Source organism: Salinispora cortesiana, assembly GCF_000484695.1.
Classification (GTDB): domain Bacteria; phylum Actinomycetota; class Actinomycetes; order Mycobacteriales; family Micromonosporaceae; genus Micromonospora; species Micromonospora cortesiana.
On record NZ_AXVR01000004.1, the window covers coordinates 1 to 57,207 of the forward strand.

At 71.2% G+C, this 57,207-nt stretch carries 49 protein-coding genes, 1 tRNA gene, 1 other RNA gene, 2 pseudogenes and 1 riboswitch; of the genes and pseudogenes, 25 read left to right on the plus strand and 28 right to left on the minus strand.

The genetic code is table 11. The features are described 5' to 3' along the window. Positions 1 to 1,223, plus strand: a 1,223-nt coding sequence (locus K228_RS0103260) for a right-handed parallel beta-helix repeat-containing protein (RefSeq protein WP_029723337.1), incomplete at its 5' end; no start/stop codon positions are given. A 115-nt stretch (positions 1,224 to 1,338) separates the two neighbouring features. Here K228_RS0103260 and K228_RS26755 read toward each other — a convergent pair. The 5 genes and pseudogenes from K228_RS26755 to K228_RS0103280 form a co-directional block, all read right to left on the minus strand. Further along, positions 1,339 to 1,458, minus strand: a pseudogene (locus tag K228_RS26755) (zinc-binding dehydrogenase); the annotation flags it as partial. A 57-nt stretch (positions 1,459 to 1,515) separates the two neighbouring features. After that, positions 1,516 to 2,799: a serine--tRNA ligase gene (gene serS / locus K228_RS0103265; RefSeq protein WP_025617120.1), complete on the minus strand. Its 1,284-nt coding sequence runs from the start codon at positions 2,797 to 2,799 to the stop codon at positions 1,516 to 1,518. Between the two features lie 96 nt (positions 2,800 to 2,895). Then, positions 2,896 to 4,065 carry a saccharopine dehydrogenase family protein gene (locus K228_RS0103270; RefSeq protein ID WP_025617121.1) on the minus strand — a complete coding sequence of 390 codons (1,170 nt, stop codon included), beginning with the start codon at positions 4,063 to 4,065 and terminating at the stop codon, positions 2,896 to 2,898. A gap of 25 nt (positions 4,066 to 4,090) precedes the next feature. Continuing rightward, positions 4,091 to 5,261 (minus strand): annotated as a pseudogene (locus tag K228_RS25295) (alcohol dehydrogenase catalytic domain-containing protein). Continuing rightward, positions 5,258 to 5,629 (minus strand): SRPBCC family protein, encoded by a 372-nt coding sequence (locus K228_RS0103280; protein WP_080671534.1) that lies wholly within the window; start codon positions 5,627 to 5,629, stop codon positions 5,258 to 5,260. Before K228_RS0103280 ends, K228_RS25295 begins: the two are co-directional and overlap by 4 nt. Before the next feature lie 258 nt (positions 5,630 to 5,887). Here K228_RS0103280 and K228_RS0103285 point away from each other — a divergent pair, with 258 nt between their 5' ends. Next, positions 5,888 to 8,695 (plus strand): winged helix-turn-helix domain-containing protein, encoded by a 2,808-nt coding sequence (locus K228_RS0103285; protein WP_025617123.1) that lies wholly within the window; start codon positions 5,888 to 5,890, stop codon positions 8,693 to 8,695. Positions 8,696 to 8,808: 113 nt separating this feature from the next. Here the strand turns inward: K228_RS0103285 and K228_RS0103290 are convergent, their stop codons facing one another. After that, entirely contained in the window at positions 8,809 to 9,357 is a 549-nt protein-coding gene (locus K228_RS0103290) for a DsbA family protein (RefSeq protein ID WP_025617124.1), read from the minus strand. Positions 9,358 to 9,876: 519 nt separating this feature from the next. Between K228_RS0103290 and K228_RS0103295 the strand changes: the two genes are divergently transcribed. After that, the gene (locus tag K228_RS0103295; protein WP_025617125.1) at positions 9,877 to 10,239 is read left to right on the plus strand and encodes an STAS domain-containing protein; all 363 of its coding nucleotides are present in this window, start codon (positions 9,877 to 9,879) and stop codon (positions 10,237 to 10,239) included. Between the two features lie 71 nt (positions 10,240 to 10,310). Here K228_RS0103295 and K228_RS0103300 read toward each other — a convergent pair whose 3' ends face one another. From K228_RS0103300 to K228_RS0103320, 5 genes are all read right to left on the minus strand, one after another. Further along, the gene (locus tag K228_RS0103300) at positions 10,311 to 11,375 is read right to left on the minus strand and encodes a coiled-coil domain-containing protein (RefSeq protein WP_223160737.1); all 1,065 of its coding nucleotides are present in this window, start codon (positions 11,373 to 11,375) and stop codon (positions 10,311 to 10,313) included. Positions 11,376 to 11,390: 15 nt separating this feature from the next. Next, positions 11,391 to 11,522, minus strand: a riboswitch (cyclic di-AMP (ydaO/yuaA leader). Between the two features lie 90 nt (positions 11,523 to 11,612). Next, positions 11,613 to 12,527 carry a cation diffusion facilitator family transporter gene (locus K228_RS0103305; RefSeq protein ID WP_025617127.1) on the minus strand — a complete coding sequence of 305 codons (915 nt, stop codon included), beginning with the start codon at positions 12,525 to 12,527 and terminating at the stop codon, positions 11,613 to 11,615. A gap of 104 nt (positions 12,528 to 12,631) precedes the next feature. Beyond that, positions 12,632 to 14,749, minus strand: coding sequence for a HelD family protein (locus tag K228_RS0103310; RefSeq protein WP_025617128.1), 2,118 nt, complete (start codon positions 14,747 to 14,749; stop codon positions 12,632 to 12,634). A 109-nt stretch (positions 14,750 to 14,858) separates the two neighbouring features. Next, entirely contained in the window at positions 14,859 to 15,776 is a 918-nt protein-coding gene (locus K228_RS0103315) for an alpha/beta fold hydrolase (protein WP_025617129.1), read from the minus strand. A 266-nt stretch (positions 15,777 to 16,042) separates the two neighbouring features. Then, positions 16,043 to 16,372 (minus strand): hypothetical protein, encoded by a 330-nt coding sequence (locus tag K228_RS0103320; protein ID WP_025617130.1) that lies wholly within the window; start codon positions 16,370 to 16,372, stop codon positions 16,043 to 16,045. A 312-nt stretch (positions 16,373 to 16,684) separates the two neighbouring features. Here K228_RS0103320 and K228_RS0103325 point away from each other — a divergent pair, with 312 nt between their 5' ends. Then, on the plus strand, positions 16,685 to 17,176 hold the full coding sequence (locus K228_RS0103325; protein ID WP_025617131.1) for a DUF3145 domain-containing protein: 492 nt from the start codon (positions 16,685 to 16,687) through the stop codon (positions 17,174 to 17,176). 99 nt (positions 17,177 to 17,275) lie between these two features. Further along, entirely contained in the window at positions 17,276 to 19,012 is a 1,737-nt protein-coding gene (locus K228_RS0103330) for a glycoside hydrolase family 3 protein (protein WP_029723339.1), read from the plus strand. Positions 19,013 to 19,047: 35 nt separating this feature from the next. On the opposite strand, the gene K228_RS0103335 is transcribed toward K228_RS0103330, so the two are convergent. The 7 genes from K228_RS0103335 to K228_RS0103365 form a co-directional block, all read right to left on the minus strand. Then, a complete protein-coding gene (locus tag K228_RS0103335; RefSeq protein WP_025617133.1) occupies positions 19,048 to 19,722 on the minus strand; it encodes a lipoprotein in 675 nt (224 codons plus the stop codon). A 133-nt stretch (positions 19,723 to 19,855) separates the two neighbouring features. Then, on the minus strand, positions 19,856 to 21,280 hold the full coding sequence (locus K228_RS0103340; RefSeq protein WP_025617134.1) for an acyl-CoA carboxylase subunit beta: 1,425 nt from the start codon (positions 21,278 to 21,280) through the stop codon (positions 19,856 to 19,858). Positions 21,281 to 21,302: 22 nt separating this feature from the next. Further along, positions 21,303 to 22,529: a beta-ketoacyl-ACP synthase II gene (gene fabF / locus K228_RS0103345; protein ID WP_025617135.1), complete on the minus strand. Its 1,227-nt coding sequence runs from the start codon at positions 22,527 to 22,529 to the stop codon at positions 21,303 to 21,305. 2 nt (positions 22,530 to 22,531) lie between these two features. Continuing rightward, a complete protein-coding gene (locus K228_RS0103350; protein WP_012183711.1) occupies positions 22,532 to 22,771 on the minus strand; it encodes an acyl carrier protein in 240 nt (79 codons plus the stop codon). A 74-nt stretch (positions 22,772 to 22,845) separates the two neighbouring features. Then, positions 22,846 to 23,790, minus strand: coding sequence for a beta-ketoacyl-ACP synthase III (locus tag K228_RS0103355; RefSeq protein WP_025617136.1), 945 nt, complete (start codon positions 23,788 to 23,790; stop codon positions 22,846 to 22,848). 40 nt (positions 23,791 to 23,830) lie between these two features. Continuing rightward, complete coding sequence (locus tag K228_RS0103360; RefSeq protein WP_025617137.1) at positions 23,831 to 25,000, minus strand: acyltransferase domain-containing protein; 1,170 nt, start codon at positions 24,998 to 25,000, stop codon at positions 23,831 to 23,833. A gap of 105 nt (positions 25,001 to 25,105) precedes the next feature. Further along, on the minus strand, positions 25,106 to 26,494 hold the full coding sequence (locus K228_RS0103365; RefSeq protein WP_425414495.1) for a PucR family transcriptional regulator: 1,389 nt from the start codon (positions 26,492 to 26,494) through the stop codon (positions 25,106 to 25,108). Between the two features lie 111 nt (positions 26,495 to 26,605). Between K228_RS0103365 and K228_RS29350 the strand changes: the two genes are divergently transcribed. Beyond that, positions 26,606 to 26,929 carry a hypothetical protein gene (locus K228_RS29350; protein ID WP_025617139.1) on the plus strand — a complete coding sequence of 108 codons (324 nt, stop codon included), beginning with the start codon at positions 26,606 to 26,608 and terminating at the stop codon, positions 26,927 to 26,929. Between the two features lie 89 nt (positions 26,930 to 27,018). Here the strand turns inward: K228_RS29350 and K228_RS0103375 are convergent, their stop codons facing one another. Then, the gene (locus K228_RS0103375) at positions 27,019 to 27,669 is read right to left on the minus strand and encodes a hypothetical protein (protein ID WP_025617140.1); all 651 of its coding nucleotides are present in this window, start codon (positions 27,667 to 27,669) and stop codon (positions 27,019 to 27,021) included. A gap of 256 nt (positions 27,670 to 27,925) precedes the next feature. After that, entirely contained in the window at positions 27,926 to 29,335 is a 1,410-nt protein-coding gene (gene gltX / locus K228_RS0103380) for a glutamate--tRNA ligase (protein ID WP_025617141.1), read from the minus strand. A 189-nt stretch (positions 29,336 to 29,524) separates the two neighbouring features. Here gltX and K228_RS0103385 point away from each other — a divergent pair, with 189 nt between their 5' ends. Next, positions 29,525 to 29,971, plus strand: a complete 447-nt coding sequence (locus tag K228_RS0103385; RefSeq protein WP_012014582.1) for an SRPBCC family protein — start codon at positions 29,525 to 29,527, stop codon at positions 29,969 to 29,971. A 235-nt stretch (positions 29,972 to 30,206) separates the two neighbouring features. Here the strand turns inward: K228_RS0103385 and aceE are convergent, their stop codons facing one another. After that, on the minus strand, positions 30,207 to 32,945 hold the full coding sequence (gene aceE, locus K228_RS0103390; RefSeq protein WP_025617142.1) for a pyruvate dehydrogenase (acetyl-transferring), homodimeric type: 2,739 nt from the start codon (positions 32,943 to 32,945) through the stop codon (positions 30,207 to 30,209). Between the two features lie 197 nt (positions 32,946 to 33,142). Here aceE and K228_RS0103395 point away from each other — a divergent pair, with 197 nt between their 5' ends. The 6 genes from K228_RS0103395 (at position 33,143) to K228_RS0103420 (ending at position 37,884) form a co-directional block, all read left to right on the plus strand. After that, positions 33,143 to 33,547 (plus strand): YjbQ family protein, encoded by a 405-nt coding sequence (locus K228_RS0103395; RefSeq protein WP_025617143.1) that lies wholly within the window; start codon positions 33,143 to 33,145, stop codon positions 33,545 to 33,547. A 146-nt stretch (positions 33,548 to 33,693) separates the two neighbouring features. Beyond that, complete coding sequence (locus K228_RS0103400) at positions 33,694 to 34,176, plus strand: MarR family winged helix-turn-helix transcriptional regulator (RefSeq protein WP_025617144.1); 483 nt, start codon at positions 33,694 to 33,696, stop codon at positions 34,174 to 34,176. Between the two features lie 50 nt (positions 34,177 to 34,226). Further along, entirely contained in the window at positions 34,227 to 36,647 is a 2,421-nt protein-coding gene (locus K228_RS0103405; protein ID WP_025617145.1) for a transketolase C-terminal domain-containing protein, read from the plus strand. Positions 36,648 to 36,755: 108 nt separating this feature from the next. Next, positions 36,756 to 37,193: a DUF3052 domain-containing protein gene (locus K228_RS0103410; protein WP_018216517.1), complete on the plus strand. Its 438-nt coding sequence runs from the start codon at positions 36,756 to 36,758 to the stop codon at positions 37,191 to 37,193. Between the two features lie 74 nt (positions 37,194 to 37,267). Continuing rightward, positions 37,268 to 37,735: a peroxiredoxin gene (locus K228_RS0103415; RefSeq protein ID WP_025617146.1), complete on the plus strand. Its 468-nt coding sequence runs from the start codon at positions 37,268 to 37,270 to the stop codon at positions 37,733 to 37,735. A gap of 77 nt (positions 37,736 to 37,812) precedes the next feature. Further along, positions 37,813 to 37,884 (plus strand) — tRNA-Val (locus K228_RS0103420). 54 nt (positions 37,885 to 37,938) lie between these two features. Here K228_RS0103420 and K228_RS0103425 read toward each other — a convergent pair. Next, complete coding sequence (locus K228_RS0103425; RefSeq protein WP_025617147.1) at positions 37,939 to 38,577, minus strand: TMEM175 family protein; 639 nt, start codon at positions 38,575 to 38,577, stop codon at positions 37,939 to 37,941. Between the two features lie 246 nt (positions 38,578 to 38,823). Further along, positions 38,824 to 39,747: a polysaccharide deacetylase family protein gene (locus K228_RS0103430; protein WP_080671528.1), complete on the minus strand. Its 924-nt coding sequence runs from the start codon at positions 39,745 to 39,747 to the stop codon at positions 38,824 to 38,826. Between the two features lie 505 nt (positions 39,748 to 40,252). Between K228_RS0103430 and K228_RS0103440 the strand changes: the two genes are divergently transcribed. Together K228_RS0103440 and K228_RS0103445 are read left to right on the plus strand one after the other, a co-directional pair. Further along, positions 40,253 to 41,050 (plus strand): alpha/beta fold hydrolase, encoded by a 798-nt coding sequence (locus tag K228_RS0103440; protein WP_025617150.1) that lies wholly within the window; start codon positions 40,253 to 40,255, stop codon positions 41,048 to 41,050. 99 nt (positions 41,051 to 41,149) lie between these two features. Further along, positions 41,150 to 42,298, plus strand: coding sequence for a polysaccharide pyruvyl transferase family protein (locus tag K228_RS0103445; protein WP_025617151.1), 1,149 nt, complete (start codon positions 41,150 to 41,152; stop codon positions 42,296 to 42,298). A gap of 6 nt (positions 42,299 to 42,304) precedes the next feature. On the opposite strand, the gene K228_RS0103450 is transcribed toward K228_RS0103445, so the two are convergent. After that, the gene (locus K228_RS0103450) at positions 42,305 to 42,511 is read right to left on the minus strand and encodes a hypothetical protein (RefSeq protein WP_018732836.1); all 207 of its coding nucleotides are present in this window, start codon (positions 42,509 to 42,511) and stop codon (positions 42,305 to 42,307) included. Between the two features lie 150 nt (positions 42,512 to 42,661). On the opposite strand from K228_RS0103450, the gene K228_RS0103455 reads away from it, so the two are divergent. Next, a complete protein-coding gene (locus K228_RS0103455) occupies positions 42,662 to 45,943 on the plus strand; it encodes a DEAD/DEAH box helicase (RefSeq protein WP_025617152.1) in 3,282 nt (1,093 codons plus the stop codon). Beyond that, positions 45,940 to 46,863 carry an SWIM zinc finger family protein gene (locus K228_RS0103460; RefSeq protein WP_025617153.1) on the plus strand — a complete coding sequence of 308 codons (924 nt, stop codon included), beginning with the start codon at positions 45,940 to 45,942 and terminating at the stop codon, positions 46,861 to 46,863. Before K228_RS0103455 ends, K228_RS0103460 begins: the two co-directional genes overlap by 4 nt. A 26-nt stretch (positions 46,864 to 46,889) precedes the next feature. Here the strand turns inward: K228_RS0103460 and K228_RS0103465 are convergent, their stop codons facing one another. Next, complete coding sequence (locus tag K228_RS0103465; protein WP_018251831.1) at positions 46,890 to 47,147, minus strand: DUF3040 domain-containing protein; 258 nt, start codon at positions 47,145 to 47,147, stop codon at positions 46,890 to 46,892. A 515-nt stretch (positions 47,148 to 47,662) separates the two neighbouring features. Then, positions 47,663 to 48,346 carry a bifunctional DNA primase/polymerase gene (locus K228_RS0103470; RefSeq protein WP_025617154.1) on the minus strand — a complete coding sequence of 228 codons (684 nt, stop codon included), beginning with the start codon at positions 48,344 to 48,346 and terminating at the stop codon, positions 47,663 to 47,665. Positions 48,347 to 48,575: 229 nt separating this feature from the next. On the opposite strand from K228_RS0103470, the gene K228_RS0103475 reads away from it, so the two are divergent. The 5 genes from K228_RS0103475 to K228_RS0103495 are packed head-to-tail and all read left to right on the plus strand — an operon-like array spanning position 48,576 to position 53,258. Further along, entirely contained in the window at positions 48,576 to 49,799 is a 1,224-nt protein-coding gene (locus K228_RS0103475; protein WP_025617155.1) for a helix-turn-helix domain-containing protein, read from the plus strand. Further along, the gene (locus K228_RS0103480) at positions 49,796 to 50,392 is read left to right on the plus strand and encodes a flavoprotein (protein WP_025617156.1); all 597 of its coding nucleotides are present in this window, start codon (positions 49,796 to 49,798) and stop codon (positions 50,390 to 50,392) included. The genes K228_RS0103475 and K228_RS0103480 overlap by 4 nt, the downstream gene beginning before the upstream one ends. A 58-nt stretch (positions 50,393 to 50,450) precedes the next feature. Beyond that, on the plus strand, positions 50,451 to 51,323 hold the full coding sequence (locus tag K228_RS0103485) for a Nif3-like dinuclear metal center hexameric protein (RefSeq protein WP_033776478.1): 873 nt from the start codon (positions 50,451 to 50,453) through the stop codon (positions 51,321 to 51,323). Further along, positions 51,313 to 52,050, plus strand: a complete 738-nt coding sequence (locus K228_RS0103490; RefSeq protein WP_025617158.1) for a zinc ribbon domain-containing protein — start codon at positions 51,313 to 51,315, stop codon at positions 52,048 to 52,050. Before K228_RS0103485 ends, K228_RS0103490 begins: the two co-directional genes overlap by 11 nt. Before the next feature lie 2 nt (positions 52,051 to 52,052). After that, positions 52,053 to 53,258, plus strand: coding sequence for a bifunctional RNase H/acid phosphatase (locus K228_RS0103495; protein WP_025617159.1), 1,206 nt, complete (start codon positions 52,053 to 52,055; stop codon positions 53,256 to 53,258). A 53-nt stretch (positions 53,259 to 53,311) separates the two neighbouring features. On the opposite strand, the gene K228_RS0103500 is transcribed toward K228_RS0103495, so the two are convergent. Continuing rightward, positions 53,312 to 54,073: a sulfite exporter TauE/SafE family protein gene (locus K228_RS0103500; protein ID WP_025617160.1), complete on the minus strand. Its 762-nt coding sequence runs from the start codon at positions 54,071 to 54,073 to the stop codon at positions 53,312 to 53,314. A 124-nt stretch (positions 54,074 to 54,197) separates the two neighbouring features. On the opposite strand from K228_RS0103500, the gene rnpB reads away from it, so the two are divergent. The 3 genes from rnpB (at position 54,198) to K228_RS0103510 (ending at position 56,372) form a co-directional block, all read left to right on the plus strand. Further along, positions 54,198 to 54,612: RNase P RNA component class A (rnpB, locus tag K228_RS26370), an RNA gene on the plus strand. Between the two features lie 342 nt (positions 54,613 to 54,954). Continuing rightward, the gene (locus K228_RS0103505; protein ID WP_245603414.1) at positions 54,955 to 55,740 is read left to right on the plus strand and encodes a site-specific integrase; all 786 of its coding nucleotides are present in this window, start codon (positions 54,955 to 54,957) and stop codon (positions 55,738 to 55,740) included. A 26-nt stretch (positions 55,741 to 55,766) separates the two neighbouring features. After that, complete coding sequence (locus tag K228_RS0103510) at positions 55,767 to 56,372, plus strand: class I SAM-dependent methyltransferase (RefSeq protein ID WP_025617162.1); 606 nt, start codon at positions 55,767 to 55,769, stop codon at positions 56,370 to 56,372. Between the two features lie 42 nt (positions 56,373 to 56,414). On the opposite strand, the gene K228_RS0103515 is transcribed toward K228_RS0103510, so the two are convergent. Next, a complete protein-coding gene (locus K228_RS0103515; RefSeq protein ID WP_025617163.1) occupies positions 56,415 to 57,203 on the minus strand; it encodes a TetR/AcrR family transcriptional regulator in 789 nt (262 codons plus the stop codon). Positions 57,204 to 57,207 lie beyond the last annotated feature (4 nt).

Here is a 57,207-nt window from a genome sequence, read left to right on the forward strand (position 1 = left end):
ACGGGGGTGGTGACATGAACACCGCCGGCAACCCGGGCTGGAAGGGCGATGGCCATGGTGACGGCAAGGACAAGGGCACCCCGGTGCCCTGCGACCCCAACGCGCTGATCGCCGCGATCACCGCGGCGAACCAGGCCGGCGGCGGCACCCTACGCCTGGCCGAGAAGTGCGTCTACACCCTCACCATCAACCAGGACGACAACGGACTACCCCAGGTCTTCCAACCCATCACCATCTACGGCCAGGGCGCCACCATCATCCGGGCCGCCGCCGCCGACGACTTCCGTATCTTCGAGGTCATCACCGGCGGCGACCTCACCCTCAAGGACCTCACCGTCGCCGGCGGACAGATTGCGGACGCCGACGGCGGCGGCATCGCCGCTGGCGAAGGCACCCGACTCACCCTCGAACGCGTCACCGTTCGCGACAACATCGCCACTGGCGCGACTAGTGAAGGTGGTGGAATCTACAGCGACCGGAGCAAGGTCACGATCACCAAGAGCACCATCACCCGCAACACCGCCGAAGACGGCGGCGGCTTCTTCAACGACAACGCCGTTGTCTTGATCAGCAAGTCGAAGGTAACCAACAACATCGCCGGCGACGAAGGTGGCGGGCTGGTCAACAACGACGGCGACGCGACCATGGACCACGTCGTGATCAGCGACAACACCGCGGTCAATGGCGGCGGCATGCACAGCGACGGTGACCTCACCGAGATCACCAAGAGCACCATCACCCGCAACACCGCCAGCGGACTCGGCGGCGGCATCTACGACGACGGCGACGAATCCCTCCTGCTCCAGCACGTCAAGGTCGCCGAGAACACCGCCACCTCCGGCGGCGGGCTCTACCTCGTCGAGGACATCGGCGCCACCATCGAGGACAGCAAGATCGTGTACAACACCGCCACCACCGGCGACGGCGGCGGCATCGCCATCGTCGGCGTAGAAGACGGTGACCCGGTGGTGGCCCTGCGCCGCACCACCATCTCCGGCAACCAGGCAGGTGGAGCCGCCGGCGGCATCTTCTTCAGCCCATTCAACGAGACCACCGTTCTCACCCTCACCGACGTCCGCGTCACCGACAACATTGCCCAAAACGAACCTGGCGGCGTCTACAACGGCGGTGTGATCGACGTCTTCGGCGACATCACGATCATCAACAACCGACCCACCAACTGCATCGGCAGCCCCAACCCCGTACCAACCTGCTTCGGCTGACCCGCCCAGCAAGCTGACGCCCCCGGCAGTCGCCGGGGGCGTCAGCTGTGGAAGCAGCACCCATGGGAAGCCGGTCGACACACGTGGTCACGCCAGTTGCTGCGAGGTCGATTCGCTGGTCGCCGATCAGCAGCAGTGACTTGCCGACCGTGGCGCGCGTGGCCAGTGCGCGGTGAGCGTCAGCGGCCTGTTCCAGCGGGTAGGTGGCGTCGATCGCCGGGTGCAGGCGTCCCTGCCGCCCGACCGCACCGGGGTCTGCTCCCGGCATGGTCGGCGGCGGTGATCCCGGTGGTCAGCGAGGGGTGAGGCGGTCGGTGCCGAGACGGTCCCGCAGCACCTCCGGCACCAGGACACTCCCGTCGGGCTGCTGGCACTGCTCCAGGATCGCCGGGAACAGGCGGCTGGTGGCCAGCGCCGAGCCGTTCAGCGTGTGCACGAAGCGGGTCTGCTTGCCACCCGGCTCGCGGTAGCGGATCGCCGCCCGCCGGGCCTGGTAGTCACCGCCCCAGGAGACCGACGAGACCTCCTTGTATTTCCCGGTGCTCGGCATCCAGACCTCGATGTCGAGGGTCTTGCGCATGGCGGCGCTCGAGTCGCCGGCCGCGAGCAGGCTGCGCTGGTAGTGCAGGCCCAACCGCTCCACCAGGCCCTCGGCGTGGGTGACCATCGCCTCCAACGCCGCGTCGGCCTGCTCCGGCAGGACGAACTGGAAGATCTCCACCTTGTTGAACTGGTGGCCGCGCACGGTGCCGCGCTCGTCCGAGTGCGACCCGGCCGCCTCCCGGCGATAACACGGGGTGTACGCGAACACCTTCAGCGGCAGCTTCGTGGTGTCCAGGATCTCGTTCTGGTATGCCCCGAGGATCGCCGTCTCGGCGGTCGGCAGCAGGAACTGACCGCGGGGGGCGGACTGTCGGCCCAGGTGGTAGACGTCGTCGTAGAACTTGGGGAACTGCCCGGCGGCGAAGCCAGCGGTCTCCAGCAGCAGGTGCGGCGGGAGCAGGAACTCGTAGCCGGCCGCGATGTTCTGGTCGATCAGCCAGTTGACCAGCGCCCACTCCAGCCGGGCGCCCAGGCCGGTGTACAGCCAGAAACCGGAGCCGCCGAGCTTCACGCCCCGCTCGTGGTCGACCAGGCCCAGCAGTCGGCTCAGCTCGACGTGGTCGCGCACCTTCTCGATCGCCGGTGGCTCGCCGAAGGTCCGCACCACCCGGTTGGCCTCCTTGCCGCCGGGCACCACGTCCTCAGCGGGCAGGTTCGGCAGCTCGCTCATCCGATCCCGGAGTTGCTCCTGCACCTGGCCCAGCTCGGTCTCCAACTCGGCGAGTTGCCGACGACCGGCCTCGGCCACCGTCGGCTCCGGCTCGCGGCCGGCCCGCTTGGCCTCCGCGTACGCCCGAGCTTCCGCCTTGCGGCGCTGCCGCTCGCCGTCAATCTCGGAGATCAGACTGCGCCGCTGCTGGTCAAGCTGCGACAGCTCGTCCAGCGCCTGGCTCACCTCCGCCGGGTCCAGTCGCTTGGCCAGCGCGGACGCCACCGCGTCGCGATCTTTCCGGATCAACTCCATGTCGAGCATGCTGCTCCGTACGCCTCCGTCCGGATGTCAGGTGGACCACCAGATGCTACCGTCGCGGGCCCACCGCCCCCGGCCTGCCCTCAGCGTCGGCTCCGGCTACCGCACCCGGAAGGTGATGCCGGCGCGTTGGAGTCGGTCCAGCAGGGCATCGCCCATCGCCGTGACCGGGGTGACCTGGCCGGTGGTCGGGGGCAGATCGTCCAGGGCGAGGCAGAGCGCCGACTCGGCGAGCATCTTCGCCGTCTCGTCGTAGCCGGGGTCGCCGCCCGCCACCTCGGTGCGTACCTGCTGCCCGCCGCTCTCGGCGAGGAACCGCAGCTGGAACCAGGACCGGGCCCGCCGTTCGGGGCTCGGGCCCTGTCCGGGGCTGAGCCGACCGAACAGCCAGCGCCGGGCCGGCGGCAGCTTCACCAGCCCCGTGACGGCGGCGATCCCGGCCGCCCCGGCGAGCAGCGTCGGGAGCCGCCGTACCGCCGCGAAATGCCGGTAGCGGAAGTCCGGCCCGTACTCTGGACGGGCGGCTGCCGAGCGGCGGACCACCTGGGGGTCGATCGTCGGCAGCGGCACCGCCCACATGCCGAGCTCGGGGGAGCGGGAGATCCGGCCGGACACCGTCCGGACCCGCCGGCCCTCGGGTCGCGGCTCGACCGCCCGTCGGGCCGCGGCGGCCCGGCTCGTCTCGTCGGTCCGCGAGAACGCGGTCAGGGCCGAGTGGTAGGTGCCATCGGAGAAACGCCCCCCAGCCCGCACGAAGCCGTCAACGCTGATCGGCGCGTCCGCCGGGAGGTGCTTGAGCGTGAACCAGACCCCCAGGTCGTACGGGATTGAGTCGAAACCGCAGGTGTGTACCAGGCGGGCACCGGTGCGTACCGCCGTCTCGTGGTGTCGCACGTACATCAGGTCGACGAACTCCGGTTCGCCGGTGATGTCCAGGTAGTCGGTGCCCGCCGCGGCGCAGGCGGCCACCAGCGGCTCGCCGTGGTGGATGTACGGGCCCACGGTGGAGGCGACCACCCGGGCGCGCTCGGCCACCGCCCGCAGGGAGGCGGGGGCGGTGGCATCGGCGGTGAGCAATGGCAGCTCGGCCAGGGTTGAATCGATAGCAGTGAGTCGGGTTCGGACGGTGGCGAGCTTGTTCGGGTTTCGCCCGGCCAGCGCCCACCGCAGCCCGGGCGGCGCGTGTCGGGCCAGGTATTCGGCGGTCAGGCTCCCGGTGAAGCCGGTGGCGCCGAACAGGACGAGGTCGTACGTCCGCTCCTGGGGCATCCGCTGAGTCTGCCACCTGGGGTGGCTATCCGGCAGGGGGCAAATCCGGGCTGAAGACGGCCCGCACGCAGCCGTCCCGTCGGTCCCGGAACAGCGCGTACCCGCGTGCCCCCTCCTCCAGCGGCAGTCGGTGGGTGACCAGGTGCTCGGTCCGCAACTCGTCGCGCGCCATCCGCTCCAGCAGCGCCGGCACCTGCCCCGCCCCGTGCTGCCGCGCACCCCGCACCCGCAACCCCTTGGCGCTGACCGCGCCCAGCGGGAAGGCATCCACGTGCCCGGTGAACTCGCCGAGCACGACCACGGTCCCGCCCTTGCGGCAGGCGTGCACCGCCTCGCGGACCGCCGGGGGCCGCTCCGCCGCGCCGATGAACCGTTCGGCCAGGGAACGCGGCCGCCCGTCCCAGGCCGGTCCAACCGCCTCCACGCAGATGTCCGGCCCCCGTCCGCCGGTTCGTTCGCGCAACTCGGCGGGGATGTCTGTGTGCCGCGGGTCGACCGTCTCCGCGTCCGTGTGCCGCTGCGCCATCCGCAGCCGGTCCTCTTGCGGATCCATGACTATCACCCGGTCGGCGCCGAGCAGGCTGGCCGCGTGGGCGGTGAGTTGACCAACCGCCCCGGCACCCCAGACCGCCACCACGGCTCCGGGATGGACCCCGCCCAGCTTGGCGGCGAGCCAACCGGCGGGCGCGGCGTCCGCCGCAAAGAGCGCCCGTTCGTCGCTGACCGCGTCGGGGATCCCGCACGCGCCGACATCGGCGTACGGGACGCGGACGTACTCGGCGTGCCCACCGGCGAATCCGCCCAGCGGTGGGCCGCCCGAAGGCGCCGGGCACGGGATGGCCGTACGCCAGCTCGCTCGCCTCCGGCGCCGGGTTTCCGTTGTCGCAGCACCACGGTGCGCCGGAGCGGCACTGCCAGCAGGAGCCGCAGGCCACGGTGGAGCTGACCACCACCCGGTCGCCGACCCGGTGCCGGTGTACCTGTGGCCCCACCGCGACGACCTCGCCCAGGAACTCGTGTCCGAGCACGTCCCCGTCGGCCAGGTGTGGTGCCTGACCTGCCAGGAGGGGCAGGTCCCCGCCGCAGGTGGCGCTCAGGCGTACTCGCACGATCGCGTCGTGGCCATTACGCAACTCCGGGTCGGGTACCTGCCGGACCGCGACCTGGCCGGCGTCCGTCCAGCACAGCGCCCTCATCCGGCCGGTCCCCGGTCGATCGGCGACCGGTCGGCGCGGAGTACCTCGCCGGTCTCGGTGAGCTGCTTGGCCTGGCGCAACGCGGCCCGTATCACCCGGTCAGGGTGGTCGCCGGCCAGGTGCGCGGCGAGGCCCGGAAGGGTCGCACCAGGACGGAGCCGCGCGGCCAACTCGGTGCCCCGCCCCGCAGGGGCGGGCCAACTGTCCACCTGGATGGCGCGGCCGAGTTGGCGCAGCGGCTCCGGCCATCGCCCGCCGGGCAGCACCTCGTTGGGCGGCCGGTTGACCGTCACCACTTCCCAACCGTCGGTCGGCCGGGCATCGGGGCGCGGGTGAACCGGTCGGGCACCGGTGCGCCTCGCCAGCATCCCGGCAGCGGTCCCGGCCCGCCTCATGCTGTGTTTCACCCCGCCTCCCGTCCGGTCTTTCCGGCGCCTGGTCCGTCTGTTACCCCGCTGTCCGGCGCCCGGTCCGTCTGTTACCCGTCCGTCCGGCACCCGGTCCGACGCCGTTCCTGCCAGCATCGGCGCAGCCTGGGTGAAGCGGGTTCCCCCGGAAGGGGTGAATCGCCACCGGCCGGGTAACCGCAGGGCCTGGGGGAGAACGTGTCCGATGGGGGTGGGCCGATGCCGGAGGAGCGACGGCAGACCACGGTGGCCATGGGGCCGGACACGCCACTACTGGCGTCCCGGCTGGCCCCGGGTCCACTGCCCGGACCGGTGGTGCTTCGGCCCCGGTTGCTGCGGCGGCTCGATGAGGGGACCGCCGCCCCGGTGACTCTCGTCGCTGCATCGGCGGGCTGGGGCAAGACGACGTTGCTCACCTCCTGGTATCAGGCCGTCACCAGCGGTGACCCGATATGGGGCGGTCCGGCGACCCGCGCTGCCGACGGGGGCCGGGCCGGCTCGCCGACGAGTGTCGGTGCGGGGGAGCCGGACCCGTCGGGGTCGAGGTCCGGCCGGGAACGGCCGGACCTGGGCTGGGTGTCGGTGGAGGCTGGTGATGACGGCGAACGCCTCTGGTCGTACCTGGCGGCGGCGCTGCGGCCCGCGGTGGGGCCGCCCCGATCGGCGGCGCTGGAGGGCCCGCCCCGTCCAGACCAGCTGGAGGTGCTGGCCGCGGCACTTGCCGCCCGGGAACGGCCGGTGCTGTTGGTCCTGGACGACCTGCACCGGATCACCGACCCAGCGGCGGTCGCCGGATTGGAGTTTCTGCTTCGCCACTGTGAGCAGCGGCTGCGTCTGGTGGTCGGGGCTCGCGCCGGGGTGCCGCTGGCAGTGCACCGGTGGCGGCTGGCCGGTGAGCTGACCGAGCTCGGTCCAGATGACCTGGCCTTCACCAGCGACGAGGTCGCTGACCTGCTGACCGCACACGGGACGGCCCTTCCGGCGGAGGGGGTCCGGCGGCTGCGCGAGCGCACCGGTGGTTGGCCGGCGGCGCTCCGGTTCGCCGCGCTCGCCTTGCCCGGGCAACCGGACCCGGCCCGGTGGGTGGGGCAGCTCGGCGGTGACCAGCCGGACATCGCCGGCTACCTGCGGGAGGAGGTCCTTGGCGGGCTGGATCCGGACGACCGGGAGCTGCTACGGAGCACGGCGGTGGCGGATGCTGCCTGCGCTGGCCTCGCCGATGCGGTGACCGGCCGCCCGGACACCGGGGCGAGGCTGGCCGAGCTGGCCGGCGTCGGCGGTGTACTGCGGCGCGACGACGGCCGTCCCCCCTGGTACCGCTGCCATCCGCTCCTAGCCGACCTGCTCCGCGACGAGCTGGCCCGGCTGCCCGCCGTTGACGTGCGGGAGCTGCACCGGCGCGCCGCCGGCTGGTACGCCGACAACGGGCGCCCCGCCGACGGCCTGCGGCATGCGCTCGTGGGCGGCGACTGGGCCGGTGCCACCGAGCTGTTCCTCACGACCTGGCCGGAGCTGGCGCCGTACGACCGGGAGTGTTCGGCCGCGCCACCGCCACCACCCACCGAGACGGTGGCGCGGGACCCGGAGCTGGCTCTGGCGTGCGCGGCGGAACGGGCGTACGCGGGGGACCTCTCGGCAGCCAAGGGGTATCTGCGCCTGGCGGGGGCGGCGGGTGAACTGCCGGTGCCCCGCCGGGAGCGCTTCGCCCGGTTGGTCGCCGCGGTGGAGCTCGCGGTGGTCCGCTGGTCCGACGACATTCCGGCGGTGCGTGTCGCCGCCGCTCGGTTGCTCGCCACCCACTCGGCTACGGGGGCCTCCGGGGGACAAGACCGCCGGCCGGCTGCGCCGGTCGTCGCCGAGCCGCGCGGCACTACGGTCGAGGATGCCGACGGGTGGGCTGTGGCGGGCACCGCGCTCGGTCTGGTCGATGTCGCCACCGGCGAGCTGGGCAGCGCGGAGCGGCAGCTGGCGGCGGCGTCCCGGGCCGCCCGGACCGCCGGATGGGTGCGAACCGAGCTGGCCGGTGCCAGCCGGGTGGCGCTGCTGCGTGCGATCCGCGGTGAACTGCGGCAGGCGGAGACGGGGGCCCGTTCCGCGCTCGCCCTCCCGCCCGGCCAGGGGTGGTCCTGCCGGACCGACTGCGGGTACGCGTATCTGGCGCTGGCCGTGGTGGCGCTGCTGCGGGACCAGCCGGAGGAGGCGGCGGCGAACCTGGCGTTGGCGGAGCCGGCGACCGTGGAGCCTGCCGCCGGGGCGGTGGTGGCGCTGTGCCGATCCCACCTGTTGCGGGACGCCGGTGACGTGGCGGGTGGCTACCGACTGCTCGTCGCTGCCCGGGAGCAGTTGGGGAGCCCTTGGGGGGAGCTGGGCCGGTGGCTGCGGGCAGCCGAGGCCGACCTGCGCGCGGCGCGGGGCGATCTGGACACCGCCCGGGAGCTGCTCGCCGGGGCGGGTCCCGAACTCGCGGTCGGCCTCGCTCGGGTGGAGCTGCAGGCCGGAGACGACCGGACGGCCGAGGCGGTCCTGCCCGACTGGCAGGCGGCCGCGGCGGCGGACTGGCCGTTGCCGGTGCGGGTGGAGGCCGCGGTGCTGAACGCGGTGCTGGCCGAGCGGGCGGGGGATGGCCGACGGGCGCACCGAACCCTGGAGGTCGCCCTCGACCTGGCCACCGCGGAGGGGGTACGGCGGCCGTTCACGCACGGCGACGCGGAGGTGTGGGACCTGCTGGCAGCCCATCTGGACACCGGCACGGCGTACTGGTCGGCGGTGAGCGAGTTGGTGCGCGGTGCGGCGGAGCCGGACGAACGGGTCGGGCCTGCCGGGACCGCGCTGGCCGAGCCGCTGACCGAGCGCGAGGTGACCATCCTGCGCTACCTGCAGAGCATCCTCTCCAACGTGGAGATCGCCGCCGAGCTGTCGTTGTCGATCAACACGGTGAAGACGCATGTACGCAACATCTATCGCAAACTCGACGCCACCCGCCGCCGTGAGGCCGTCCGCCGGGCTCGGGATCTGCGGCTGATCTGAGCGGCGGTCCCAGACCGCGTCCGGATCGTGTCCCCATCCGGGCCGCCCGCTGCACCTGCTGGTGGCCGCCACCGCGGTGTGCGGCAGCGGCCACCACCGGCGAAGCGCGCCGGTCATTCCCGGCAGGCGGCGTCAACCGCTGCCAGCAGGTCGGCGAGTTCGTACCCGCCGTTGTGTCGGGCACCGTTGACGAACAGGGTCGGGATGGCCTCCACGCCGCTGCGGATGCCGCCGACGAAGTCTCGCCGGACCCGGTCGCCGTGGGCCTGCTGTTCGGTCTCGGCGTCGATCTCGGCGGCGGAGAGGCCGAGCTGTCCGACGCCGAGCGAGAGGTGCACCGGGTCGAGCTGGTCCTGGTGTTCGTACAACCAGTCGTGCATTTCCCAGAACTGTCCCCGGGCGCTGGCGGCCTCGGTGGCATGGGCGGCGTTCTCCGCGTACGGGTGCAGGTTGGCGATCGGGAAGTGTCGGTAGACCAGCCGGACCGTGTCGGCCCGCTGACGGAGCAGTTCGGTGAGGTTGGCGTAGGCCACCCCGCAGTACTGGCACTGGAAGTCCGCGTACTCAACGAGCGTCACCGGCGCGTCCACCGCTCCCCGGACATGGTCGCTCTCCGTCACCGGGGTCCGGAGGAGTGGGGTGACCTGGTGTGGGGTCGTCATCACCGCACCACCCAACAGTTGCCACGTGCCGACGAGGTCGGCACGTTCGGATCGGTCATGTCTCCCACTGTCGCTGGTGGCGGGGTGAGGGCGGCTCACCCGGCCCGGATGGTTCCCGCCCCCGCAGCGTCGGCGCGACGAGTTGGTTGTGGGTCGGCGGAGGAGCGTGTGCCCCCGACCACGCCGGGCGGTCGGGGTCTGCGCGTTTCGTCGCATCGGGCCGCTACATTGGGCTGTGACTGTTTCGGGTCTTGGGCACTCCGGCCCTTGACTGTTCGGGTTGAGAACTGTTCGGGTGGTGAGCTGTTCCGGATGGGAGACGGCCGGGTTGGGAGCTGTTCCAGCTAAAAGACAGCTCCGTAACCGGAGGGTGAAATATTCGGATAAGAGCGGCCTGGCATTCGAACCCCAAGAATTGCTCATCCCAGGGGGTGGCGACCGAGCGTGTCGGAGGAATACTCTCGGTCGCGGCCCGCGTACTGATGAGGTGCCTGTTGGTGGGCGAGTGGAGGTGCTCACGTGAGCCTGTCGATCGTTAAGGCGGTCCTACCCGGGAGCGTCGTGGAGATCTCGCCGCGTGGTGAGATCGATGTCGATACCGCGTACGAGGTACGTGAGGCGGTCGCTGAGGTCCTGGCCAAAGGCCGTCCTCGCCGTATCGAGTTGAATATGCGGCTGGTGGCCTTCATCGACTCTGTCGGCATCAGCGCGATGGTCGCCGGCTTCCAGACCGCTGAGGTGAGCGGCGTGAAGCTGGTGGTGACCGAGCCGAGCCGATTCGTGCACCGGCAGCTCTGGGTAGCTGGTCTACTCGGCCTCTTCGGCGCCCCCGAGCCCTACATCGAGGGGGCGGCGGCCCCGGAGGTCCTGCCGGGGGCCTGAGTCGGCTCGTCCCGGGGTATTCGGGCCGGGAACTGTTCGCCAGCGGATGGCTCCCGGCCCGAACACCCGGGTCAGTAGACCGACAGGTGCACGTGGTTGGTGTGGTCGCTGGATGGGTCGCCGGCAGCTCCACTGTACGACTGCCACCCACTGCTGGGCAGCCAGATCTGCCGGTACCAGATCACGTAGAGCACCGCGAGTTGGTCGGCGTTGTCCACCAGGAATGCCGCCAGGTTGTTGCCGTACGTTCGATCGCCGCCGGTGGCATCTCCGCCGAAGCCGTCCTGCTGAGCGGCGAAGTCGCAGGCCCGGCCCTTTGGGTGCTCGCCGGAGCTGCCGGAGCGGAAGCAGGATACGTAGCGGGTGAAACCGGCCGCCTTGGCCTCGTTCAAAGCATGCAGGGTTCGCGGGGTAATGCAGCCATCGGCCGGGGTGGGGTCATTGACGCTGCACGACTCGGCCGGCCAGGAGCCATCCGGGTTGCGTGGGGCCGGTGCCGCCTCGGCCGAGTTCTGGGCGGTACTGGTGTTGGTGGGGGCGGCAGCAGCAGCGCGGGCCTGCTCATTGGCGACCGTCAGCGCCTTCTCTGCCTGCTGTTTGCGCTTGGCCATCAGGGTCTCTTGCTTGCGCTGTTCGATGATCTCGGCCTCGACCGCGCGGGTGTCCTGGGCGATCTGCTCCTGGGTTTCCTGCAACTCCTGTAGGGCCTGGTTCTCGTTGGCGACTACCGCCTCCAGTGCGGCGACGCGGTCCTGGAAGTTCGTCGGTGAGGTGTTGTCGAGTAGCACCGACGCCGTGCGTAGCGGACCGGTGCGATACGCCTGGTCGGCGATCTGCTCAACCAGCGCGGTGCGCTCGGCGTGCTCGGCCTTGGCGGTCTTGAGTTGGGCGGTGAGTTGCTGCTGCCGTTGCACCGACTCGGCCAGCGCCCGTTTGGCGTCCAGGTATCCTTTGCTGGCTGCCTCGAGCTCGGCGCGAAGGGCAGGGGTGCCACCCTCCGGGTCGTCGGTCACCGCGTTCTGGCGGGCGGAGGGGGCGGCTACCGCGGGGCCGGCCGGGGCGAGGCCGGCGCTGAGGGTGAGGGCCACGATGATCAGGGCCGCCACGTGGGCGGCGCGGTGTCGTACAGGTGCCACTGGTGGCATATGCAGATGTCCTTCCGTCAACCACCGACCGGGTTAGCTGACGGGTTCGGGACGGAAGATCCCTACCGCTGACGCGGATGCACCCCAGGTACCTGGTTCCCCGGCTCACCCTGGCGGGTGATTAGGCGGCGGCCCCGCCGGCACCGGTGGGTGCCGCCTGGCGCAGGCCGGCTCAGAGCCTAACCGGTGCTCCTGAGGCGGGTGTATTCGGCAGTTGAGCCGGGGTCGCTACCACTCGACGGACCGGCAGTCCCCGCTGTTCGGCCCCGACTCGACCTGTAGCGTCGCGTGTTCGATTCGGAAGTCCTCCCGCAGCGCGGACCGGGCGGCTCCGAGGACCGCACCGACGTCGGCGGCGGGGGCGACGGTGAGGTGCGCGGAGGTTACCTCCATGCCGGAGGTGAGGGTCCAGATGTGCAGGTCGTGCACCTCGCTAACCCCGGGTACGGCGACCAGTCGGTCGTGCACCGCAGTGACTTTGAGGTGGTCCGGCGCGGCCTGGACCAGGATGCGTAGGGCTGCCCGGCCGAGCCGCCAGGTCCGCGGCAGGATGAACAGTCCGATCGCCACAGCTACGAGCGGATCAGCCCACCGCCAGCCGGTGCCGGCGATGACCAGTGCCGCCGCGATCACGCCGAGGCTGCCGAGCAGGTCGCCCAGCACCTCGAGGTAGGCGCCCTGGATGTTGATGCTCTCTTCTGCGCCCGGGCGCAGCAGCGCGAAGGCGACGATGTTGGCGAGCAGGCCCAGGACGGCGACGACCAGCATGGGCCCGGTGCTTACCTCGGGCGGATCGCCGAAACGGCGGACGGCCTCCACCAGCACATAGACCGAGACGGCGGAGAGGAGCAGGGCGTTGGCGAGGGCGGCCAGCACCTCCAGCCGGTAGAGCCCGAAGGTGCGTTGCGGATCCCCGCCGCGGCGCCGGGTGGCGGTCAGCGCGGCGAGGGCCATGCCAATCCCGAGGACGTCGGTGAACATGTGCCCGGCGTCACTGAGCAGGGCCAGAGATCCGGTGCGGAGGGCGGTCACCGCCTCCGCCACCATCAGGGTGGCGAGCAGGGCGAAAGCGGCCCAGAGGCGCCCCCGGTGCCGCTGCCCCGCGTTGGCCACCGCCCCGTGGTGGTCATGTGCTGCACCCACTCGGACACCTTCCGCCGGCTGTGGCGGCCCTACGCCCAACCTATGTTCACATTGCCATGTGTGTAGTACCCCCCCGAGGCGGTGTGAAAACGGCCGAGCGTCAGTCAGCCGGACAGGTCGACCGTGGTGAGTCGTTGGGTGGCGCGGGACAGCGCGACGTACAACGTCCGCACACCCGACCCGGGCTCCGCCCGGATCTCCCCCGGGGCGACCAGGACGACGCCGTCGTACTCCATGCCCTTGGCCTCCAGGCTCGTCACCACCTGCAGCCGGGGCGCGTCGAGCCCGTCCAGCCAACCGGCGACCTCGGACCGGCGCGGCACCGGCGTGACCACGCCGACCGTGCCGGGGACCTCGGCGAGCAGGGTGTTTACCGCTGCCAGCACAGTGCTCTCCAGCTCAGCCGGTAGCACGCTCAGCCGCACCGGGTCGATCCCGGTTGAGCGGACGGCGACCGGCAGCGGGAGGTCCGGGTCAACCTGTCGGATCTCGGCCGCCGCCACCGCAAAGATCTCCGCCGGGTTGCGGTAGTTGGTGGTCAGGGTGAAGTGGTGCTGCTGGCGCCGGCCGAGCGCTTGGTCGCGGGCCCGAGTCAACTCCGCCGGGTCGCCGGTCCACGCCGTCTGGGCGGGGTCGCCGACCACGGTCCACGAGGCCAACCGCCCCCGACGGCCGATCATGCGCCACTGCATCGGCGACACATCCTGGGACTCGTCCACCACCACGTGGGTGTACTCGCGGTAGTCCTCGGGGCGTTCTCGGGCCGCCTGGCGGGCGGCGCGCTGCCGATCGGCGAACGTGCTCAGCTCGCGTACCCCGCCCGCCAGCTGGAATGGGTCCCGCCGGGGCCGGGCCGGCTTCATCGGCTTGCCCAGCAGGGCGTCCAACTCATCGAGCAGCGCGACGTCGGCCACGGTCAACCCAGGGGCGCCTCCGGCCCGGTACGCGTCGCCGAGCAGGCGGACCTCGTCGGCGGAGAGCACGCCCGCGGCGTACCGGCGCAGCCGCTCGGGCTGGGCCAGCCAGCCGAGTACGTGCCGCGGGTGTAGCTGGGGCCACCACGCCTTGAGGAACTCGCGGAAGTCCGTCCGGTCGGCCAACTCGTCCTCGAACGCTCGCTGCTGCGGCAGGCCCGGAACGCCCAGCTGCCGGGCCTGCGCCCAGAGCGCGGCGAAGACGCCGTCGAAGCCGACCCGGCGCACCTCGTTGCGCCGCGCGCCCCGCCGTAACGCCCGAGCGCGGATCGCGTTCAGCTCGCGACGGTCCACCCGCAGCAGCTTGCCCTGGTAGAGCAGCCGCAGCTCGTCCGGGGCGCCCGGTGCCGTGTCCCGGGCGGCCCGCTCCAAGACCCGCCGCATTCGCAGCGAGCCCTTCACCGCCGCGACCTCCGGTGGGTCGGTACGGGTCGCATGCGCCCCCGGGAAGAGCCCACCAAGCGCGGCGAGGGTGGCGGTCTCCTCGCCCAGTGACGGCAGCACCGAACCGATGTACTCGACGAACACGGCCGACGGCCCGACCACCAGAATGCCGCCGCCGGCGTACCGGCTGCGGTCGGTGTAGAGCAGGTACGCCGCGCGGTGCAGGGCCACCGCCGTCTTGCCGGTCCCCGGGCCGCCGGAGACCACGGTGACACCGGAGCCGGGGGAGCGGATCGCCTCATCCTGCTCCCGCTGGATGGTCGCCACAATGTCCCGCATTCCCCGTCCGGTGGCCTTGGACAGGGAGGCCAGCAGGGCGCCGTCGCCGACCGTTGTCATCTCCGGCGGAGTGGCAGCCGGGTCGAGCAGGTCGTCCTCGACCCCGGTGACCCGTTCCCCGCTTGAGGAGATCATGCGGCGGCGGATCACGCCCAGCGGCTGTGCCGGGGTCGCCTGGTAGAAGGCGGCAGCGGCCGGGGCCCGCCAGTCCACCACCAACGTCCTGGCGTTTTCGTCCCGGATGCCGAGGCGGCCGACGTACAGCACCTGCCGGTTGAGCAGGTCGAGTCGGCCGAAGACGAGCCCCTCGTGCTCAGCGTCGAGCAGGTGCCGGCGCTGCGCCGCGTGGAAGACCATCGCATCCCGCTCGACCAGCGCGCCGAAGTTGCCGACCCGGGCCAGGCGGTAGCCGTCGGACTCGGCGCGGACCGCCGCCTGGCGCAGCTCGGCGAGGCGTGCGTACACCCGGTCCAGGTGCCGCTGCTCGACGGCGATCTCCTGCTTCAGCTCGGTCCGGTCGGTCAACGTTTGTTCCTCCTGGCATCGGTGACCAGCGCGACGCGGGACGCGCGGCGGTCAACCGCACGAGGGTACGCCCCGGCCGTGTCTCTAATGTTTCAGGTTCGGTGCGGCCCTACCGGGCGACCGGCGCGGGGTCGTCGAGGACCTGGCCCAGCACCCCGGCCAGGGCGGTGTTTACCGCGCCGGGGCGCTCCAGCATCAGCAGGTGACCCGCGCCGGGGCACACGGTCCGCCGGGTTGTCGGCAGCGCGGCGGCGATGGACTCCGTGCACGGCAGCGGGGTCAGCCGGTCTCGGTCGCCGACCAGCGTGGCGCTCGGCAGGTGGGCCAGGCCAGCCAGGGTCGCCAGTCGGTGTTGGGCTCCGATCGAGGCGCGGAACCCACCGATCGAGCGGAGTGAGGCGTGGGCCACGGCATGGGTGACCAGGCTAAGGTCGGCCGGGTTGTACCGGTCGCCGAAGAGTATCCAGCGGATGCTGGGCCGGAGGGCGCGGAGTAACGGCCGGGGCGGCCGCCGGGATCCGCAGCGGGCCAGGATGCCGGCGCCGGTGCTCTCCGCTAGCCGGATCAGCCGGGCGACCCGGGGTGACAGGCCATAGACGGTGTGCGTGTGCCCCTCGGCGGTAGTGGAGACGAAGACCAGACCGGCGACGCGGGCGGCGAAGTGCGTGGGGTGGCGGTGGGCATACTCCATGATCGTCATTCCCCCCATGGAGTGGCCGACGAGTACCACCCGCCCGGTGGGGACGACCGCCTCCAGGACCGCCGCGAGGTCGTCGCCGAGCTGGGCCAGGGTGGCGGTGGGCAGCGTCATACAGCTGGATCGCCCGTGCCCGCGCGCGTCGTAGGTGACCACCCGCACCTGTGCGCCGAAGCGGTCTCGCAACTCGGCGAGCTGCCGGTGCCAGATGCTTCCGTCCAGCGTCCAGCCGTGTAGCAGCACGGTGGTCACCTCGGCGTCAACCGGACCGTCGGTCTCGACGTGCAGGCGAACAGTGTCAGCGAGGCGGAGTTCCCGTACGTCCGGCATCGCCGCCTCCCCGGGCCGCGCGGATCCGTCACCCCGGCGGCACCCGGTGGCAGCACCGGCTACCTGTCATGACACCACGGCACAGCTGCCCGGAGGAAGACGGCGTCCGGTCCGGGGAGCGGGGAGTGCCTTCGCTGGCCGGGTGCTCGGCTGGCCGGTTGGCGCGATGCGGCGTTGGCTGGGTAGCGCGATGCGGCCCGCCGGGGTATCCCGACGGGCCGCACCGTTCGTTGCTCCCCGAGTGGGGCAGCTGGCTGGCGGGAGGGTCAGCCCTCGAAGACGCCGGCCTCGACGAGGCGCTTCTCGGTGGCGTCCCAGCCGTCACCCGGGTGGGTGGTGTTGAGGGAGTTCAGCTCCGCCCGGATCTTGGCGGCGTGACCCGCTGCGGCCAGCGTCCGGATCTCCTCGACGAAAGCGTCGGAGTCGGTGCGCAGGTGCGCGGTCTTGCCGTTGGTCAGGTTACGCACGTAGGCGTTCCGGCCGCCGTTGAGTGGGATCACGTACTTGAACTCGCCCAGCACGCTGAGGGCACCACCCTGGCCAGCCTGGCCGGCCCGGACAGACGCGCGCGCGGTCTTTGAGGTGTTGCTCGCCACGGAGGTACTCCTTGCAGACGTACGGGAGGACGCGGGTTAGACGTCCGGGGGCTGGTGCGGACCTCACCCCGATGGGTGATCCCGCAGAGAAGTTCGCGGCACAGGCCGCCAATGGAACTGTACACGAGCGTGCGGCCGGGTTGGCCACTGCCTCGGGTTGGTCCAACGGGCTCACCCGACCGGCTATTCCGGGACCCGGATTTTCCGAATCCCTGGCGCACCATCCGTCACACCAGTCATGATGTGCCCCGGTAGCCACCTGGCGCGACGAGGTCGTAGGGGAAGACGCACCTCGCTCCCCGGGAGGTCACCGTGCCAACGCGTGGCGTCGTATACGTCCACTCGACCCCGCTCGCCGTGTGCTCGCACGTCGAGTGGGCGATCGCGCGCGTCCTTGCGGCGCCGGTCAACCTGCAGTGGACAGCTCAGCCCGTCGACCCCGGCGCCCGCCGGGCGGAGTGCGGGTGGACCGGTCGCCCTGGAACGGGCGCCGAGCTGGCTGCTGCCCTCCGGCAGTGGCCCATGATCCGTTTCGAGGTCACGGAGGAGCCGAGTCCCGGCGCCGATGGGGAACGCTTCATGTACGTCCCGGGCCGCGGGCTCTTCCAGGCAACCATCGGCGCGGCCGGCGACATTCAGCTTGGTGAGGACCGGTTGCGCAGCATCATGGCGGATGCCCGGGCGCCCGAGGCCCTCGCCCACGCCCTGGAGAAGGCCCTCGGGGCGGCCTGGGACGCCGAGTTGGAGCCCTACCGGTACGCCGGCGACGGCGCCCCGGTGACGCTGCTCACCCGCGTCGGCTGAGGTCTGCACCCCCACGAAGGTGAGGGTGGCACGTGTTTCGGCGGCGGCCATTCGGCGCGGGTAGGGTCGACTTGCCCCGACCGGCGTCGAGAGAGTGGGATGGCTCGCGTGTCGATACCTGCACGACGTGGCGGTGTCGCGGTCATCGCGCTGGCCGCACTCACTGCCCTGCTTCTTGCCGGCTGCACCGGTGGTCCGGGGCGCGCGCAGCCGACCCGGACGACGAGTGGTCCGGCGGCCGGCCCGTCGCCCACGAGCCTGGTCGAGGATCCGGCGGCCAGTGCCGCCGCCCTGGCCAGCACGCTGGCGGATGAGGACCTCGTCGGCCAGGTGTTGATGCCCTACGCCTACGGTGCCGCCGCCGATCAGGTCTCGGCCGGTTCGGCCGCCGGCAACCAGGAACTGGCCGGCGTCGACACCCCCGCCCAAATGATCGCGAAGTACCGCCTCGGTGGGCTCATCCTCGTCGGCTTCAGCGCGGACGACCCGACCAGCGGCAACCAGGAGACCACCAACGTCGACAACCCGGAACAGGTCCGGGCGCTGACCACCGGGCTGCGGTCCGCCGCCGCCGGCCTGGCCACCGGCGAGGCACCGTTCCTGATCGGCACCGATCAGGAGTACGGAGTGGTAACCCGGATCACCGACGGGGTCACCCTGCTGCCCAGCGCGTTGGCCACCGGGGCGGCCGGCAAGCCTGAGCTGACCGAGGCCGCCTGGCGGGCCGCCGGCACCGAACTCGCCGCGATGGGCGTCAACCTGGACTTCGCTCCCGTCGCCGATGTGCTGGTCACCCCCAGCACCGTGATCGGGTCCCGGTCGTACGGCGCCGACCCGTCGGTGGTGGCCGAGCAGGTCAGCGCGGTGGTGAGCGGTCTGCAGGCGACCGGCGTCGCGGCAACCCTGAAGCACTTTCCCGGCCACGGACACAGCGCCACCGACTCTCACGAGGCGCTGCCGGTGTTGCCGCAGCCCCGCACCGTGCTCGAAATGGAGGCATGGCGTCCCTTCGCGGCCGGTATCGGCTCCGGCGCCCTCGCCGTGATGTCCGGGCACCTCGATGTTCGTGCGGTCGACCCGGGCACCCCGGCGACGTTCTCGCACACCCTGCTCACCGAGGTGCTCCGCGGCGAGCTCGGGTTTCAGGGAGTGGTGATCACCGACGGGATGAACATGGCCCCCGCCAAGCGCTGGTCGCCCGGCGAGGCCGCGGTCCGTGCGCTGAAGGCCGGCAACGACCTGATCCTCATGCCGCCGAACGTCGGCCAGGCGTACGACGGGTTGCTCGCCGCGCTGCGCGACGGCTCGCTGCCCCGAACCCGGCTGGTGGAGGCGGTGACCCGGGTACTGACCATGAAGTTCACCCTGGCCGGTGCGGCCACCCCGGAACTGGACGTCCTCGGCGCGCCGGCCCACCAGGCGGCGGCCACCGAACTCGCCACCGCCGCGGTGACCGCGCTGCGCGGCCCGTGCGGCAGCCCGGTTTCCGGGCCGGTCACCGTGACTGCCTCCGCCGGCCGGGAGCACACCCGAGCGACGCTGATCGAGAAGCTGACCGCGGCCGGGGTGCCGGTGACTGAGAGCGGCGGCGCCGTGATCCACCTGGTCGGCTACGGCGACAGCGCCGACGACCTGAGCGCCGACGCTGCCGTGACCGTCGCCATGGACACCCCGTACCTGTTGGCCGAGGCGGACTCCCCGGCGTTGCTGGCGACCTACTCGTCGAGCCCAGCGTCGATGACCGGGCTGGCCCAGGTGCTGGCCGGCGAGGCCACCCCGGCCGGCCACGCACCAGTGCCGGTATCCGGCCTGCCCGCCACGACCTGCGGCAGCTGAGTTGCCCGGTCGGCCGGGGTCAGCAGGTCGGCCGGTCAGCCCGCCGCACCTACCCCCTGTACCGCCAACCGGTACGCCGGCAGCACATCGGATGCCTCGGCGATGAGACTCTCGCTGACCGTGAACAGCAGGGACTGCCCGTTCGCCGGTACGGCCGCCGCCCAGCTCCGGCTGACCTCGTCGAGCAGCTCGTCGTGGCTGACCCAGGTCGCCTCCACACCGGTGAGGTCACCGACGGTCAGGTCGCGGAATTGCGCCTCGGTGGCCTGCTCGAGCGACGTGTCGGCGAGGAAGGCGTCCAGGGCGGCCCGGGGCGCGACATCCTGCGCGGTGGTCCAGATCCGGAGGAAGCCGCCGCCCGCGCCGCGGCCGTTCACCTCGCACCGTACGGTGGCACCACCGCGGAGCGTCACTATCGCTGCCATCTCGGCGGCCAGCTCCGGGTCCTCTGCGGTCGCCGGGTCCAACTCGACGGCCTCGGCCTGCCAACCCTCGGCGACCGGGAAAGCGACCGGCAGCGGGCACGGCCCGTCCGTGCCACCGGCGGCACCGTCGGCGCTGGCCGGGATGATCTCGTCGTACCAGGGCTCGCCGACGGCGGTGTTCCCGGCCGACGAGCCGGCGTCGGCCGGCTCCTCCTCCGCGCCGCAGCCGGCCGGAACCAGGAGGGCGAGAACGGCCAGCGTGGCCGGTAGACGATGACGCACCACAGTACACACACATCCCAGGGTCGAAATCGAATTGGACCGACATTGTGCAGCGTGCCGGCCACCCACTGGGACAGAGATTAACCGCAGCCCCCGGACACCGCGGTCGGCGGTGGCCGGGGCCGTCGGACGTCCGCTAGAGCGGGATGTTGCCGTGCGCGCCGCGGCCGGCCGGTGCCGCCGCGAGAGCCTCAGCGATCTGTCGGCGGGTCTCGGCCGGCTTGATGACGTTGTCGACCACACCGATCTCCAACGCCCGGTTCACGCCACCCGCGACCCGGATCTGCTCCTCGATCAGCTCGGCGCGCAGCGCCTCGCGCTCCCCCGGCGGAGTGGCGGCCAGCTTCTTGCGGTGCAGGATGTTCACCGCCGCGCTGGCGCCCATCACCGCGACCTCCGCGTTCGGCCAGGCGAAGACCGCGGTCGCGCCGAGGGAACGGGAGTTCATCGCGATGTACGCGCCGCCGTACGCCTTGCGGGTTACCAGCGTCACCCGCGGCACGACCGCCTCGGCGAAGGCGTGCAGCAGCTTCGCCCCGCGCCGGACCACCCCGTCCCACTCCTGGCCCAGACCGGGCAGGTAGCCGGGGACGTCAACGAGCACGATCAGCGGTACGCCGAGCGAGTCGCACATCCGCACGAAGCGGGCCGCCTTCTCGGCGCTGGACGCGTCGAGGCAGCCGCCGAGCCGCAGCGGGTTGTTGGCGATCACTCCGACCGTTCGGCCGGCGAACCGCCCCAGGGTGGTGACGATGTTCGGGGCCCACTTGGCGTGCAGCTCAACACCGGGCGCGTCGAGCAGCGCCTTGACCACCGGCTTGACGTCGTACGCCCGGTTGGCCTCGGCCGGCATCTTCGCGGCCAGGTCGTGCCCGTCCTCGGCGGTGGCCGGCACATCGTCCGGGCTGAGTCGGCCCTGGTGGCCGAGGAGAGCCGCGAGCCGGCGTGACTGGGCCAGTGCCTCCTCGTCGTCCCGGCACGTCACGTGTACGACGCCGGAGCGCCGGCCGTGCGGTTCGGGGCCACCGAGGCGGGCCATGTCGACCTGCTCGCCGGTGACGCTGCGGACGACCTCCGGGCCGGTCACGAAGATCCGGCCGGCACCGCTCATCACCACGATGTCGGTGAGCGCCGGCCCGTAGGCGGCGCCCCCCGCGGCGGGACCGAGCACGACGGAGATCTGTGGTACCCGGCCGGAGGCGCGGACCATGGCGGCGAAGACCTGACCGACCGCGTCGAGCGCGACCACGCCCTCGGCGAGGCGGGCTCCGCCGGAGTGCCAGAGCCCGAGTACGGGCACCCGCTCGCGGACGGCGGTGTCAATCGCGTCAACGATGTGTCGGCAGCCGTCAACGCCCATCGCGCCGCCCATCTTCGTGGCGTCGGTGGCGTACGCGATGGCCGGTGTGCCCTCGATCTCGCCGCGGGCACAGAGCACACCGGAGGTGTCGCGTGGGGCGAGTAGACGGAGCGTGCCCGCATCGAACAGGGACCGGAGCCGCAGCTCCGGATCCCGATGGTCCACGGTAGACGTATCGGGGCCGGCAACAGTGGTGGTCACGTGAGCCTCCAAGGCTGTGGTCTCAGGCCCGCGTGAAGACGAGAGCCACGTTGTGCCCGCCGAAGCCGAAGGAGTTGTTCAGCGCAGCGGGGATCTCCAGGTGGCGCGCCTTGTTGGCGGCCACATCCAGGTCGAGACCGTCGTCCGGGTCGTCCAGGTTGATCGTGGGCGGTACCACACCATCCCGAATCGCCAGGATCGTGGCGATAGACTCCAGCGCGCCGGCCGCGCCGAGCAGGTGCCCGGACATCGACTTCGTCGCCGTCAGGACGGGGTGGTCGCCCAGCGCCTGGCGCAGCGCCTTGATCTCGGCCAGGTCGCCGACCGGGGTTGAGGTGGCGTGGGCATTGACGTGTGTGATGTCACCCCGGTCGATGTCCGCGTCGGCGATCGCCTTCGCGATGGCCCGGACCGCGCCGGCACCCTCCGGGTGCGGCTGCACGATGTCGTAGCCGTCGGAGGTGATTCCGGCACCGGCGAGCCGTGCGTACACCCGGGCACCGCGGGCCGCGGCATGGTCGGCGCGTTCCAGCACGATCGCCCCGGCACCCTCACCGAGGACGAAGCCGTCGCGGGCCTTGTCCCAGGGGCGAGAGGCCTTCTCCGGCTCGTCGTTGCGGGTGGACATCGCCCGCATCGAGGAGAAGCCAGCGATCGGCAGCTGGTGGATGACCGCCTCGGTGCCGCCGGCCACCACCACATCGGCGCGCCCGGCACGGATCATGTCCAGGCCGAGGGTGATCGCCTCTGCGCCGGTGGCGCAGGCGCTGGCCACGCAGTGCACGCCCGCGCGGGCGCCCAGCTCCAGGCCGACCCAGGCGGCGGGGCCGTTCGGCATCAGCATCGGGATGGTGTGCGGGGAGACCCGCCGCGGGCCGGAGGCCTCAAGGATGTCGTCCTGGGCGAGCAGGGTCAGTGCGCCGCCGATGCCCGAGCCGACGCTGACGCCGAGCCGCTCCGGGTCCAGCCCGGAGTCGGCGAGACCAGCATCCGCCCACGCCTGGTTCGCGGCGATGATCGCGATCGCCTCGGAGCGGTCCAGCCGGCGCAACTTGACCCGGTCCAGCAGCTCAGCCGGGTCGACCGCGAGCTGGGCTGCGATCCGGACCGGTAGCTGTTCGGCCCAGTCCGGGGTGAGCGCGCTCACCCCGGACTGGCCATTGAGCATGGCGTCCCAGGTTGACGCGACGTCCCCGCCCAGCGGGGTGGTCGCGCCGAGACCGGTGACGACGACGTCAGTGTGGGCCATGGTCAGGACTGCGCCTCGATGTAGCTGACGGCGTCCCCGACCGTCTTCAGGTTCTGCACCTCGTTGTCCGGGATCTTGACGCCGAACTTCTCTTCGGCAGCCACCACGACCTCCACCATCGACAGCGAGTCGACATCCAGGTCGTCGGTGAAGGACTTCCCCTCGGCCACGTCGTCCGGGGTCACCCCGGCAACCTCTTCGAGGATCTCGGCGAGGCCGGTGGTGATCTCGTCACGGGTCATTGCTGTTGGTTCCTCTCATCGGGGGGTTGCTTCGCCGCGGTGGCGAAGGGCGGCGTGCCGAGGCACGCCGGGTCTCAGGGGCAGCGGATGACCTGACCGGCGTAGGTCAGGCCACCGCCGAAGCCGAACAGCAGCACTGGTGCGCCGGAGGGCACCTCACGCCGTTCCACCAGCTTCGACAGGGCCAGGGGAATGCTCGCCGCCGAGGTGTTTCCGGACTCGACAAGGTCCTTGGCGACGATCGCCTGCGGGATGCCGAGGCGCTTGACGATGCCGTCGATGATGCGGGTGTTGGCTTGGTGCGGCACGAACGCCGCCAGCTCCGACGGGGCGACCCCGGCCCGTTCGCACGCTTGGAGTGCGAGCGGCGCCAGCGCGGTGGTGGCCCAGCGGAAGACGGTCTGTCCCTCCTGCCGCACGTACGGGCGCCATCCCTCGATCCGGACCGCGTCGCCGCGCTCCGGCACCGAGCCCCACACCACCGGGCCGATGCCGGCCGGCTCATCCGCCCCGGTGGCGGTGACCACCGCGGCCCCCGCTCCGTCGCCAAAGATGATGCAGGTCGAACGGTCCGTCCAGTCGGTGAAGTCGGAGAGCTTCTCCGCGCCGATGACGATGGCGTTGCGCGCGGCGCCGGCCCGGACAGCGTGGTCAACCGTGCCGAGGGCGTACGCGAAGCCGGAGCAGGCGGTGTTGAGGTCGTACGCGCCGGGTGCGGTGATGCCCAGCCGGGCCGCGACCCGGGAGGCGACGTTCGGGCTCCGATCGACCGAGGTGCAGGTGGCCACCACGACGAGGTCGATGTCGGCGGCGGTTAGGCCGGAGCCGGCCAGCGCCTTGCCAGCGGCGGCGGCGGCCATGTCGGTGACCGTCTCGCCGTCGGCGATCCGGCGGCTGGCGATGCCGACCCGATCGCGGATCCACTCGTCGCTGGTCTCCACCAGCTGGGCGATCTCGTCGTTGGTCACCACCCGGGACGGCTGGTAGTGGCCGAGCGCAACGATCCGGCTGCCCGTCATCAAGGCTGTCCTTCCCTATCCGGCCATGGGTACCGCGATGTCATGTGTGACCACCGATTCGGGCCAGCGGCTGGCCCGGGGCCACCGGGTCGTCGTGGTGGGCGAGCCACTCGGTGAGCAGGCCGCTGTCGTGGGCGGTGACCTCCACCGAGCCCTGCCGGGTGGCGACGTGGCCAATGATCTGACCGGCGCGCAGGTCAACGCCCTCGGCCAGCTCGTCGGCGGGGACGAAGGTGCCGGCGGCTGGGGAGACCACGACCCGGAACTGAATGATCGGCTCGTGGCCACCGAGGCCGCTGTGCCGGGCGATCAGGTCTCGCGCGGCGGGCAGGTCGTCCGGGGTGTTGAGGGTGACGATCTCCGGGGCGGCCTCGCCCTTCAGCTCCCGCTTGACCAGGCCGGCGAGGGTGCCGGCCGGGGGCAGCTCAATCACCCCGGTCACGCCGAGGTCGGCGAGGGTGCGCAGGCACAGGTCCCACCGGACCGGGGCGGTGACCTGGCGGATCAGTCGCTGCACCATCTCCCGGCCGTGGTTCACGGCGGCACCGTCGAGGTTTGACAGCAGGATGTGAGTCGGGTCAGTGGGGGTGACGCCGGCAGCCACGTCGGCCAGGGCGGCCTCGGCCGGGGCCATGTACGGCGTGTGGAAGGCGCCGGCCACCTGTAGCTGGCGGACGCGGGCGCGGGCGGGGGGCTCAGCGGCGAGCTGCTCCAGCCCGCCGAGGGAGCCGGCGGCCACGACCTGGCCGGTGCCGTTGCGGTTGGCCGGGTGTAGCCCGTGCTTCTCGATGGCGGCGAGCACCTCGTCGGGGTCGCCGCCGAGCAGTGCGGCCATCCCGGTCGGTTCGAGCGCGCAGGCAGCTGCCATCTCGCGCCCCCGGACGGCGGCCAGGGTGATCGCGGCCTCCGGCGTGAGCACTCCGGCGAGCGAGGTCGCGCCCAGCTCGCCGACGCTGTGGCCGGCGGTGAGCGTGACATCGTGCATCGGCAGCTGCTCGGCGGCGAGCAGCGCCGCCGCGACGAGCAGCGGCTGGGTGCGGGCGGTGTCCTTGATCTCGTCAGCGTCCGCGGCCGTGCCGAGGTGCACCAGGTCAACCCCGGCGAGCGCGGACCACCAGCGCAACCGCGCCTCGGTGCCGGGCAGTTCGAGCCAAGGGGTCAGGAAGCCGGGTTTCTGTGAACCCTGGCCGGGGGAGAGTACGGCGAGCACGGGTATGACTCTCCCGGATTCGCGCGGGTAGCGCTGTGCCGCCTTGCACCAAACCGCACTAGAACCTTTGGAGGATTCCTACAAAGATCCATCGACGCGGTTAGTTTATTGCCCTGTTCTGGGATTAGCCGGGCCTGTTGTCCGATTCGGTGTCAGGGCGACTACCGGGTCGAGTCGCCCTACGGTGAGCGCCACCTGGAGCGCGTACGCGTCTCGTGCCGCGAGGGGAGAGAGCCCGGTCACCTCCGCCACTCGCCGCAGCCGGTACCGCACCGTGTTCGGGTGCACGAAGAGCGCCCGGGCTGCGCTCTCCAGGGTGCCGCTGGCGGTGAAGAAGGCGTCCAGCGTCTCGAGCAGCTCCCCGCCGGAGCGGGCCAGCGAGGCGTACACGTCGTGCCGCAGCCGGCGGCGGGCCTCGGCATCTCCGGCGAGCGCCCGCTCCGGTAGCAGGTCGGCGGCGGGCACCGGTCGGGGCGCGGCCGGCCAGGCAGGGGCGGCCCGGAATCCGGCGAGGGCGGCCCGGGCGGAGTCGGTGGCCTCGTCCAGGCTCGGCACGGCCGGACCCACCACGACCGGGCCGGTACCGAAGGCGTCGAGCAGCTTGCCGGTGGCAGCCACCGGATCGGCTACCCCGCCGAGCACGATGACCAGGCGGTCGCCGTGCACGCCGCCGATTACCTCGGCGCCGATTCGCCGGGCCAGTCGGTAGACGGTGTGCAGCACGGCGGAGACCTCCCCGCCCGGTGAGCGGCCCACCGCCACTGCCACCGGGGGCGCGTCCGCCCAGCCCAGCGCCGCCGCCCGGCTGGCCAACACGTCTGGTGAGTCGCCACGCAGCAGCGCGTCAACCAGGAGAGCCTGGAGTCGGGCGTCCCAGGAACCCCGCGACTCTGCGGCCCGCGCATACACCCGGGCGGCGGCGAACGCGATCTCCCGGGAGTAGCGCAGCACCACATCCCGTAACTGCTGCTCCTCGCCGGGAGCGGCGAGGGTCGGGACCCGTTCCTCCACCACGTCGATGGTCACCTTGATCAGGGCTACCGTCTGCTGGAGACTGATCGAGCGGGCCAGGGCCTGCGGTGCGGTCGCGAAGACCTCGTCGGAGACCTCCTGAGTGCTGTCCGCGGTGCCGCCGCCGGCGCGCAGCCACTGCACCAGGGAGCGGGCACCGGCCTGGGCCACCAACATGACCCAGGAGCGTTGGTCGGCCGGGAGCTCGCGGAACCAGGGCAGTGTTTCGTCCATCCGCGCCACGCTGGCGGTGGCGAGCGCTCCCGCCGCCCGCTCGATCCGGCGCAGCGTGGCCGCCAGCTCGGTTCCCGGCTCGTTCACCGCCCTAGCCTGACACGTCGTTACCTGCCGCGTTGTGCCGGGTGAACGGGGCCGCGCGGCGGTCACGGTCGGCCTTCCCGCGGCGCTGGCGTCGGCCGCGCCCCGCCTCCGGTGACGCGTATCACCTGGTCGGTTCGCCCGAGCTCGGTGATTCGCGTCGATTCCAGCTGTGACCTGGTACGTGTGCCGCACCGCCCGTCGGCCCCGGCCAGTACGGTGACAGGGCACGCCGGGGCAGCGCCGGTGGGCGACGGCGAGGGTGAGGAGACCTGGATGGCGCACGGGGAGGCCGAGCACGGCTGTGCCCAGGACGGGCATGGCCGGCCGGGCCACCACGAGTTGCCGGCAACCAAGAACCACCGGTGGCTCGGCGGCAGCGCGCCGGGCGAGACACCGAGCGGGCCCCTACCGGAGCGCGTAGACGACGATTCAGCGGTGCCGCGCCAGCGCTCCGCCGAGTCGCTCGGCTTGCCGCCGGGCCCGGTTCGGGGCTGTCTCAGCGGCCAGCCGGGCTGGGCGGGCGCGCATCGGCACGGCCCGGTGCGACCCCGATCGCGAGCGGGGAGACCGGGGCGACCGCCCAGCCGCTGGTGCTGACCAGCGGCTGGGCGGCGGCCACTGACGGATGGGGCTGCTGACGGAGGGGCCGCGCCCGACCGGCGCGGCACCGAAGTCACCCGAAGGCGTCAGCGGGTCCGACGCCGGATCAGCAGTGCGATTCCGGCCAGCCCGAAGGTGATCGCCAGCACGACGGCTACGTTGACCAGGAGTAGCCGGGGGAACCCGCTGAAGGCTTCGTCGATGTTTCCAGCGGGGTCCAGCGAATCTTCCGGAATCATCCGTTCGCTGCCGCCGGCCCCACCGCCAACCGTATCCACCTGCCGTTCCAACGGCACGCCAGCCGTCCGCAGCGTCTCCGACATGGTGAGCCGGCCGAAGAACCAGCCGGCGGTGGTCTTCCGCGAGTCTGGCTGCTTGGCCGGTCGGTGGATGCGGGGCCCACCGACGGCCTTCGGGTACAGGTCGTAGGTCTGCGTGGGTTTGTCGCCGGAGAACACGACGACGGTGTACTTCGGACCGAGGTCGGCCTTCTTCGGTTCGCTGCTCTGGCCGGCGCTACCGAGGAAGTTGACCTGGTCGATGACGGCTGCCAGCTGGGCCGGGTGGGTGTCGGTGCGTAGGTGTAGCGGCTCGGCGAGCCCGGCCCCGGTGATATCCACGCCGGGGGGTGGTGGCTTCGACGTCGCCGATGCGGGTGCGGTCAGGCCGAGTGAGAGCACTCCCGCCGTGAGACCACTGGCCACGATCGCGGCCAACCGTCGTATCCTACGGACCATCGCTGCCTCCTCGCCCCCGTTCGATGGATGGCATCGCTGTGGCTTCGTGCACGCGAATCGCCGTGGACACCCGGATGCTAGGCCGGACGCCCCCCACCTCAATAGACTCCGTCACGCGACAGCTGGTTCCACCTCCTGGTGAAGAAATTTCAGCTATCTGTGATCTTCCACCGAGGAGTAACCGATCGCGGTCGGTCGACCCGCGCATTTTACCTATCGCGTCGGACAATCGGACGGCAGGGTGTGTACCGCCCCTTCAGGGGAGGCGAAGCCGGGCGGCCCGGAGTCGGGTCAGGGTGCGCTCGCGGCCCAGGACCTCGAGCGACTCGAAGAGGGGGAGACCGACCCGGCGGCCGGTCACCGCCACCCGGACGGGTGCCTGGGCCTTGCCCAGCTTCAGGCCATGCTCTGCGCCGACTGCCTCCAGTGTCGACTTGGTCGAATCCGCGTCCCACGAAGGCAGCGCGGTGAAGGCGGCGATTGCGGCGTCGAGCAGTTCGCCGGCGCCCTCCTTCATCGCCTTGGCCCACGCTCCCTCGTCAATCAGCGGTGTGTCGAGGAAGAGAAAGTCCACATTGGGCACGATTTCGCTGAGCACCGCGATCCGGGTCTGCGCCAGCGGTGCCACCGCCGCGAACGCCTCGGCGTCGAACTCGTCCGGCTGCCACGGCGGTGGTGCGATCGTCGCGGTGCCGGTCAACCACGGCTGGCAGGCCGCGATGAACTCGGCGGTCGGCAGCGCTCGGATGTACTCGCCGTTGAATGCGCGCAGCTTCTTTTCGTCGAAGAAGGCCGAGGAGGGATTCACCTCCCCCAGTCGGAACTCCGCTTCGATCGCCGGCCAGGGCACGATCTCCCGGTCGCCGGCCGGTGCCCAGCCGAGCAGCATGAGGTAGTTGCGCATCGCGTCGGCCAGGTAGCCCTCGTCGCGGTACGCCTCCAGGGCCACCTTGTCGCGGCGCTTGGACAGCTTCTGCCGCTTCTCGTTGACGACGACCGGGACGTGCGCCCAGACCGGCGGCTTCGCGCCGAGTGCCGCCCAGAGCAACTGCTGCTTCGGCGTGTTGGGTAGGTGCTCTTCGGCCCGGATGACGTGGGTGATCCCCATCGTCATGTCGTCCACCACGTTGGCGAGCAGGAAGACCGGTGAACCGTCACTCCGCGCGATCACGAAGTCCTCGATCAGCCGATTGTCGAAGGTGGGCTCACCGCGGATCAGGTCGACCACCACGGTCGTGCCCTCGTCCGGGGTCCGGAAGCGCAGGGCGCGGCCGGCGCCTGGCCCCAGATTCCGATCCCGGCAGAAGCCGTCGTAGCCGGTGTGTGGTGAGCCGGTACGGGCCTGCACCGCCTCCCGGGTGCAGTCGCAGTAGTACGCCCGCCCGGCCTCGTGTAGCCGGCTGGCGGCGGCGCGGTGCTCGGTCGCGTACGAGGACTGGAAGTAGGGCCCTTCGTAGCTGCCGCGCGCGATGCCGATCCACTCCAGCGCCGCCAGGATGCCCTCGGTCCACTCGGGCTTGTTGCGGGCCGCGTCGGTGTCCTCGACCCGGAGTACGAACACCCCGCCCTGCTGCTTGGCGAAGATCCAATTCTGCAGGGCCGAACGGGCGCCGCCGACGTGGAACATTCCGGTCGGGGAGGGGGCGAAGCGTACACGTACCGTCACGTCCCCAAGCCTACGGCCGGCCCAACCGGCGTTCGGAAGGGCCCCTCGCCATCGGTGGCGGCCATACCCGTACCGGATGGACAGAGGCAAGGGTCTTCGGCGTGTCTTTTACCCACCTGTCCGTTTAAGTCCGAAATTGCGCATAGAGTGCCGATATCGTGGGTTGTCCGCACTGGAGGAAGACGGAAAATGATCCTCGTGGAACGCAGCTCGCACGTAACCGCGCCGATCGAAGCGGTCTGGGGCGTCGTGCAGCGGGCTGAACAACTGCCGGCCTGGCTGGCCGGGGTCCGTGCGGCGGAAGTGCTCTCTGGGGAGGGCTTCGGCCGGCGGCAGCGGGTCCAGGCGGGGCGCGGCGCGGCCCATGAGGCCGAGGTGATCGCCTATCAGGAGCCGACCCTGATCGGCTGGCGGGAACGCGCCAAGGGCGCCGGTGCCCGAGCGGAGGCGCGCACCGAGATCTATGTCCAGCTCACCGCTGACGAGGCAGAGGGCGGGACGGTCGTGCGGCTGATCGTCGTACGCTGGCCGGCTGGTCCGGTCAAGGCCGCCCTGCTCCGGCTCGGCCTGCGTCGGGTCGGCGCCGACCTGGAGGACTCGCTCGCCCGGCTGACCGACCTGGCCGCCGTCGGCTGACCGGGCGCCGTCCTGGCGTCACCCGTTCCGGCGGTGGCCTGGGGTCCTAGCCAGGGATCCGGGCCACCGCCACTGTGTGGCTCCCCCACTCCCGGAGGTGCGGCGGGGTCAGCACTGCTCGCGAGCCTGGTCGCGGAACCGGGTCAGCCGCACGAGGGGATGTGGACGGAACACCCCGAGAGACGACGCCGGCCCGGGGCGGAACACTCCACGCCGGGCCGGCCGTGACCGTCGGTCAGCTGTCGCCGCCGGTCTCACCGACCGGGGCAGCCCCGATGTCGTCGATGGCGTACTTCTTGGCCGCCTCGGCGGGAACCCCCGCCGGGACCGCGCCGCAGAGCGCGAGCTGCCGCAACGTCGCGACCACGATCGACTCCGCGTCCACGTGGAAGTACCGACGCAGCGCGTGCCGGGTGTCCGACATGCCGAACCCGTCGGTGCCGAGCGAGGTGTAGTCGCCGGGCACCCAGCGGGCAATCAGATCCGGCACCGCGCGCATCCAGTCGCTCACCGCGACCTTCGGTCCGTCCGCGTCGGCCAGCTTGGTCGTCACGTACGGGACCTGCTGTTGCTCGGTCGGGTTGAGCAGGTTGTGCTCCTCCGCCTGGACCGCGTCGCGGCGCAGCTCGGTCCAGGAGGTCACGGACCAGACGTTGGCGGCCACCCCCCAGTCCCGGGCGAGCAGGTCCTGCGCCTTGAGCGCCCACTGCATGCCGGTGCCGGAGGCGAGTAGCTGCGCCGACGGGCCGTCCACCTGGGGCGCCGGCGCGTACCGGTAGATGCCCTTGCGGATGCCCTCGACGTCGACCTCCGCCGGCTCTGCCGGCTGCACGATCGGCTCGTTGTAGACCGTCAGGTAGTAGAAGACATTCTCCTGCGCCTCGCCGTACATGCGGTGCAGGCCGTCTTCCACGATGTGGGCGATCTCGAAGGCGAACGCCGGGTCGTAGGCGACCACCGCCGGGTTGGTGGCGGCGATCAACAGCGAATGACCGTCCTCGTGCTGGAGACCCTCGCCGTTGAGCGTGGTCCGTCCGGCGGTAGCGCCGAGCAGGAAGCCTCGGGCCATCTGGTCGGCCGCCGCCCAGAGCCCGTCCGCGGTCCGCTGGAACCCGAACATCGAGTAGAAGATGTACATCGGGATCATCGGCTCGTTGTGCGTGGCGTACGCGGAGCCGGCCGCGGTGAAGGAGGCGACCGAGCCGACCTCGTTGATGCCCTCGTGCAGGATCTGCCCGCCAGTCGCCTCCTTGTACGACAGGAACAGCTCCCGGTCAACCGAGGTGTAGCGTTGGCCGTGCGGCGAGTAGATCTTCCGCGTCGGGAAGAGTGAGTCCATTCCGAAGGTGCGGGCCTCGTCCGGAATGATCGGCACCCAGCGTCGGCCGAACTCCTTGTCCTTCATCAGGTCCTTGAGCAGGCGGACGAAGGCCATCGTGGTGGCCACCTTCTGCTTGCCGGAACCGCGCTTGACGTCGCCGAAGCTCTTTGAGTCGGGGATGGTGAGGCGCTTCGTGCCGGAGCGCCGCGAGGGCAGGTAGCCGCCGAGCTGCCGGCGGCGCTCGTGCAGGTACTCGATCTCGTCGGACTTCGCCTCCGGCCGGTAGTACGGCGGCAGGTAGGGGTTCTCCTCCAGCGCCTTGTCCGGGATGTCCAGGTAGAGCCGGTCGCGGAAGGTCTTCAGGTCATCCAGCGTCAGCTTCTTCATCTGGTGGGTGGCGTTGCGCCCCTCGAAGTGCGAGCCGAGCGTCCAACCCTTGATGGTCTTGGCCAGAATCACCGTCGGCTGCCCGGTGTGCTCCACCGCGGCCTTGTACGCCGCGTAGAGCTTCCGGTAGTCGTGGCCACCCCGCTTCAGGTTCCAGATCTCGTCGTCGCTGAGGTGGTCGACCATCTTGCGGGTCCGCGGGTCGCGGCCGAAGAAGTGCTCGCGGATGTACGCCCCGGACTCCGCCTTGTAGGTCTGGTAGTCACCGTCGGGCGTGGTGTTCATCAGGTTGACCAGCGCGCCGTCGGTGTCCCGGGCGAGCAGCGGGTCCCACTCGCGGCCCCAGACGACCTTGATGACGTTCCAACCGGCGCCCCGGAAGAACGCCTCCAGCTCCTGCATGACCTTGCCGTTGCCGCGGACCGGTCCGTCCAGGCGTTGCAGGTTGCAGTTGATGACGAAGGTGAGGTTGTCCAGCTCCTCCCGGGCGGCCGTCCCGATCGCACCCAGCGTCTCCGGCTCGTCCATCTCGCCGTCGCCGAGGAACGCCCACACATTCTGGTCGGAGGTGTCCTTGATGCCGCGGTGGTGCAGGTAGCGGTTGAACCGGGCCTGGTAGATGGCGTTGACGCCGCCGAGGCCCATCGAGACGGTGGGGAACTCCCAGAAGTCCGGCATCAGCCGGGGGTGCGGGTACGACGGCAGCCCGCCGCCGGGGTGCGACAGCTCCTGGCGGAACCCGTCGAGCTGGTGCTCGCTGAGCCGCCCCTCGAGAAACGCCCGCGCGTACATGCCGGGGGAGGCGTGCCCCTGGTAGAAGAGGTGGTCGCCACCGCCGGGGTGGTCCTTACCCCGGAAGAAGTGGTTGAAGCCGACCTCGTAGAGCGAGGCCGAGCTGGCGAACGTCGAGATGTGCCCACCGACGCCGATCTCCGGCCGCTGGGCCCGGTGCACCAACATCGCGGCGTTCCACCGGATGTAGGCCCGGATGCGCCGCTCGACGTGTTCGTCGCCGGGGAACCAGGGCTCCTGCTCGGGGGCGATGGTGTTGATGTAGTCCGTGGTCGTCAGCGATGGCACCCCGACCTGACGCTCGCGGGCTCGTTCCAGCAGGCGCAGCATGACGTAGCGGGCGCGCTTCGTCCCGCGCTCGTCGATGACACCGTCGAGCGACTCGACCCATTCGCCGGTCTCGTCGGGGTCGATATCCGGAAGCTGGCTCGGCAGACCGGCACTGATCACCGGGCGCTTGCGTTCCGTGGCCACAGGCGTTCCCTCGGTTGGATTTTGGTCAGGTTATAGCGCCATCCTGCCCTCTCGGGGCGCTCCTCGTCACTTCACCCGCAGGAGACGCGATGCTCGACACAGGTACTGGTCGGTAACCTCCTTGGGTGGCCCGACGGTGTCTCGGTGTCTCGGTGTCACGGGTCGGCCGGGAGAGGCCGCGGGGCAGAATTCAGCACATGCGTACCGAAGTGATAACCGTCCAGACCGGGTCACGCCTCACCGTCCAGAACATCACCGCCGAGGCGGACCGGTTCGTGGCCGGACAGGGGGACGGCCTGCTGCACGTCTTCGTGCCCCACACCACCGCCGGGCTCGCGCTCATCGAATTCGGCACCGGCTCCGACGACGACCTACGTCGGGTGCTCAACGACCTACTGCCCGCCGACGACCGGTGGCGACACCGGCACGGGTCCCCCGGCCACGGGCGAGACCATCTGCTGCCCGCCTTCCTGTCGCCGTACGCGACGCTGCCGGTGTGTGCCGGGCGGCTCGCGCTCGGCACCTGGCAGTCGCTGTGCCTGGTCGACCCGAACGGGGACAACCCGACCCGCCAGGTCCGCTTCTCGTTCCTGCCCGGCTGACCGGCCCCGACGACCTTACCGGCCCCGACGACCCGGCCGACCGGCCCCGACGCCCTGTACCCTCCTCCGGCCGCGGGTTCCCACCCCGGTGCCGTCGTTTTCGGGAATCGACCACCTCAACTGGTGCGGCGGGTAGGGTGCCGGTCATGGCGCATCGCACCATCCGGCGGGCCGGCTCCCCCAAGGGCAACCGGTCCGAGCTGGCCGGGGACGCCATCCGCCGGATCATGCAGATCGCCTCGACCATCCGGCAGGACCAGGACACCGACATCACCCAGCTGGGGCTCACCCCCGCCGTGGCCCGCGCCCTGTACGAACTCGACCCTGACCGGCCGCTGCCCGCCCGTGAACTCGCCGAGCAGCTGCGCTGCGACCGGTCCAACGTGACCGCCCTGGTAGACCGGTTGGAACAGGCGGGTCTGGTCGAGCGCCGGATCGACCCCGCCGATCGGCGGCAGAAGACACTTGTGGTGACCACAGCCGGGCGGCGGGTGCGAGTGCGGGTCCAACAGGCGATGTCGAAGTCCCGGCTCCTGGCTGGTCTCAGCGACGAGGAACTCAGCGATCTGCGCGCCCTGGTGACCAAGATGTCCGACCGCGGCTGCCCGGAAGTCAGCGCGGCGGAGTAGAGCGTGGTGTCCCCGTCGTGTCCCACTGGGCGCGCCGGGCTTCGTCGGTAATGCTGTCCGACGTGACCCAGTACGACCTTGACGAGCGGCTCCGCGCGGCATTGGGGGCGCTGGTCGCCGACGGGCATCGTCGGGACCCCTCCCGGCCGGTCCGCCAGGAGTCGCCGCTGACCGGCGTGCGGGTCCTGGAGCTGTTCGACGCCCAGATCGTCAGCCGCCAGCTCGATCTGGCCGGCCGCTGGCTCCGCAGCTTCGGCGAGGGCTTCTACACCGTCGGCTCGGCCGGCCACGAGGGCAACGCCGCCGTCGCCGCCGCGCTTGCGCCGACCGATCCGGCCCTGCTGCACTACCGCTCCGGCGCGTTCTACTGTGTTCGCGCTGCCCAGGCCAACGGTGATCGCAGCCCGGACGAGCGCGATCACGCCGCGGCCACCGCCGCCGCTGTCACCACCACCGACACCGCTGCCGGCGCGGTCGCGGGCACCCGCGGTGCGCTGGCGGAGGGCGCGGAACGCCCCCTTGCCCCCGAGTACGCCGAGGCGGCCCGCGACGTGCTGCGTGGAATGGTCGCCTCGGCTCGGGAGCCGATCGCCGGCGGCCGGCACAAAGTCTTCGGCCGCGCCGACCTGGCCGTCGTGCCCACCACCTCCACCGCCGCCTCGCACCTGCCCCGCGCGGTCGGCCTGGGGCTGGCGCTGGAGCGGTCGCGCCGGCTCGACGGGGCGGAGCAGAGCACCGCCCCCAACAGCGCGCCGTGGCCACCAGAGGCCGTCGTGCTCTGCTCCTTCGGCGACGCGTCGGTGAACCACGCCAGCGCCACCGCCGCCCTGAACACCGCCGGCTGGTACGACCACACCGGGCTACGCCTGCCCGTCCTGTTCCTCTGCGAGGACAACGGCCTCGGTGCCAGCGTGCGCTCACCACAGGGCTGGGTCGCGGCGGTCCTGCGCGCGAAGCCGGGAGTCCGCTACCTCGCCGCCGACGGGACCGACCTGGTCGAGACGTACGCGGCGGCGGCCGAGGCGGTGCAGTGGGTCCGTCGACACCGCCGGCCGGCCGTGCTGCACCTGTCGACCGTCCGACTGCTGGGGCACGCCGGTGCGGACGCCGAGAGCGCGTACCGCACCACCGACGAGATCACCGCCGACCTCGAGCGGGATCCGCTGCTGGTCACCGCCCGGCTGCTCACCGGGGCGGGCATCGCCACCGGCACGGCCCTGCTGGCCCGGTACGACGAGATCGGCTGGCAGGTCCGCCGGCTCGCCGAGGAGGTGCTGGAGGAGCCGAAACTGGCCGATCCGGCAGAGGTCCTCGCCCCGCTGGCACCACGGCGGCCGGGCCGGGTCGCCCAGGCCGTCGCCGCCGCCGCGGCCCGCGCCGAAGGCCCCGGCGCCGCTGCCCGCGCCGCGGCCTTCGGCGGCAGGGTGCCCGAACTGGCCGGCCCGCTGACCCTCGCGCAGAGCATCAACGCCGCCCTCGCCGACGGCCTGCTCGACCACCCACGAATGGCCGTGTTCGGTGCGGACGTCGGGGCGAAGGGCGGGGTGCACGGGGTGTCGAAGGGGCTGCGGGAACGTTTCGGAGCAGCCCGGGTCTTCGACACCCTGCTCGACGAGACCTCGCTCCTCGGGCTCGGACTAGGCGCCGGGTTGGCCGGAATGCTGCCGGTGCCGGAGATCCAGTACCTCGGGTATCTGCACAACGCCGAGGACCAACTGCGCGGCGAGGCCGCCACCATGCAGTTCTTCTCGCAGGGCGCCTACCGTAATCCGATGGTGGTCCGGATCGCCGGGCTGGCATACCAGCAGGGGTTCGGTGGTCACTTCCACAATGACAACTCGGTCTCCGTGCTCCGGGACGTCCCCGGCCTGGTGGTCGCGGTGCCGGCGCGGCCGGACGACGCCGCGCCCATGCTGCGCACCTGCCTGGCCAGCGCGGCGGTGGACGGTAGCGTCTGCGTCTTCCTGGAGCCCGTCGCCGTCTACCACACCCGCGACCTGCGCGCGGAGGGCGACGGCGAGTGGCTCGCCGAGTACGCGGGGCCGGGCTTCTGGGCGAGCGCACAGGTGCCGATCGGCCGGGCCCGTGGCTACGGTGTCGGCTCGGCCGGAGACATTACGATCATCACTTTCGGCAACGGGGTGCGGCTGTCGCTGCGTGCCGCCGCGGTCCTCGCCGAGGAGGGGGTCGGCAGCCGCGTGGTTGACCTGCGCTGGTTGGCGCCGTTGCCGGTCGCCGACCTCATCCGGGAGGCCACCGCGACCGGCCGGGTCCTGGTCGTGGACGAGACCCGGCGGTCCGGCGGTGTGGGGGAGGGGGTCATCGCGGCCTTGGTCGATGCCGGATACGTCGGAGCGGTGCGGCGTGTTGCGGCAGTTGACTCGTTCGTACCATTAGGCCCGGCGGCCCGTCAGGTTCTGGTCACCGAGGATGCCATCACCCAGGGTGCCCGCACTCTCCTGGCAGGGTAAATTCCGTTCCACCCGGTGTGCCACTTGCGCGCCGAGCCGCAACTGTGTGGACTTGGCTCACGGCGTTGACCGACGCCGTGAGCTGGATGAAAGAGGAGGCACGCGACAGTGAGCGCGACCGCTGGTCAGGCCGCCGACGGGGTACGCAGCCTGGCGGACCGGTTCGGAATCGAGCCGGGGATGGTCGTCATGGAGATGGGGTACGACGACGACGTCGACCAGGATCTCCGAGACGCACTGACCGACCGCTGTGGGGAACTGGTTGACGAAGACACCGACGAGGTGGTCGACGCGGTACTGGTGTGGTACCGAGACGGCGACGGTGACCTTTTCGAGCTGCTCGTTGATGCCCTCGGCCCGCTGGCGGACAGCGGAATCGTGTGGCTACTGACGCCGAAGGCCGGACGTGAGGGGCACGTGGAGCCCAGCGAGATCGCCGAGTCCGCGCCCACCGCCGGGCTGCAGCAGACCTCCACGATCAACGCTGGCCGGGACTGGAGTGGCGCCCGGTTGGTGTTGCGACGCGGGTCAAAGAGCAAGAAGTAGCTGACTCCGTACCGCTTAACTCCCGCCGTATGGCAGGCTTTCCTGACGTTTGACCCGACCGCAAGGAGTTCCGCATGTCCATCGAGGTTGGCGCGCAGGCGCCGGACTTCGTGCTCAAAGACCAGAACAACCAGGAGGTTCGGCTCGCCGACTTCCGTGACAAGCGCGCGGTGCTCTTGGTCTTCTACCCACTCGCCTTCTCCGGTGTCTGCCAGGGTGAACTGTGTGAGGTACGGGACAACCTGAACCAGTACGTCAATGACGACGTTCAGGTGCTCACCGTCAGCGTTGACTCGGTGTACGCCCACAAGATCTGGGCGGACCGGGAGGGCTACCAGTTCCCGCTGCTCTCCGACTTCTGGCCGCACGGGGCGGTCGCCCAGGCCTACGGGGTTTTCAACGATGTCGCCGGCATCGCCAACCGGGGCACCTTCGTCATCGACAAGGCGGGCGTGGTTCGCTTCGCCGAGATGAATTCGCCGGGTGAGGCCCGTGACCAGCAGGGCTGGCGTAAGGCGCTGGCTGAGGTCGCGGCCGTCTGAGACCGGTCGACCGTCGGGGCGGCGCCGGTGGCGGCAGGGTAAGCTTGCCAGCCTCCGGCCCGTCTCACCGGCGCCCGGGGCGCGTAGCTCAGTGGGAGAGCACTCGCCTTACAAGCGAGGGGTCGCAGGTTCGAAACCTGCCGCGCCCACCCCGTACCACCAGCACTGACGGCGGCCCGGAGGTCACTTCCCGCACCCAGCGGCTAGCCACACTCGTCTTCCGCCCGTCCGGCAGGCGGGAGATCGCCCGGGCCGCGGATCAGGTAGATCGCCACCAGCAGCAGGTAGGCCAGCAGGCTGAGGATCGGATTGATGAAGACGATCGCGAAGGCGATCAGGTAGAGCAGCGGGCGGATGAGGTACCGGCGAGAGACCGACGCCGCCAGCCGGGGGTCGAGATCGGGGCTGAGTAGGCCGCGCCAGCGTGCCCACCACCAGCCCAGGTTGAAAAACAGCGCTTCGCCGAGCACGGCGCCGACGTAGATCGCCGCCGACAACCGCTGGTCCGCATCGCTGCCGCGAAGGTGGTCCGAGAGCTGGTTGGCCGTGAACGGGATAGCCGCCACGAACATCAGCATCACCAGGTTCAGCACCAACATCATCTGGTCAATCCGGACCACGTATCGCCAACTGTTGTGGTGGGCCAGCCAGATCTGGCCGACGATGGCGAAGGTGATGACGTAGGCGAGGAAGGCCCGCCACTCCTCTTTGAGTCTCGCCACCAGGTCTGTGTCGGCCGTTCCATCTGGGGTGAACTGGAGCAGCTCCACCGCCATCAGAGTCAGTGCGACGGCGATCACGGCGTCGCTGAAGGCCTCTACCCGGACCGTGTTCCGGGACATCTCGCTGTCTCGCCGATACCGGTGTCTCGGCCCTCCGCCCGCCTGCTTCACGTCATCCCCGTCCCCCGCTGGATCCGCACCCTGATCGTCACCCGGCGGGGCGGAGTGCGTGGCGAAACCGCCCTCAGTCGACCGGAGCGAACGATTTTCGAGGAGCGGCCGAGCTCGGGTGTCGGTCGATGGGGGCCGTGCGCGTGCTGTGACGAGCGCCGTCGTGGCATCGGCGACCGGGCTGGTGCGGACGGTTCACCAACGGGGAGGTTGCTCCGGAGAAGTGGTAGCAGGGAGCACCTCGCCGAGCCTTCGGAAGTGTAGGCCGCGTGCTACGAGAACCGGCAGTGCGCGTTCGACTCCGGCGGCTGTCTCCGAACCAGGACGATTGAAGTGTGCCAGCAGGATTCCGCCGGGGCGGAGCTGCAGGAACTGCTGGTAGACCTGGTTGGCGCTCGCGGTGGCGCCGGCGTCGCCGTTGACGCTGAACATCACGATCCACTCGCCCATCGCCCGGGACACCTGGGTGGCCACGTTGTCGGCGTGGGCTGTTCCAGGGCGGAAGAACTTTGGTTGGAGGTCGTAGTTGGTGTCCATCCACGTGTGCATTCCGGCGATCTCGTCGTACACTTCGGCAACGTTTTTCGTGCCGGCGATTCCGTACGCGGAGCGACCGGAAACTGACAGTGGACGATGGTTTGTGCCGTGATTGCCGATCTCGAACAGGGGGTCGGCCATGAGGCTTTCGAATTTCTGCCGATGAGTGGTTGCCCAGCGCTGGTTGACAAACAGTGTCGCCGGTATTTGCTGCTCCCGCAGCCTGTTGATCAGGCGCTCGTCGTAACCGCTGCTGTCGCTGCATGCGTCGAAGGTCAGGCAGGCGGAGTTGAGAGTCAGGGAGGTGTCGGTCGGAAATGTCGACCAGGAACTGTCCGGATGCAATCCCCAGTAGTGTGGTGTCCGGGTGCCGTACCGGCTGATGATCTCTTGTCGGGGCGGTAGCGTGCCGGTGGCGGTAGCCGTTGGTGCTGGTGGCGCAAGGCTGGTGCTGGCGTCGACGGGCTCTATCCAGGCAGGATCGGTTCCGTGAGCACTGTGATCGGTCTGCCAGGGGGCTATTTTCGTCGCGGCGAGGGCGGTTAGCCCGCCCAATGTTCCGACGCCGGCCAGCGTCAGCATTCCTCTGCGGCTGAATAATTGTGTTGGTCGCTTCCGACCGCTGGTCGCCTCCGGCCTGCCTGTCATTGACGGATCATACCCAGTAACGTGAGGTATGTTCGAATTTTGATCGAGGCTCAAGGGTGCATGTGCGGCCCAGCTTGCTGGCGCTTCGGTGGGGTCGGTGACCGGCGGGTCCACCTGAGCGCCAGCGTGGGTAGGGCGATGGATGCCCTCCGATGTCGACGTGGTGTTGACGTGTGAGCTCCGCGATCGCACGCCTGGCTGAAGTCAGGAACGCTCGAGCCAACCTCGATGAGCGGGAGTTGGAACTCATCGACCGTGCCCGCCATGCGCTCGCGATCCCACTCGGTGCCGGGGCTGTTCAGCTCGGCAGCGCAGTCCCGCTCTCCGCTGCGACGGTGGTCTGTCTCGCCGCTGCCGCCGTCGCGCTCCATCAGCCACATCCGGGCAATAGGATCGCCGGTATGCACGGTGCTGCGGGCCACCCGAGGGGTGGGGAGCCGTGAGCTACGCCGAAGTCAATGGGCTTCAAATGTGGTACGAGTGGCACGGCACCGGACGCCCGCTGGTTGTGCTGCACGGCGGCTTCGGGTCGACTGAGCTGTTCGCCCCGCTCCTGCCAGCCCTGACGGAGCGGCGCAGCGTCCTCGCAATGGATCTTCAGGGGCATGGCCGTACCGCCGACGTGGATCGTCCGCTCCGGTACGAGTCACTGGCCGACGATGTCGCCGCGTTGGTCACGAAGCTCGGTCTGGCTGAGGTTGACGTGCTCGGATACTCGCTGGGCGGCGGGGTGGGGCTGCGTACCGCGATCCAGCATCCAGACCTGGTCGGCCGGCTGGTGGTGGTCTCCGCGCCCTGCCGCCAGCAGGGCTGGTATCGAGAGACGCGTACCGAGATGGCCCGGCAGGACGAGGCCGTTGGGGAGCGGATGCAGGGCACTCCAGCGCACCAGCGCTACCTCCGGATCGCGCCCCAGCCGGCCCAGTGGCCCCGGCTGTGGGCGAAGTCGGGGGAGTTGCTGCGGCGCGAGTACGACTGGTCGGCGGAGGTGGCCGCCCTCGTCCTGCCCACACTGCTGGTCTTCGCGGATGCGGATTCGGTGACCGCCGCGCACATGGTGGAGTTCTTCGGGCTGCTCGGCGGCGGTCATCGGGATGCCGGCTGGGACGGTACCGGTCGGTCGGCTGCCCGGTTGGCGGTGCTGCCCGGCCTCACCCACTACGACATCCTCTCGTCCCCGGCCCTGCCGGCAGCGGTGCTGCCCTTCCTCACCCACCCTGCCGGTCCTCCCGGCTGACGTCGGCCCCGGCCCGGCGACGGTTCACCCGCCGCCGGGGCAGGACTGTTCCCCGGCGTACCGGGAATCCGCGTGGAAGCACCCGAGGAGGAGCGACGGATGACATCTGGCACCGGCCTGACCATCGGCGTGCTCGGCTCGTACGGCGGTCGGAACCTCGGTGACGAGGCGATCCTCACCGGCCTCCTGGCCGACCTGCGGGAGCAGGAGCCGAACGCGCGGATCATCGTCTTCTCCCGCAACCCCGACCACACCCGGGCGGCCCACCCGGAGGTGGAGGCGGTGCCGTGGGAGGGGGTGAGCCGTACCGACTCGTCCCCGCTGCTCGCCCAGCTCGATCTGCTCATCCTGGGCGGCGGTGGCATCCTCTACGACCAGGAGGCCCGCCGCTACCTGCGGGTTGTTCGGGTCGCCCAGGAGCGGGGCCTGCCGCTGCTCACCTACGCGGTGGGGGTCGGCCCGCTCAGCGAGATCGTGGACACCGGGATGGTCCGCGAGACGCTGGCCGGGGCGACCCAGGTCACGGTGCGGGACCAGGAGTCTCGGATGCTCCTGGAGGAGGCCGGGCTGCTCAACCCGATCACGGTCACCGCGGATCCGGCGTTTCTACTGGAGCCCGAGGACTTCCCCGTGCACCTGCTTCGGGAGGAGGGAGTGCCGGCGGGTCGGCACCTGGTCGGCATGAGTGTGCGGGAACCGGGGCGGGCCGCCGAGCGGCTCGATGTCGACGGCTATCACCGGCTCCTGGCCCAGATCGGCGACTTCTTGGTGCATCGAATCGACGCTGATGTCCTTTTCGTCCCGATGGAGCGGGACGACATCCGGCACTCCCACGGCGTGTTGTCCCACATGGTCGCCGCCGAACGGGGGCGCATCCTGCACGGCAGCTATTCACCCCAGCAGGTGCTCGGCCTGATGCGCCACTTCGACCTGGCGGTCGGCATGCGGCTGCACTTTCTGATCTTCGCCGCGATGGTGAACACCCCGTTTCTTCCCCTGCCGTACGCCGGCAAGGTCTTCGACCTGGCCCAGCGCCTCGGCGTCCCCGCCCTGCGCGGGGTGGAGCGGGAGGTCGAGGGCCCGCTGCTGGCCGAGGTCGACCGGCTGTGGGACGAGCGGGAACAGCGCGCCGAGGCCACCGCCCGGCGAGTCGCCGAGGTGTGCGAGGAGGCCCGGGGCACCTCGAAGGTGACCCGTGTGGTGCTGGAGAGTCTCCGGACCCAGTCGATGGTCTCCGTGGACGGGTGAGCCGGGTCAGACCGCCGGACCCCGCCAGCAGTAGCGCCACCTCCTGGTATCTCCCCCCACCGTCTCCAGTTCGTAGATCTCGGCGTCGGCGAGTCCGCCGTCGCCGAGGTGGTGGTGGGTCAGCGGTGGGCGACCGTTCGGGTCCAGTTCGACGGTGACGGTCTGCCCGTCGGACGAACCCCCGGCCAGCGGAATCTCCACGGTTGGCGCCATGCGCCCATCCTGCCCCGACCGACGTGCCGGCGGAGCGGAAGCGTCGGCCCCGGAAAACGGGTACGGGTCAGGAGCGGGTCTGCTACAGCGGTGACGAGCCTCGCTGTCACCCCGCCTATCCTGGGCCGGGGCGCCAATGAGGGAGGTCGCGTGCTGGTTGTCCACGGGTCCTGGCGGCTCGGCAGCGGGCTCGCCATCTGGGCCGAGGACAGCACGTCGCCGCCGCGGGCACCGCGCCGGGCCGGGCGGGCGCCCCGTGAGCGACCCCACCCGTTCGCCGCCGGTCACCCCGTGCTCGCCGCCGCCCTGGCCGAGGTCGCCGAGCCGACCGCCCCCGGCACGGCACTGCTCACCCTGCCCACCCGGGCTGGTTCGCCGCTGGACTCGCCGGAGTTGGTCCGCACCGCGCCGGTCGAGGCGCTCCGTGGGCCGGTCACGTTGGCCGGGTGGCGGGTGCCCGCCCTGGTGTACGCCCCGGACACCGCCCTGTCGCTGCTCTCGCAGATCACCGCGGCCGGCGCGCTACCGGACGCCGTACCCGGCGCCACCTTGCGTCACCTTGCGGAGCTGGCGGCCTTCGCCGTGGACCTCGCCGCCCGTGGTCGGGTCCTGCCCGGAGTCCGGCCGGAGCCCGGAGGTGAACCGCGGCCGGTCTCGGAGCCACGGCGGCGACGTACGGGCGCCACCCGTGCCGGTCGCGCCGCCCCGGCCCGGTTGACGTCGACCTCGGGGGAGCGGGCCAGCGCCACCGCGTGGGCGGTGTGGCGGCCGCTGCTCACCGGCGCGGACGCCGGCTGGGCCCGTGCCCTCGCTCTCGCCCTGCCACCGGCGGCCCGCGCCGCCGTCGAGGTCGATCCGGGTCCGCTCGCCGAGACCGGCGAATCGGAAACGTCCGTAGCCAGCGGAGCAGAAGCGCCCGCCAACGGTGCTGCGTCGCCGCGGGCTCGGGGTGCGAGGCGACCGACGGCGGCCGTCGGGGAGCCCGGGGAACTGGTGGCCGAGGCGCTCGACACGCTCACCGACGCGGCCGTGCGGGCCGCCCTCGCCCAGACCTCCCTCGCCCGGGGAACCCGTCCGCGGGGTGCGGTCACGGCCTGGCTGTCGGCGCTCACCGGCCCACGTCGTGACTTCGCCACCGACCCGGTGGAGCTCGACACCCTGCGCGGTGAGTTGGACGCCTGGCAGCGCGATGCGGTGGGAGGTTCAGTCCGGGCCAGCTTTCGGCTGGTGGAGCCGCCGACGGACGGGTTCTTCGAGGTGGCGGCCGGCGGGCTGGTCGCGGCCGAGGGACCGTGGCGGGTCGAGTTCGGCCTACAGCCGGCTGACCAGCCGGGGCTGCACGTTGACGCCGCGCGGATCTGGCGCGAACCGGTGGCCCTGCCCGGCCCAGCCGCTCCGCAGGAGGCCCTGCTGGCCGAGTTGGGGCGGGCCAGCCGGCTCTGGCCGGAGCTGAATTCGTCCCTGCGCACCGCCACCCCGGAGGCGCTGGAGCTGGACACGGCGGGCGCGTACCGCTTTCTCCGCGAGGGCGCGCCGGTGCTGCACGCAGCCGGGTTCGCGGTGCTGTTGCCCTCGTGGTGGCGGCGTCCCTCGTCCCGGCTCGGCGCTCGACTCCAGGCCCAGAGCCGCACCGCCCCGGGCACCGTGGCCGGGGCGGGCGGTGGGGTGGGGCTGGAAGCCCTGGTTGACTACCGCTGGGAGGTGTCCCTCGGTGACCAGCCGCTGACCGCCGAGGAGCTGGAGTCGCTGGCCGCGCTGAAGTCCCCGTTGGTCCAGCTCCGTGGGCGCTGGGTGGAGTTGGACCCGAAGCGTCTCGCCGCTGGCCTGCGGCTGCTCCGTTCAACCGGCGAGCTGACCGTCGGCGACCTGCTGCGGCGGGGCCTCTCCGACCCCGCCGCCGACGAGCTGCCGGTGCTCGAGGTGGCGGCCGACGGTGCGTTGGGGGAGCTGCTCGCCGGAGCCGTGGAACGGCAACTCACCCCGGTGGACCCGGCTCCGTCGTTTCACGGTGTGCTCCGCCCCTATCAGCGGCGAGGACTGGCCTGGCTCTCCTTCTTCCAGTCCCTCGGCCTGGGCGGGGTGCTCGCCGACGACATGGGTCTCGGCAAGACGGTGCAGCTACTCGCGTTGCTTGCTGGCGATCCGCCGGGCGTCGGCCCGACTCTGTTGGTCTCGCCGATGTCGCTGGTCGGTAACTGGCAGCGGGAGGCGGCGACCTTCACCCCCGGCGTACGGGTCCATGTGCATCACGGCGCGGAGCGGGCTCGGGGGGCGGCGTTCACGGCGGCGGTGGCGGGCGCGGACCTGGTCCTCACCACGTACACGGTGGCTGCCCGGGATGCGGGGGAGCTGGCCGGGGTCGACTGGCATCGGGTGGTGGTGGACGAGGCACAGGCCATCAAGAACGCCTCGACCCGGCAAGCCGAGGCGGTTCGTGCGTTGCCCGCCCGGCATCGGATCGCGGTCACCGGCACGCCGGTGGAGAATCGGCTCGCTGACCTCTGGTCGATCATGCAGTTCGCCAATCCCGGCCTGCTCGGCCCGGCCGCCGAGTTCAAGAAGCGGTACGCCGAACCGATCGAACGGCACGGCGACGCGGAGGCGGCGGAGCGGCTGCGTCGGATCACCGGCCTGTTCGTGCTGCGTCGACTCAAGACCGACTCCTCGATCATCTCCGACCTGCCGGAGAAGCTGGAGATGGAGGTGGTGTGCAGTCTGACCGCGGAGCAGGCGGCCCTCTACCGAGCGGTGGTGGACGACATGATGGCCCAGATCGAGTCCAGCGAGGGCATCGAGCGGCGGGGGCTCGTGCTGGCCGCCATGACCCGGCTCAAGCAGGTCTGTAACCATCCGGCGCACCTGCTGCGGGACAGCTCGGCGCTAGCCGACCGCTCCGGCAAGCTGGCCCGACTGGAGGAGATTCTCGACGAGGTGCTCGCCGCGGGGGAGAAGGCCCTGCTCTTCACCCAGTACGCCGAGTTCGGCGGGATGCTGCGCGGCCACCTGTCGGCGCGGTTCGGGCAGGAGACGCTGTTCCTGCACGGTGGCGTCGGTAAGGCCGACCGGGACGCGATGGTGACCCGGTTCCAGTCCCCGGACGGCCCCGCGCTCTTCGTGCTCTCGCTCAAGGCCGGTGGTACCGGTCTCACCCTGACCGCGGCCAACCACGTCGTACACGTTGACCGCTGGTGGAATCCGGCGGTGGAGGACCAGGCCACGGACCGGGCGTTCCGCATCGGGCAGCGGCGGCGCGTCCAGGTCCGAAAGTTCGTCTGCGCCGGCACCGTGGAGGAGAAGGTCGCCGCCCTCATCGCCGACAAGCGCCGGCTCGCCTCGACCGTGGTGGGGGCCGGTGAGCAGTGGGTGACCGAGCTGTCCACGGCGCAGCTGCGGGAGCTGTTCCAACTGGAGGCCGGGGCGGTGGCCGATTGAGCCCGCAGTCCACTGGCGGCGACAAGCCGGGCCGCCCGGCCGCCCGGTTCGCCGATTACGGTCCACCGCGCCGGGTCGCCGGTGGGTTGCGAGCGCGCAGTACCCGTGGCGCGATCGGCACCTCCTGGTGGTCCCGCCGGTTCCTGGAGGTACTGGAGTCCTTCGCGCTGGGCACCCGCCTCACCCGTGGTCGGTCGTACGCCCGGGCGGGGCAGGTGCTGCGGCTGGACGTGACACCGGGCGAGGTGACGGCCGCGGTGCAGGGCTCGCGATCCCGGCCGTACGAGGTGCGGATCACGCTGGCGCCCTTCCCGGCGACACTCTGGTCCCGGGTGGAGGAGGAGCTGGCCGCGCAGGCGTTCTTCAGCGCTCGCCTACTCGCTGGTGATCTCCCCGCTGAGCTGGAGGAGCTCTTCGTCGCGGCGGGTGCGCCGCTGTTCCCCGCCGGCCTGGCTGAGCTGGGCCAGTGGTGCAGCTGTCCCGACGGCGCAGTGCCGTGCAAGCATCTCGCCGCGACCTTCTACCTTCTCGCCGAGGCCTTCGACGCCGACCCGTTCGCGTTGCTGCACTGGCGCGGCCGTGGTCGAGACGAGTTGTTGGACCGGCTGCGGGTGCGCCGGGGCGGTGTCGACGGTGTCGACGCCGTACCCGAACGGTCCGATTCGGACGAGGTGTCTTCGGCGCTGGTGGCCGGTGCCGCGCGGTCGGTGGCGGGTCTGCCGGCGGCGTCGCTGGCCGACGCGGTGGACCGGTTCTGGTCCGCACCGGTTCCGCTGCCCGACCGACCGCCGACCTTGGCGACCGGGACTGAGCTGCTGTTGCGGCAGCTCGGTGCGCCCGCCCCGGCCATCGGTGGCCCCGGGCTGGTGGAGCGACTACGCCAGGCCTATCGGCGGCTCGGCGAGCAGGGCAGCGACTGACCGTCCGGGGCGGAAGGCCGGGTGACTCATAGCCAGCGGCGCCGGAAGCGCCACATGACCACGGCGTTGGCTACCAGGACCACCGCGCAGATCGCACCAGCCATCGGGCCGGCAAGCACAGTTGTCGCCGGGAGCGCCGCCCAGAGCACGATGGTCAACAGCATCAACCACCGGCCGCGGTGGCCCTTCGCCCGATGGTCCAGCCGGGCGAAGAATGCCGGGTCGCTCTCCCGGAGGTTGCGGGTGATCTGCTCGAACCTGCGCTGATCCTCTTTGCTGAGCATGTGCCTTCCCCTCACGTGTTCAGCGGTTCGCCGGGCATACCCGCTGCGGTAGCGGCTCACGCTCCTGCTGCTGACACTTTCCGACGCACCGCGTCCGGTGCTGCCCGAGTCGAGTGGGCAACGTTGTCGGCGCCCTGCTGCTTGGACCGGCATGCCCCGGGCCGACGACTCGGTGGCGGCTCGGTGGTGGCCTCGGGGCTCGATGGCTACTCCGGGGCGGTTCGGTGCCGGCAGCCAGCTTGATGGGGCCTTTGGTCTGGCTCGGTGTCCTCAGGGAGGGATAGGTCCTCTTAGGAGTAGCTTGGAAGCCTAGAGTCGGTATGGCCCTGGATGGTGCGCTTTCGACCTACTGAGTACCGTCTGTCCGGAGGGCGCGATGGGCAGTGCGACGGGTACGTCGATGGCCACCGGAGTGGGCACGTCGTGGTTGCCAGGTGCATGCCGGCCAGCAGCCCGCCGCTGTCTTGGCCGGAGGCGGCGGTCCACCGCGTTCCGGCTGGTCGGTGCGGTGTCGGTCAGCCTCCCCGCCGAGGAAGCGGCAGATGGCCGGGGACCAGCTGCTCCGCTGCCAGTGGTACCCCACTGGCCTGTAGCTCCGCGATCAGGCTGTTCTGCACCAGGTACGAGTCGGGGAGCTGCCAGCGCGCCTGCTCCGGGGCGACAACCCAGCGCACTGCCCCTTCGGGTAGCCGCGTCGGCGGGGCCGGGATCCACGAACCCGGGCCGTGTCGTACCACGTGGAAGCAGTGTTCAAGTTCGGGTCGAAGCGGGTCGCCGGGTCGGACCAGGAACATCCATCGGCCGGTGGGGGTGGACAGCACCGGCCCGCGTACCCCCGGGCCGGCCGGATGGCTCTGGACCGCGAAGAGTACGTCTCGGCCGACGTGGGCCGGCACCTCCAGGACGTCGAAGGCCCGCCCGGTGGGTAGCAGAACACCGTGCGGCCGGGTGCGCCACCAGGTCGCGATCCGGGCCGGGTCAGCGCTGGCGGAGTGCTCCCAATCCACCAGCGCAGGATGGCAGCCGACGGTGGGGCAGCCCGCCCGCCCGCAGACGAAGCGGCTGCGGGCCAGGCACGCGCCGGGAGTCACCTCCCAGCCGTGCAGCGCGTAGCGTACGGCGACGCGGCGCAGCCGTACCCGTTCCAGGGGCGACAGCTGAGCGACCCGCGGTCCGATATTCCCCCACATATGTGCCATCTCCCCTCGCCGGACCCGGTCGTGCCGGTGGCCTCTGTCGAGCACCGTCACTGCCTCGACCCGCGATCGTTGAGTTGACGAACAGCCGATGCAACTTGCATGAACGCTAGGAGCGTCGGCTGATCAGCTGACGTACATGCTGTGCGACCGGAATAAATCTGAACAAAGCGCCGTGCTCGCGACAAACCCGGCTTATCTGCCGGAATGGACCCATAGGAAGGGATGGGACATGGACGAGCTACCCATCGGGCGTCGGGTGGCCTACTGGCGGGGGCGACGCAAGATGTCCCAGCAGGTCTTCGCGGACCGGCTGGGTAAGTCGAAGAGCTGGGTGGACAAGGTCGAGCGCGGGGTACGTCGGCTGGACAAGTTCTCCGTCATCTACGAGATCGCCGACACCCTCCGGGTTGACGTGCAGCTACTGCTCGGCAAGGACCCGGAACGGCGCTCTGATGCGCTGAACTGCATCGACCAGACTGAGGTGCAGGAGATTCGGGCGGCGCTGGAGCGGTACGACGCGATGAGCGCCTACTTCGACGCGGCGCCGTACCCGCCGCCCCTGCCGGACATGCGCAAGGCCGTCACCCACGCCTGGCTGACCTATCAGTACGGTCGATACGGGATGCTGACTCGCTCGCTACCCAAGCTGCTGCGAGACGCCCAGGCCGCCGACGCCGGCTTCGGTGGCGACGACAACCGCGAGGCGGCGCACCTGCTCGGGCAGGTCTACCAGATCGCCTCCTCGGTCCTGCGCAAGCTGGGGGAGTGTGACCTGGCATGGCTCGCCGCCGACCGGGCGATGGCGGTCGCCCAGCGGGCCGATGATCCGCTGTTGGCCGGCATCGCCACCACCCGGGTCGGTAACGCCCTGGTGGCGATGGGGCGCCCCCTACCGGCTCTGGAGGTCAACGTCGCCATCGCGAACCGGTTGGCCCCGGGCGGTGACAACGACGCCACCCCGGATCGGCTCTCGGTCTACGGCATGCTGCTGCTCCAGGGGGCGATGGCCGCCTCCCGGATCGGTGACACGGCCACAGTGGATGACCTGCTGGGTGGCGCCGACGAGGCGGCCACCCTGCTTGGTGGCGACCAGAACCACTACTGGACCTCCTTCGGGCCCACCAACGTGCAGCTGCACCGCGCCGCGGCGGCCGTCGAGCTTGGCGACGGCGGCCGAGCCGTGGAGGTACACCAGCGCATCGGGCCGGAGTTCAACGCCCTGCTACCCGAGCGCCGCGCCCACCACCTGCTCGACATCGCCCGGGGCTACGCCCAGGTTGGTGATGTGGTGAACGCCGGCGAGATGCTGCTGCAAGGCGACCGGCTCGCTCCGTCCGAGATCCGTTGTCGGCCGATCGCCCACGAGGTGATGTCCGACATCCTGCGTCGCACCCGGGGCACCCCGTCCGCCTCGATCGCGGAGTTGGCTGAACACATGGGAGTCGGGATATGAGTTTGGACGCTCCACTGGCCACGTCGCATCCGACCGGCGCTGCTCGCCGGGTTCTCTACGTGCTCGCCTGCGGCTCGCCGTTGGCCCGCCGCGTCGGCCGGCTCGTCGAACTGGCCCAGCAGGCCGGGTGGGAGGTCTGCGTCGTCACCACTCCGGACGGGGCCAAGTTCGTTGACCGGCCGGCGCTGGTCCGACAGACCGGCTATCCGGTCCGTAGCCACTACAAGAACCCGGGTGACCCGGATGTCCTGCCGCCGGCCGACGCGATGATCGTGTGCCCGGCGACGGTGAACACGGTCACCAAATGGGCGGTGGGGATGGCCGACACCCTCCCCCTCGGCCTGCTCGTGGAGGCGCAGGGGCGCGGGGTGCCGCTGGTCGCGGTCCCCTTCACCAACACGGCGATGGCCGCCCACCCAGCGTTCCAGGCGGCCCTCGGCCGGCTCTCCGAATGGGGCGTCACCGTGCTCTTCGGCGACCACGTCGTCCCGCTGCACCCACCCGGAGCCGGTGAGCGTCACCTACCAACCTTCCCCTGGGAGGCGGTGGTGGCCGCGTTGCCGGAACCATCGGCGGCGACCCGGGTCGCCTGACCGCCCGCCCGGGTGGCGACGCGTTCTGTCCCCACCCGCGCCGGTAAGCTGGCCCGCCGTGAGGACACCCGAATTCCCGCCGACCGTCGCCGACGTGGTGGCCGAGTTGGAGCGACGCTACCCACCGACGTGGGCGCAGGAGTGGGACCGCGTCGGTCTGGTCCTCGGCGACCCGAACGCGCTGGTCCGCCGGGTGCTCTGCGTGGTGGACGTGGTGCCGGAGACGGTCGCCGAGGCAACCGAGGCCCGGGCCGATCTGATCGTGGCGCATCATCCGCTGCTCCTGCGGGGGGTGTCGTCGGTCGCCCCGACCACCTATAAGGGGCGGATCGTCCACCAGCTGATCAAGGCCGATGTCGCGCTGTATGTGGCGCACACGAACGCGGACGTCGCCGAACCGGGCGTTTCCGACGCATTGGCCGCCCGATTCGGGCTGACCGGGCTACGGCCGCTGGCGCCCCCCGCAGTCGGCGCACCCGCGCACGGCGCCGGCCGGGGGATCGGCCGCATCGGTGAGCTACCCGAGCCGATGACCCTCGCCGAGCTGACCCGGCACGCCGCCGCCGTGCTCCCGGCCACTGCCTGGGGCGTACGCGCCGCCGGTGACCCGCGACGCACGGTGCGTACGCTCGCCGTCAGCGGCGGATCGGGCGACAGCTTCCTCGCCGCGGCGACCGCCGCCGGGGTGGACGCGTACCTCACCGCCGACCTGCGGCACCACCCCACCAGCGAACACCTGGCCACCGGCGGTCCGGCGCTGCTCGATGCCGCACACTGGGCGACCGAACGCCCGTGGCTGGACGACCTGGCCGCCGTCCTGCGGGAGACGACGGGCGTCGAGACGCTGGTGTCCGACCTGGAGACTGACCCGTGGACCGTACACGCCGCCCCGCCCGCGGCGGACGACAAGGAGCCCGACTGTGAAGGCTGAACCGTTAGTCCAGCGCCGCCTGCTCGACCTGGCCGGGATCGACACCACCCTCGCCCAACTCGCGCACCGTCGCCGGACGCTGCCAGAGCGGGCCGAGCTGGACGCCCTCGCCCGGGAGCTGTCCGCGCTGGAGGACGAGCGCGCCCGTGCCCAGGTGGCCATCGATGACCTGGACCGGGACATCGACCGGCTGGAACAGGACGTTGACCAGGTGCGAGCCCGCAAGCGCAAGGACGAGGACCGCCTCGCCGCCGGCGTCGGCCCGGCCCGGGAGCTGGAGGCGCTCCAGCACGAGTTGGCCTCCCTCAACCGCCGCCAGGGCGACCTCGAGGACGCCGAGCTGGAGCTGATGGAGCAGCGGGAGACCGCGCAGGGCGTCCTGACCGGGATCGAGAAGCGGATCACCGAGGCGCGGGAGAAGCGGGCCGCCGTCGAGCAGCGCCGCGATGACAGCCTGAGCGAGATCACCAAGGAGGAGGAGTTCAAGCGCGGCGCCCGCCAGCCCCTCGCCGCCGACCTTCCCGGTGACCTGGTCGCGCTCTACGACCGGATCCGGGAGGAGAGCGGACTCGGCGCGGCCCTGCTCACCGCCGGTCGGTGCGGCGGGTGCCGGCTGGAGCTCTCCGGCGCGGACCGGGCCCGAATTCGCGCGGCGGATCCGGACGAGGTGGTGCGCTGTGAGGAGTGCCGCCGGATCATGATCCGTACCAACGAGTCCGGGCTGTAGTCGTGGCGCCGCGGGTGGTCGTCGTCGAGGCCGACGGTGGATCTCGGGGTAACCCCGGTCCGGCCGGATACGGCGCGGTGCTCCGCGACCCCGGCACCGGCGAGGTGCTCGCCGAACGCTCAGCGGCGATCGGCACCGCCACCAACAACGTCGCCGAGTACCGCGGCCTGATCGCCGGCTTGGAGGCCGCCGCCGAGCTGGGGGCCGCCGAGGTGGAAGCCCGGTTGGACTCCAAGCTCGTGGTCGAGCAGATGTGCGGCCGATGGCAGATCAAAAACCGCGGCCTGCGGCCGCTCGCCGCGCAGGCAGCCGGGCTGGTCGGCCAATTCGACGCCGTCCGGTTCACCTGGATTCCGCGAAACCGCAACCGGCACGCCGACGCCCTGGCCAACGCCGCCATGGACGCCGCCGAAGCACCAGCCCGGCCAGCGAACCGAGCAGTCGAGGAACCACGACCGGTGGCCGCCCCCGACTCACCCGCCCGGGCGGCGGCCCGCGAGGCCGCCGCCCGCGCCGCCACTGCCCGTACCAGCGGGACCGACCCGGCCACCGCCCCCGCCTCCTGGGAACCGCGGCCCAGCTTCACCGCAACGCGGCTGGTTCTCGTCCGGCACGGGGCGACCGAGTACACCGAACAGCGCCGCTACTCCGGTCGGGTGGACCTGCCTCTCTCCGAGCGTGGTCGGGCCCAGGCCGAAGCCACCGCCAACCGGGTGGCCGCGCTGGCCCCGTCGGCCGCGGCCGTGGTCAGCTCCCCACTGAGCCGGTGTCGGGACACCGCCGAGGCCGTCGCCGCGGCGCTCGGGGGGAGGCCGGTCCGGGACAGCGACGACCTCGTCGAATGTGACTTCGGGGTCTGGGACGGCCGCACCTTCGCGGAGGTGCGGGAGCGCTGGGCCGGAGAGATGGACGCCTGGCTCGCCTCCACGACGATCGCCCCGCCCGGCGGAGAGTCATTCGCCGACGTCGCCACGCGCAGCCGTCGGGCGGTTGACGAGTTGCGGACGGCGTACCCGGGGGAGACCGTCGTGGTGGTCTCGCACGTCTCCCCGATCAAGCTGATCCTGCGGGACGCCCTCGGGGGCGGAGACACGTTGCTGCATCGGCTGTTCCTCGATGCGGCCGGCATCTCCGTGGTGGACCTGTGGCCCGACGGCGGAGTGGCCGTCCGCTCCGTCAACGACACCGCTCACCTCCCGCCCAGCTGATCACCCCAGCCGCTGGCCCGCTCAGCCGCTGGCCCATTCAGCGGCTGGTCCGTTCAGCCTCTGGTCCGCCAGAGCAGGTACAGGCCGATGACCGTCCCGAAGACCACAATCACCGTTCTGAGTACCACCGGCGGCAGCCGGGGGAGCAGCCGCGCACCCGCGTACCCACCGACCAGCGTTGCCGGTGCGACCACGGCAACCGCCGCCCAGTTCACCGGCCCGAAGAGCGCGAACACCACCAGCGTGGTGAGCCCGACCACCGCCGAGAGCAGGTTCTTGATGGCGCTGACCCGGACCAGCGACGCGTCCAGCATCAGCGCCAGGCCCGCCACCACCATCACCCCCAGCGCCGCGCCGAAGTAGCCGCCGTACACCGCGGCGAGCGCGACCATGGCCTGCAACGAGACGCTACGGTGGCGCGTCGACCGGTCGCGGGGGTGCCCGACGAACCGGCGCAGCGGCCCCTGGAAGGCCAGCACCGCCGTCGCCCCGAGTACCAGAAACGGTACGACCAGCTCGAACGCCCGGGACGGCGTGGCCAACAGGAGCACGGTGCCGGCGACGGTACCGAGGACGGTGGTGGGTAGCAGAGCCAACAGCTCCCGACCACGCGGCAGCTCCGCACGACTGCCCACGACGCTCGCCGCGTACCCGGGGAAGGCCGACACCGAGTTGCTCACGTTCGCCGACACCGGCGGCAACCCGACGGCGATCATCGCCGGAAAGGTGATCAGCGAACCCCCACCGGCTACCGCGTTGAGCATGCCGGCGGCGAGGCCGGCGGGGACGAGCAGCGCGGCGTCGGCGATATGCATGGTCAGGCACGCTAGTACGCCCCGGGGACCCGCCCACCCGCGGCACCCGATGCAGGGCGTAGGTGTGGTGGTTGGGGCGGAAATGGGTACGGCGACAGCGTCGTTAGGATGAGTGCGCGACGGACGAGTCGACCGGGCGGTCGCGTCGGCGGGTTTCCCACCTGCCGTCGAGGAACGTCCGGACTCCACAGGGCAGGGTGGTTGCTAACGGCAACCCGGGGTGACCCGCGGGACAGTGCCACAGAAAACAGACCGCCGTCTCCGGACGGGGACGGTAAGGGTGAAACGGTGGGGTAAGAGCCCACCAGCACCCCGGGTGACCGGGGTGGCTCGGTAAACCCCACCCGGAGCAAGGCCAAGAAGGGCGTCATCTGCTGAGACGACGACCCGCGCAGGCGATCGAGGGCGGCCCGCCCGATGTCTGCGGGTAGGCCGCTGGAGCCTGTCGGTGACGGCAGGCCGAGATGGATGACCGCCGCCGGCGCGTGCCCTCGGGTTCGCGTCGCGCACAGAATCCGGCGTACAGGTCGACTCGTCCGTCGCCCACCAGCCCAGAGACCTGATCAAGGCTCTGAGCTGGTTCTATACCCAGGCGTCGATGTTTGTTCTTGCGCCGGTGGTCCCGAAGTAGGGCCGACAGCTGCGGGGGAAGGTGCGGGCGCGTCCTGGCGGTGGAGCTGGTGCCGCGACCCGGTGAGCTGGTGGCAAGCCAGTCCTGGGGTCGGACTGGCGCGGCAGCCGGAAGCCCCGCCCACTCGACCAGGCTGGGCCCCCGGCTTCCATCACGGTCTTGCTAAGGGGCCGGTTCCTGGGTCTGGTGGGTGCGGGGTCCCGGCGGCTGTCGGTGGCTCACCGCCCCGCACCGCGCGGAGCACGGTGCCTTGACCGAGTCGGACAAGCTACGTGGCTCCTACGTCGACCCGGTCACCGGTCGGATGACCTTCGCCGAGTACGCCGAGACATGGCTGCGGACGCGCTCGTTCGACAAGTCGACCCGGGAGAGCGCGGAGTTTCGGGTACGCAAGTATCCGCTGCCGTTTCTTCGGCTCGCAGAAGCTGGCCGAGATCAAGCCAGGCCACATCCGGGCATGGGACGCGGACATGTCGGCAAGCTGGCTCCGGCGACCCGGGCCGTGGTCTTCGCCCACCTGCGGACCATCCTCGGCGCGGCCGTCGACGACGAGCGGATCACCAAGAATCCGTGTTCGGCAAAGTCGGTCAAGCCGCCGCGACCGGTGCAGCGTCGGGTGGTGCCGTGGCGGTACGCCCAGATTTCGGCAATCCGCGGTGGCCTCGCCCAGCGGTACCGCCCCATGGTCGACCTCGGTGCCGGCTGCGGGTCTGCGGCAGGGGGGGAGATCCTTGGCCTCGGGGTCGATGACATCGACTTTGACGCGGGTTGGGTGCACGTCTGCCGTCAGGTCAAGCTCGTCCGGTCCCGGCTGGTCTTCGGGCTGCCCAAGAGCGACCGGGACCGCCGGATACCGCTGCTGTTCACCACCACCCGGCGCGGAGCGATCAACCGGCGCACCTTCGACAACAAGAGCTGGCGTCCCGCTGTCGTGGCGGCCGGCATTACGCCGACCCGCTTCACCGGGATGACCGGCTTGTTACGGGAAGCCGCTGGTTGGGGCCGGTTCGGCGGTGACCGGTGCCGGATTGAGTGAAGGACCCAGGGGATACGGTTGTCGTCATGGCAAAGCCGACCCGATGGGTGACCGACACCGGCCCAGAGCACTCCCAGTGGTACATCGACCGTTTCCGTCGGTTGGCGGCGGAGGGAGCAGACCTCGCCGGTGAGGCCCGGCTGATCGACGCCCTGGTAGCGCCGGGTTCCCGAGTCCTCGACGCCGGCTGCGGCACTGGTCGGGTCGCGGCCGCGCTGGCCTTGCGGGGTCACACCGTCGTGGGTGTTGACGCCGATCCCATGTTGATCGAGGCGGCGGGGGCCACCTATCCCGGTCCGCGCTGGCTCGTGGCCGACCTGGCGGAGCTCGATCTGGCCGCCGCCGACGAGCCGGAGCCTTTCGACGCCGCTGTGGTCGCCGGCAATGTGATGACCTTCGTCGCTGCGGGCACCGAAGCCGACGTGCTCCGCCGGGTCGCGGCCCACCTGCGCCCCGACGGCATCGTGGCGGTTGGTTTCGGCACTGACCGGGGCTACCCGCTGTCGGCCTTCGACGAGGATTCGGCTGCTGCCGGGCTACGCCGGGAGCACCGTTTCGCCACCTGGGATCTGCGCCCGTGGCGGGAGGAGAGTGACTTCGCCGTCACTCTGCTCCGGCGCCCCGCCGAGTGAACATTCGGGATGTCACCAGTAGTTGATCATCCTGGAGCGGCATCAGGAGTTCCCTGATGCCGCGGGTGTTGCGCGTTCGATGAGGGTGGCGAGCCCGTCCAGGAGGCGGTGGAGGCCAAACTCGTAGGCGTGGGCGGGGTCGTGGGCGCTGCCGTGAGCCGTGCCGGCGGCGCTGCCGACCCGGGTGGCCAGCGGGTAGGCCGCGGGGTCGAGGACCCGAGCCAGCAGCGGCCCGGCGGCCGCCCACCACTGTTCGTCGGTCATGGTGGTGAGCTGGGCAGTGGCCCGGGCATCGGCGGTGACTCTGGCGTTGGTCTGGACGAAGCTCAGCAGGAGGGTCAGGCAGTCGTCCATCTCGACGTCGTCGAGGCTCAAGCCGTCCAGCGCGGTCAGCTCGTGTTCGTACTTGGCGATCGCGCCCGGTCCGAGCGGGGGCCGCAACGTCGAGACCGTGGCGGTCCACGGATGGGTCGCGAAGAGCGTCCGGTTCTCCTCGGCCACGGCAGCCAGCCGTACTCGCCAGGGTTGTCCGGTGGTGTCGGTGCGTGACATCCGGCCGTACGCGGCGTCGAGCATCACGTCAAGTAGCTCCGCCTTGCCGGGCACGTATGTGTAGAGGGTCATGGGGGAGACCCGCAGCTCCTGGGCGACGCGACGCATGGTTAGACCAGTCAGCCCCTCAGTGTCGGTGACGGCGGTCGCCGCTTCGATCACGGCGTCCAGGTTGAGGCCGCGTTGCGGGCCTCGGCGCGCTGCCGTCGATGGCTCCCGCCAGAGCAGGGCGAGCGTACGCGCGGGGTCGCCGGCGCTGGTTACGTCAGGTGAACGCATAGTC

Coding starts and splice junctions, on each gene's coding strand:
- serS (WP_025617120.1), bottom strand. CDS start 2,799: ATGCTCGACATGGAGTTGATCCGGAAAGATCGCGACGCGGTGGCGTCC.
- K228_RS0103270 (WP_025617121.1), bottom strand. CDS start 4,065: ATGCCCCAGGAGCGGACGTACGACCTCGTCCTGTTCGGCGCCACCGGC.
- K228_RS0103280 (WP_080671534.1), bottom strand. CDS start 5,629: ATGCTGGCGAGGCGCACCGGTGCCCGACCGGTTCACCCGCGCCCCGAT.
- K228_RS0103285 (WP_025617123.1), top strand. CDS start 5,888: ATGCCGGAGGAGCGACGGCAGACCACGGTGGCCATGGGGCCGGACACG.
- K228_RS0103290 (WP_025617124.1), bottom strand. CDS start 9,357: ATGACGACCCCACACCAGGTCACCCCACTCCTCCGGACCCCGGTGACG.
- K228_RS0103315 (WP_025617129.1), bottom strand. CDS start 15,776: ATGCCGGACGTACGGGAACTCCGCCTCGCTGACACTGTTCGCCTGCAC.
- K228_RS0103330 (WP_029723339.1), top strand. CDS start 17,276: ATGGCTCGCGTGTCGATACCTGCACGACGTGGCGGTGTCGCGGTCATC.
- fabF (WP_025617135.1), bottom strand. CDS start 22,529: ATGGCCCACACTGACGTCGTCGTCACCGGTCTCGGCGCGACCACCCCG.
- K228_RS0103350 (WP_012183711.1), bottom strand. CDS start 22,771: ATGACCCGTGACGAGATCACCACCGGCCTCGCCGAGATCCTCGAAGAG.
- K228_RS0103355 (WP_025617136.1), bottom strand. CDS start 23,790: ATGACGGGCAGCCGGATCGTTGCGCTCGGCCACTACCAGCCGTCCCGG.
- K228_RS29350 (WP_025617139.1), top strand. CDS start 26,606: ATGGCGCACGGGGAGGCCGAGCACGGCTGTGCCCAGGACGGGCATGGC.
- K228_RS0103375 (WP_025617140.1), bottom strand. CDS start 27,669: ATGGTCCGTAGGATACGACGGTTGGCCGCGATCGTGGCCAGTGGTCTC.
- K228_RS0103385 (WP_012014582.1), top strand. CDS start 29,525: ATGATCCTCGTGGAACGCAGCTCGCACGTAACCGCGCCGATCGAAGCG.
- K228_RS0103395 (WP_025617143.1), top strand. CDS start 33,143: ATGCGTACCGAAGTGATAACCGTCCAGACCGGGTCACGCCTCACCGTC.
- K228_RS0103400 (WP_025617144.1), top strand. CDS start 33,694: ATGGCGCATCGCACCATCCGGCGGGCCGGCTCCCCCAAGGGCAACCGG.
- K228_RS0103405 (WP_025617145.1), top strand. CDS start 34,227: ATGCTGTCCGACGTGACCCAGTACGACCTTGACGAGCGGCTCCGCGCG.
- K228_RS0103415 (WP_025617146.1), top strand. CDS start 37,268: ATGTCCATCGAGGTTGGCGCGCAGGCGCCGGACTTCGTGCTCAAAGAC.
- K228_RS0103425 (WP_025617147.1), bottom strand. CDS start 38,577: ATGTCCCGGAACACGGTCCGGGTAGAGGCCTTCAGCGACGCCGTGATC.
- K228_RS0103430 (WP_080671528.1), bottom strand. CDS start 39,747: ATGCTGACGCTGGCCGGCGTCGGAACATTGGGCGGGCTAACCGCCCTC.
- K228_RS0103445 (WP_025617151.1), top strand. CDS start 41,150: ATGACATCTGGCACCGGCCTGACCATCGGCGTGCTCGGCTCGTACGGC.
- K228_RS0103450 (WP_018732836.1), bottom strand. CDS start 42,511: ATGGCGCCAACCGTGGAGATTCCGCTGGCCGGGGGTTCGTCCGACGGG.
- K228_RS0103465 (WP_018251831.1), bottom strand. CDS start 47,147: ATGCTCAGCAAAGAGGATCAGCGCAGGTTCGAGCAGATCACCCGCAAC.
- K228_RS0103470 (WP_025617154.1), bottom strand. CDS start 48,346: ATGGCACATATGTGGGGGAATATCGGACCGCGGGTCGCTCAGCTGTCG.
- K228_RS0103475 (WP_025617155.1), top strand. CDS start 48,576: ATGGACGAGCTACCCATCGGGCGTCGGGTGGCCTACTGGCGGGGGCGA.
- K228_RS0103480 (WP_025617156.1), top strand. CDS start 49,796: ATGAGTTTGGACGCTCCACTGGCCACGTCGCATCCGACCGGCGCTGCT.
- K228_RS0103500 (WP_025617160.1), bottom strand. CDS start 54,073: ATGCATATCGCCGACGCCGCGCTGCTCGTCCCCGCCGGCCTCGCCGCC.
- K228_RS0103510 (WP_025617162.1), top strand. CDS start 55,767: ATGGCAAAGCCGACCCGATGGGTGACCGACACCGGCCCAGAGCACTCC.
- K228_RS0103515 (WP_025617163.1), bottom strand. CDS start 57,203: ATGCGTTCACCTGACGTAACCAGCGCCGGCGACCCCGCGCGTACGCTC.